Annotated in this window: 43 protein-coding genes and 3 pseudogenes; 23 read left to right on the forward strand and 23 right to left on the reverse strand. The window is 69.5% G+C overall.

Annotated elements, in window-relative coordinates:
• The first annotated feature begins 682 nt into the window (after nt 1–682).
• A complete protein-coding gene (locus AB0F72_RS35025; protein WP_360440865.1) occupies nt 683–1,600 on the forward strand; it encodes a hypothetical protein in 918 nt (305 codons plus the stop codon).
• 373 nt (nt 1,601–1,973) lie between these two features.
• Here the strand turns inward: AB0F72_RS35025 and AB0F72_RS35030 are convergent, their stop codons facing one another.
• Nucleotides 1,974–2,528, reverse strand: coding sequence for a hypothetical protein (locus AB0F72_RS35030; RefSeq protein WP_360440867.1), 555 nt, complete (start codon nt 2,526–2,528; stop codon nt 1,974–1,976).
• Nucleotides 2,529–2,968: 440 nt separating this feature from the next.
• Between AB0F72_RS35030 and AB0F72_RS35035 the strand changes: the two are divergent.
• Nucleotides 2,969–3,268: pseudogene (locus tag AB0F72_RS35035) on the forward strand (response regulator transcription factor); the annotation flags it as partial.
• A gap of 162 nt (nt 3,269–3,430) precedes the next feature.
• Here AB0F72_RS35035 and AB0F72_RS35040 read toward each other — a convergent pair.
• Nucleotides 3,431–4,366, reverse strand: coding sequence for an NADP-dependent oxidoreductase (locus tag AB0F72_RS35040; RefSeq protein WP_360440870.1), 936 nt, complete (start codon nt 4,364–4,366; stop codon nt 3,431–3,433).
• Nucleotides 4,367–4,626: 260 nt separating this feature from the next.
• Here AB0F72_RS35040 and AB0F72_RS35045 point away from each other — a divergent pair, with 260 nt between their 5' ends.
• The 3 genes from AB0F72_RS35045 to AB0F72_RS35055 all read left to right on the forward strand — a co-directional run bounded on the left by AB0F72_RS35045 (nt 4,627) and on the right by AB0F72_RS35055 (nt 10,381).
• Nucleotides 4,627–5,100 (forward strand): MarR family transcriptional regulator, encoded by a 474-nt coding sequence (locus AB0F72_RS35045; RefSeq protein ID WP_360440873.1) that lies wholly within the window; start codon nt 4,627–4,629, stop codon nt 5,098–5,100.
• A gap of 890 nt (nt 5,101–5,990) precedes the next feature.
• A complete protein-coding gene (locus AB0F72_RS35050; RefSeq protein WP_360440876.1) occupies nt 5,991–6,959 on the forward strand; it encodes a site-specific integrase in 969 nt (322 codons plus the stop codon).
• 20 nt (nt 6,960–6,979) lie between these two features.
• Nucleotides 6,980–10,381, forward strand: coding sequence for an AMP-binding protein (locus tag AB0F72_RS35055; RefSeq protein WP_360440879.1), 3,402 nt, complete (start codon nt 6,980–6,982; stop codon nt 10,379–10,381).
• A 328-nt stretch (nt 10,382–10,709) separates the two neighbouring features.
• Here AB0F72_RS35055 and AB0F72_RS35060 read toward each other — a convergent pair whose 3' ends face one another.
• The 4 genes from AB0F72_RS35060 to AB0F72_RS35075 all read right to left on the reverse strand — a co-directional run bounded on the left by AB0F72_RS35060 (nt 10,710) and on the right by AB0F72_RS35075 (nt 14,271).
• Nucleotides 10,710–11,021 carry a hypothetical protein gene (locus AB0F72_RS35060; RefSeq protein WP_360440882.1) on the reverse strand — a complete coding sequence of 104 codons (312 nt, stop codon included), beginning with the start codon at nt 11,019–11,021 and terminating at the stop codon, nt 10,710–10,712.
• On the reverse strand, nt 11,018–11,308 hold the full coding sequence (locus tag AB0F72_RS35065) for a hypothetical protein (protein ID WP_360440885.1): 291 nt from the start codon (nt 11,306–11,308) through the stop codon (nt 11,018–11,020). The genes AB0F72_RS35060 and AB0F72_RS35065 overlap by 4 nt, the downstream gene beginning before the upstream one ends.
• A 6-nt stretch (nt 11,309–11,314) precedes the next feature.
• On the reverse strand, nt 11,315–12,406 hold the full coding sequence (locus AB0F72_RS35070; protein ID WP_360440887.1) for a hypothetical protein: 1,092 nt from the start codon (nt 12,404–12,406) through the stop codon (nt 11,315–11,317).
• A gap of 263 nt (nt 12,407–12,669) precedes the next feature.
• Nucleotides 12,670–14,271, reverse strand: a complete 1,602-nt coding sequence (locus AB0F72_RS35075; RefSeq protein WP_360440890.1) for a lysyl oxidase family protein — start codon at nt 14,269–14,271, stop codon at nt 12,670–12,672.
• Nucleotides 14,272–14,631: 360 nt separating this feature from the next.
• Between AB0F72_RS35075 and AB0F72_RS35080 the strand changes: the two genes are divergently transcribed.
• From AB0F72_RS35080 to AB0F72_RS35095, 4 genes are all read left to right on the forward strand, one after another.
• Complete coding sequence (locus tag AB0F72_RS35080; RefSeq protein WP_360440893.1) at nt 14,632–24,456, forward strand: RHS repeat-associated core domain-containing protein; 9,825 nt, start codon at nt 14,632–14,634, stop codon at nt 24,454–24,456.
• Nucleotides 24,457–24,497: 41 nt separating this feature from the next.
• On the forward strand, nt 24,498–24,842 hold the full coding sequence (locus AB0F72_RS35085; RefSeq protein ID WP_360440896.1) for a hypothetical protein: 345 nt from the start codon (nt 24,498–24,500) through the stop codon (nt 24,840–24,842).
• A 437-nt stretch (nt 24,843–25,279) separates the two neighbouring features.
• A complete protein-coding gene (locus tag AB0F72_RS35090; protein ID WP_360440899.1) occupies nt 25,280–27,211 on the forward strand; it encodes a tachylectin-related carbohydrate-binding protein in 1,932 nt (643 codons plus the stop codon).
• Between the two features lie 17 nt (nt 27,212–27,228).
• Nucleotides 27,229–27,771 (forward strand): helix-turn-helix transcriptional regulator, encoded by a 543-nt coding sequence (locus tag AB0F72_RS35095; RefSeq protein WP_360440902.1) that lies wholly within the window; start codon nt 27,229–27,231, stop codon nt 27,769–27,771.
• Nucleotides 27,772–27,853: 82 nt separating this feature from the next.
• On the opposite strand, the gene AB0F72_RS35100 is transcribed toward AB0F72_RS35095, so the two are convergent.
• Nucleotides 27,854–28,342 (reverse strand): Lrp/AsnC family transcriptional regulator, encoded by a 489-nt coding sequence (locus tag AB0F72_RS35100; protein ID WP_360440905.1) that lies wholly within the window; start codon nt 28,340–28,342, stop codon nt 27,854–27,856.
• A 145-nt stretch (nt 28,343–28,487) separates the two neighbouring features.
• On the opposite strand from AB0F72_RS35100, the gene AB0F72_RS35105 reads away from it, so the two are divergent.
• Nucleotides 28,488–28,919 (forward strand): hypothetical protein, encoded by a 432-nt coding sequence (locus AB0F72_RS35105; protein WP_360440908.1) that lies wholly within the window; start codon nt 28,488–28,490, stop codon nt 28,917–28,919.
• A 123-nt stretch (nt 28,920–29,042) separates the two neighbouring features.
• On the forward strand, nt 29,043–29,540 hold the full coding sequence (locus tag AB0F72_RS35110; protein WP_360440911.1) for an NUDIX hydrolase: 498 nt from the start codon (nt 29,043–29,045) through the stop codon (nt 29,538–29,540).
• A 74-nt stretch (nt 29,541–29,614) separates the two neighbouring features.
• On the opposite strand, the gene AB0F72_RS35115 is transcribed toward AB0F72_RS35110, so the two are convergent.
• The 4 genes from AB0F72_RS35115 to AB0F72_RS35130 form a co-directional block, all read right to left on the reverse strand.
• Nucleotides 29,615–31,408: a CocE/NonD family hydrolase gene (locus AB0F72_RS35115; RefSeq protein ID WP_360440914.1), complete on the reverse strand. Its 1,794-nt coding sequence runs from the start codon at nt 31,406–31,408 to the stop codon at nt 29,615–29,617.
• Nucleotides 31,409–31,529: 121 nt separating this feature from the next.
• Entirely contained in the window at nt 31,530–33,539 is a 2,010-nt protein-coding gene (locus AB0F72_RS35120) for a M6 family metalloprotease domain-containing protein (protein ID WP_360440917.1), read from the reverse strand.
• Between the two features lie 31 nt (nt 33,540–33,570).
• The gene (locus AB0F72_RS35125) at nt 33,571–34,452 is read right to left on the reverse strand and encodes a hypothetical protein (RefSeq protein WP_360440920.1); all 882 of its coding nucleotides are present in this window, start codon (nt 34,450–34,452) and stop codon (nt 33,571–33,573) included.
• Between the two features lie 229 nt (nt 34,453–34,681).
• A complete protein-coding gene (locus AB0F72_RS35130) occupies nt 34,682–34,993 on the reverse strand; it encodes an antibiotic biosynthesis monooxygenase (RefSeq protein ID WP_360440924.1) in 312 nt (103 codons plus the stop codon).
• A 140-nt stretch (nt 34,994–35,133) separates the two neighbouring features.
• Between AB0F72_RS35130 and AB0F72_RS35135 the strand changes: the two genes are divergently transcribed.
• The gene (locus tag AB0F72_RS35135) at nt 35,134–36,180 is read left to right on the forward strand and encodes a carboxypeptidase regulatory-like domain-containing protein (RefSeq protein ID WP_360440927.1); all 1,047 of its coding nucleotides are present in this window, start codon (nt 35,134–35,136) and stop codon (nt 36,178–36,180) included.
• Between the two features lie 78 nt (nt 36,181–36,258).
• Here the strand turns inward: AB0F72_RS35135 and AB0F72_RS35140 are convergent, their stop codons facing one another.
• Entirely contained in the window at nt 36,259–36,612 is a 354-nt protein-coding gene (locus AB0F72_RS35140) for a hypothetical protein (protein WP_360440930.1), read from the reverse strand.
• Nucleotides 36,609–38,750, reverse strand: coding sequence for an MMPL family transporter (locus tag AB0F72_RS35145; protein WP_360440933.1), 2,142 nt, complete (start codon nt 38,748–38,750; stop codon nt 36,609–36,611). The genes AB0F72_RS35140 and AB0F72_RS35145 overlap by 4 nt, the downstream gene beginning before the upstream one ends.
• A 172-nt stretch (nt 38,751–38,922) precedes the next feature.
• Here AB0F72_RS35145 and AB0F72_RS35150 point away from each other — a divergent pair, with 172 nt between their 5' ends.
• The gene (locus AB0F72_RS35150; RefSeq protein WP_360440936.1) at nt 38,923–42,381 is read left to right on the forward strand and encodes a PQQ-dependent sugar dehydrogenase; all 3,459 of its coding nucleotides are present in this window, start codon (nt 38,923–38,925) and stop codon (nt 42,379–42,381) included.
• A gap of 105 nt (nt 42,382–42,486) precedes the next feature.
• Here AB0F72_RS35150 and AB0F72_RS35155 read toward each other — a convergent pair whose 3' ends face one another.
• Complete coding sequence (locus AB0F72_RS35155) at nt 42,487–43,227, reverse strand: HAMP domain-containing sensor histidine kinase (protein ID WP_360440939.1); 741 nt, start codon at nt 43,225–43,227, stop codon at nt 42,487–42,489.
• 198 nt (nt 43,228–43,425) lie between these two features.
• Between AB0F72_RS35155 and AB0F72_RS35160 the strand changes: the two genes are divergently transcribed.
• The 3 genes from AB0F72_RS35160 (at nt 43,426) to AB0F72_RS35170 (ending at nt 45,672) form a co-directional block, all read left to right on the forward strand.
• Entirely contained in the window at nt 43,426–43,728 is a 303-nt protein-coding gene (locus tag AB0F72_RS35160) for a hypothetical protein (protein WP_360440942.1), read from the forward strand.
• Between the two features lie 253 nt (nt 43,729–43,981).
• Nucleotides 43,982–44,947 carry a histidine kinase gene (locus AB0F72_RS35165; RefSeq protein WP_360440945.1) on the forward strand — a complete coding sequence of 322 codons (966 nt, stop codon included), beginning with the start codon at nt 43,982–43,984 and terminating at the stop codon, nt 44,945–44,947.
• A complete protein-coding gene (locus AB0F72_RS35170; RefSeq protein WP_360440948.1) occupies nt 44,947–45,672 on the forward strand; it encodes a response regulator transcription factor in 726 nt (241 codons plus the stop codon). The genes AB0F72_RS35165 and AB0F72_RS35170 overlap by 1 nt, the downstream gene beginning before the upstream one ends.
• Nucleotides 45,673–45,813: 141 nt before the next feature.
• On the opposite strand, the gene AB0F72_RS35175 is transcribed toward AB0F72_RS35170, so the two are convergent.
• Nucleotides 45,814–46,695: a GNAT family N-acetyltransferase gene (locus AB0F72_RS35175; RefSeq protein ID WP_360440951.1), complete on the reverse strand. Its 882-nt coding sequence runs from the start codon at nt 46,693–46,695 to the stop codon at nt 45,814–45,816.
• Between the two features lie 246 nt (nt 46,696–46,941).
• Complete coding sequence (locus AB0F72_RS35180) at nt 46,942–47,178, reverse strand: hypothetical protein (protein WP_360440954.1); 237 nt, start codon at nt 47,176–47,178, stop codon at nt 46,942–46,944.
• Nucleotides 47,179–47,332: 154 nt separating this feature from the next.
• Here AB0F72_RS35180 and AB0F72_RS35185 point away from each other — a divergent pair.
• Together AB0F72_RS35185 and AB0F72_RS35190 are read left to right on the forward strand one after the other, a co-directional pair.
• Nucleotides 47,333–47,665, forward strand: a pseudogene (locus tag AB0F72_RS35185) (transposase family protein); the annotation flags it as partial.
• A gap of 105 nt (nt 47,666–47,770) precedes the next feature.
• Nucleotides 47,771–48,436 (forward strand): DNA alkylation repair protein, encoded by a 666-nt coding sequence (locus AB0F72_RS35190; protein WP_360440957.1) that lies wholly within the window; start codon nt 47,771–47,773, stop codon nt 48,434–48,436.
• Here AB0F72_RS35190 and AB0F72_RS35195 read toward each other — a convergent pair.
• The gene (locus tag AB0F72_RS35195; RefSeq protein ID WP_360440960.1) at nt 48,420–48,758 is read right to left on the reverse strand and encodes a hypothetical protein; all 339 of its coding nucleotides are present in this window, start codon (nt 48,756–48,758) and stop codon (nt 48,420–48,422) included. The two genes, AB0F72_RS35190 and AB0F72_RS35195, sit on opposite strands and share 17 nt — an antisense overlap.
• Nucleotides 48,759–48,967: 209 nt before the next feature.
• Here AB0F72_RS35195 and AB0F72_RS35200 point away from each other — a divergent pair, with 209 nt between their 5' ends.
• Complete coding sequence (locus AB0F72_RS35200) at nt 48,968–49,660, forward strand: type 1 glutamine amidotransferase domain-containing protein (protein WP_360440963.1); 693 nt, start codon at nt 48,968–48,970, stop codon at nt 49,658–49,660.
• Between the two features lie 41 nt (nt 49,661–49,701).
• On the forward strand, nt 49,702–50,295 hold the full coding sequence (locus tag AB0F72_RS35205; protein WP_360440966.1) for a TetR/AcrR family transcriptional regulator: 594 nt from the start codon (nt 49,702–49,704) through the stop codon (nt 50,293–50,295).
• A gap of 69 nt (nt 50,296–50,364) precedes the next feature.
• On the opposite strand, the gene AB0F72_RS35210 is transcribed toward AB0F72_RS35205, so the two are convergent.
• Nucleotides 50,365–51,630 carry an amidohydrolase family protein gene (locus tag AB0F72_RS35210; RefSeq protein ID WP_360440969.1) on the reverse strand — a complete coding sequence of 422 codons (1,266 nt, stop codon included), beginning with the start codon at nt 51,628–51,630 and terminating at the stop codon, nt 50,365–50,367.
• A gap of 130 nt (nt 51,631–51,760) precedes the next feature.
• Between AB0F72_RS35210 and AB0F72_RS35215 the strand changes: the two genes are divergently transcribed.
• Both AB0F72_RS35215 and AB0F72_RS35220 read left to right on the forward strand, forming a co-directional pair.
• Nucleotides 51,761–52,360: a TetR/AcrR family transcriptional regulator gene (locus tag AB0F72_RS35215; protein WP_360440972.1), complete on the forward strand. Its 600-nt coding sequence runs from the start codon at nt 51,761–51,763 to the stop codon at nt 52,358–52,360.
• 194 nt (nt 52,361–52,554) lie between these two features.
• A complete protein-coding gene (locus AB0F72_RS35220) occupies nt 52,555–53,829 on the forward strand; it encodes a serine hydrolase domain-containing protein (protein WP_360440975.1) in 1,275 nt (424 codons plus the stop codon).
• 157 nt (nt 53,830–53,986) lie between these two features.
• Here the strand turns inward: AB0F72_RS35220 and AB0F72_RS35225 are convergent.
• The 4 genes and pseudogenes from AB0F72_RS35225 to AB0F72_RS35240 all read right to left on the reverse strand — a co-directional run.
• Nucleotides 53,987–54,202: pseudogene (locus AB0F72_RS35225) on the reverse strand (DUF2255 family protein); the annotation flags it as partial.
• A gap of 49 nt (nt 54,203–54,251) precedes the next feature.
• On the reverse strand, nt 54,252–55,106 hold the full coding sequence (locus AB0F72_RS35230) for an aldo/keto reductase (RefSeq protein ID WP_360440978.1): 855 nt from the start codon (nt 55,104–55,106) through the stop codon (nt 54,252–54,254).
• A gap of 17 nt (nt 55,107–55,123) precedes the next feature.
• Nucleotides 55,124–55,537, reverse strand: a complete 414-nt coding sequence (locus tag AB0F72_RS35235; RefSeq protein WP_360440981.1) for a cupin domain-containing protein — start codon at nt 55,535–55,537, stop codon at nt 55,124–55,126.
• 74 nt (nt 55,538–55,611) lie between these two features.
• Complete coding sequence (locus tag AB0F72_RS35240) at nt 55,612–55,959, reverse strand: aldo/keto reductase (RefSeq protein WP_360440984.1); 348 nt, start codon at nt 55,957–55,959, stop codon at nt 55,612–55,614.
• Between the two features lie 484 nt (nt 55,960–56,443).
• On the opposite strand from AB0F72_RS35240, the gene AB0F72_RS35245 reads away from it, so the two are divergent.
• Entirely contained in the window at nt 56,444–57,403 is a 960-nt protein-coding gene (locus tag AB0F72_RS35245) for an NAD(P)H-binding protein (RefSeq protein WP_360440987.1), read from the forward strand.
• Between the two features lie 143 nt (nt 57,404–57,546).
• Here the strand turns inward: AB0F72_RS35245 and AB0F72_RS35250 are convergent, their stop codons facing one another.
• The gene (locus AB0F72_RS35250; protein WP_360440990.1) at nt 57,547–57,669 is read right to left on the reverse strand and encodes a hypothetical protein; all 123 of its coding nucleotides are present in this window, start codon (nt 57,667–57,669) and stop codon (nt 57,547–57,549) included.
• Nucleotides 57,670–57,671 lie beyond the last annotated feature (2 nt).

Genomic DNA, 57,671 nt, shown 5'->3' on the forward strand with positions numbered 1-57,671 from the left:
GTCTGAAGACACTGACCGGGAGCTACGTCTCGGGCATCAAACCCGACCTCCAATCGACGTACTCACTCACTTCGTGCGACCTCGTGTCGCACCTCTCGTCGGCATGACAGTGAGTCCGGCACGCCTCAGTGGAGGCGTTCGGCGCCTCACGCGGTGGCCGTTACCGGTGCCCGAGAAGCTCGCCGTTGCAGCCGAGGAGTACACCGCGCCGACTGCGCGCCCACACCGCACCTATCCGGCCACAGTCGCCGAAGGCGGGTAACACCGGCACCGGAGCTTCCGGTCGTCCGCCGCCTGGCAGAGCACGTGCTCGGGCATCCGCACGCGCCGAGCCCCAGGCAGCGAAGACGGGCCCGGCCTCCTGGCCGGGCCCCTCATACGAGATTCAGTTGGCAAGCTTGGAGCCGTTCGGCAGTCCACCCCTGCGGGGATTCCGAGACCCGAGCCAGTCACGTAACGTAGTTGCTACGCTAGCGGCACGTCGCCCAGCCGATACACCAGGCGTTGGGTATCGGTATGTGTCGATCCTCGGACACAAAATCCTCGCATCTATGCCCCAGCTGCGTGTCAATGTGGCACATAATACGCAGCGGCAGTGACGCGCCTGGCGTGTTGTAGGCCGCGTAATGAGCTGGCCGGCATCTTTCATGAAAGCGGGGAAGGCCTGTCCTTCCCGGACTTCGTGACCGCGGTCGACGAGGTCTTCAACCCCCAGCAGACGATCTGCGCCTCCCGTTACAGCAGGAACTCTGCCCGTAACGTCGAGGTGCCGTTCACCCCGGAGAAGATCCGCGAGCGGGTCCGCACGTTCATCGCCGGCCAACGGCCTGACGAGTCGGCACGGCGGCCGGCCGGACCGTGGCCAGGTAAGACCGGCAGCGGTGACGTCACGGATGGTGCCCGGGCCGGCCTGATCGGACCGGCAGAGTGGCACGGCTGGCACTTCGACCCCACCACCGGCTCGCTGATCTTTCAGGGCAGCGGTCACCGGTGGCACGAGATCGACGCCGACCGGATGCTCGACGCTGCCGACGCCGTCTTCTGGATCCTCCAGGTGTTCCACGAGAAATGGAGCGATCAGGCCTTCCTCGCGTTCGTGACCGCCATCGACGACGTGTTCCAACCTCGGCAGCGGATCCGGGCCGGGCAGGGCTACTACCCGCCGGGGACGACCCGCGACCGAGTCCGCGCTTTCGCTCAGGAGCCCTGGCAAGAGCGGTCCGCGGACCGGTTCGCCGCCGAACCGGCACCGGCCGGCTCGACTCGGGAAGATCGAACGTGGGCGAAGGCGGTGGGCGTGGAGCCGCGGCTGGCTTGCCTTGAAGACGTGGTGCTCACCGAGGCCCACCAGCGGAAGATGGCCGGCGACTACAACCCCGATCGCCTCTTCTACGACACGAAGCCGTACCTGGCTGCGCTCCTGGGCTTCTCCCGCGGCCGCGTCCCGCAGGCCCGCAGGTCCCTGCCGTACGAGGCCCGGTTCGCCGCTGCCGTCGAGGGCGAGTCGCAGGCACGGCCGGAACACGAGTTGTGGCTGAAGAGGCAGGGCGCCTTCGACCAGGCGTGCACCCGGCTCTTCGACCTGCTCGCCGACCTGTAGTCCATGAGCCATTCACCGTCAAACCGGCACGATTGACCAACCAGGTGCGATCCAATGGGTGGCGGGGTCACGCGGCGCCAAGCTCCCGCCACCCGTTGGCGCCCGGCACGGACACCCACGGGCGCCCCGGGCCGGCATCCCCGGGCCCCGCACCCAGATGTCCGCGCTGGGAGCGGCCCGGCTCGCTGATGCCACGCTGTGGTTGCATCGCACCCTTCAACTACGGGACGTAGTCGGCGGAGGCTTCCTCAGATGGGAACACGCAACACTTGAATAGGCGGTCTCACCAGTACCAAGCGCCGGCCAGCACAGAAGCGCCCCCGTCCTGCTCCTTCATCGGAGCGGGGCGGGGCCTTCGTCGTATCCGGGCCCCTTACCACTCCCATCGGGCATGAGTCAGGCCGTCAACGCTGTACTCGGCGCCGTCTGGCGCGCCAGACGCGCGGACGTAGTTGATCCATCCCTTCCGGCAAGCCCCGGGCGTCAGCTCGGTCTCAACGAAGGCCGGCGCGAGCAGGCCGCCGCCGAAGACAATGTCCTGCGACAGCTCTTCGCCGCCGCCGTACGACAGCGCCCATGGCCGGGTGGAGGCATTGAACGGCTCGTCGCCCCCGTTGCACGTGCGCACCTGGATCCCGTAGTTCTCGCCGTCCGCCTTGTGTGCCAGTACGGTCACGGACACCTTCACCCCATCCGGGTCGACGAACCGGTGTACCTGCCCCACCTCGAGTGCGGCTCGGGTCGGAGCGCTGGAAGGTAGCGTCGACGCCGGCCGGGTCGGCGCTTCGCTCGTGGGAGGTTGCGCCTGGGACTCGTCGGATCCGCCCCTGGCTGCGACGGCCGTTACCCCGGCGGCGCCGGCGAGGACTGCGCCAGCGGCGACCAGGCCGATGGTGCGTGCCGAGGTGCGTTGTTGGGGGAGGGTCATTGCGGGCTCCTGGGTAGGCATCGTCTGCCCCAGGGTCATACCGCAGAGCAAGGCCGCGCAGGGCGTCCGGTGGCCGATCGTCGCTCGCCTATGGCCGATCGGGCGATCTCAAGCCACGCCGCCCAGCACAGAAGCGCCCCCACCCTGCTTCGGCAGGACAGGGGCGCTTCGTCGTATCCGAGGGCAGGTACGGCGCGATTCGTCCACCTGGCGTATCCAGCGTTTCGCGGTAGCCGCTCACCGGCTGCTCCCGGCGGCGTCCGTGGGCGTGAAGCCGCCGTCGGCCAGGGCGGCGAGCAGTTTCTCGTACCGCCGTTCGGCGTCCTCGGCTCGGCGGGTCAGCCCGGCGAGGTCGCGCTCGGCGCCGGCGCGGGCAGCGTGCAGTTCGGCGCCGAGCGGCCGGCGGTTTGCGCCAGGTCAGTGCGCGCCGTGGTTGCCGCGGCGACGCCGTGGTGGCGCCCCGGGTGACCCGCCGGCTGCTGGGCCGTTTCGCCGGCCGGCTCGTCGCCTGGGGCAGCGTCTCGGCGGGACCGCCGGACTTGACCGAACGGGAACGGGAGGTTCTGCTGCTGGTGGCACAGGGCCTGTCGAACCTCGAGATCAGCGGTCGGCTGCAAGTCGCCGAGGCAACCGTAAAGACCCACATCGGCCGGATCCTGAACAAGCTCGGGCTGCGCGACCGGGTGCAGGCGGTCGTCTTCGCCTACGAATCCGGGCTGGTCCGCCCCGGCGGCGCCTGAGCTGCGATGGCCCACCGCCGTCAATCTCACGCCCGACTTCAGCGCGATCCCCGGGAGGGGGCCGCGGTTCCTTGGTGCCGCTGGGCTGGTTCTTGTCGACTTGCGTGCGTCGGCGTCCACCGAAGGGAACACCCCGACGGTGGGCGCCGACGCGGTCTGACGTCAGGCGACGACGATGACCGTTTTGCCGAGCAGCTTGCCGTTGCTCGCATCCCGGTGGACTGCCGGCAGCTCCTCCAGCGGCCGGCGATCGGCGACGTGCAGCTCGAGCACGCCGTTGTCGACGCGGGAGACAAGGTCGGCCAGGTGGGCGGCGTCGGGACGAACCCACACGCCTGCCGTGCGCACCGAGCGTGCCTCGTCAGCCGGCACCGGGCCGGCAGAGCTGACGACGATGCCGCCGTCGGCCACGTAGGGGGTCAGTTTCGCGAGGCCCTCGGGAGCCAGGCGGACGTGGTTCACCACCACGTCGAAGGGTCCGCTGACGGCGGCCGGGCCGGCGTCGAGGTTCAGCGGGTCGACGACCTCCTGCACGCCGTAGCCGTTCAGGCGGTCGGCGTGCTGCTGGCTGTCGACGGCGGTCACCTTCGCGCCGGCTTCGACGGCGAGTTGGACCACGATGCTTCCCACCGAACCGCCTGCCCCGTTGACGAGTACGGTCTGGCCCTCCGTGATTCCAGCGAGCTCGACTGCCGCCTGTCGAGCCGCCAGCCCGCTCAGGGGTAGTGATGCGGCGTCGGTCAGCGTGATGCTGCGGGGAGCGGCGGTCACCAGGTCGGCGGCCACGACCGCGTACTCGGCGGCCCCGCCGTGCTCGTCCAGCGGGAACATCGCGATGACCGGGTCGCCGACCTGCAGTCCGCTGACTCCGTCGCCGAGCTCGGCGACGGTGCCTGCGACGTCGAGGCCGGGCGTGATCGGCAGCGGAGTGGGGATCATCTCGGCGAGGACGCCCGACCGGATGTGGTCGTCGACCGGGTTGAACGACGTGGCGGCCACCTTCACCAGGATCTGGCCGGCACCGGGGACCGGACGCTCCACTTCCTCCGGGCGCAGAACTTCGGTGCTGCCGAACTCGTGGTAGCGGATCGCCTTCATGGTGCTCTCCCAATGGTTTTCGTGATGTCGGGTCCATGGCGAACGGGGAATCGCCGGAGTGGTTCGGGGCGAGACGCCGGAACGCGTCCGGACTTGCCTAGGCAACTGTGAAGGAGTGTTTCTAACTTGCCTAGGCAAGTCAACATGGGCGGCATCACAGGGCCCTACGGGGTCATTACCTGCATTTGATGGGTCAGGGTGGCCCTGAGATCAGGCCTTCTAGTCAATTGCCAGGTTGCCTAGTCAAGTAAGCTGCGCGCATGACCGGCTCTACCCCATGGCTCGACGACGAGCAGCAAAAGCTGTGGCAGGATCTGCGCACCGTGGTCGTCGCGCTGCCCATGCTGCTAGACCGTCAGCTGGAGCGCGACGAGGGCATCTCGAACTTCGAGTACAGCGTGATGGCCCGACTGTCCATGACGGAGACGCACACGATGCGGCTCAGCGAGCTGGCCGCGCAGAGCAACAGCACACAACCACGGCTGTCCAAGCTGATGGCCCGTTTGGAGCAGCAGGCGTGGGTCACCCGACACCCTGACCCGGTCAACGGCCGATACACCCTCGCGACCCTGACCGACGCCGGTCTGCGGAAGGTCGAGCACAGCGCCCCGGCTCACGTTGAACAGGTCAGGAAACTGGTGTTCGACCCGCTCAGCGCGGCACAGCAACGCCATCTCGGCGCCGCGCTTGCCCGCATCGCCGCATTGGTGCGCGAGCAACTCGACGGCCGGTGAGCGTCGACTTCCTCGGCACGGTCAGAGTTGGCAGGTTCGAACTGTGGTCGTAGGGCTTCTGCTTGGCGGGAGCTCGTGCGTCAGCCCGACAAGGCGCAGAGAAGCAGCCGGTCGCCGTAAGGCTACGAAGGCTTGGCGGCTGCTTGTCGCGCTCAAGTTGCTCAACCAGCGCGCGGCGCCGCCGGGCCTTGGCCTCGCGCTCATGGGTGGCGCCATGGCCCGCATGCGCGGAGCTGTGGCCTCGGCACCCGTTCGTCAGACGGCTGCTGCTGCCGCCCCGGCCGCGGCGATGGCTTCGTCGGCGTCGGCGTTGCCGACCTGGCACAGCCGTTGGAACAGGCCGGAGTCCGCGGCGTCGCCGGATTCCCGGACCCGACGAGATGACCAACGCCCGAGACCGGTTCAAGGACCTCGAAACACGGCTACGCAGCGCAGAAGACGAACGCAAGGCAGTCCGCGCCGACATCAGGCGACGGAAACACCCCCATGACCGAAGCCCGTGCCCGAGTCAGAAGGAGGGACCGATCAAGCTGACGCCCGCCGCCTGAGAGTGGGAAGACCGTGCAGGTGTAGTCACGCCGGCGAGCAGGCGGTGTGACGGCGACCCCACAACGTCCTGAGGGAAGCATGGCGCGTACCTGCAACGACCTCAACACGACCTGGGCATGGCGTCGCGGTCGGCGGCGTGCTCTTCGCTGGCTGTGCTGGTGCGCCTGTGAGGCCGGGACCGCCAACGCCACACCAGGATCTCGGACCATGCTGGCGATGGCGAGCTTGCCCTGATCGAGTGACAGCGACGTCGGACAGTTGCATCCCTGCGGCCGACTCGTTGAACAAGGTGAAGCCTTCTCTGATCTCCAGGGTCCCCATCGAGAGCCGAGGTGCGGATCATGTCCGATACCAATGCGATCGTGCAGGATGAAGGAGCGGGGCTGTTCGGGTTCCGGCTGGAGATGGGCCGTGGCTACGACGGCGCTCGGATGCCGGTGCGCCGGTCCGGGTTCGCGACCGAGAAGACTGCCCTGACCGAGTACCGGAGGTCGAGCGCGCGGATGGTCGAGCGCGCGTACCAGCAGCTGGAGACTGACGGCTACTCACGCACGACCCTGCGAACTCTGAACTTGGTGCTCCGTAAGGCGTTCGGCGAGCAGACCGGCCGGAACTTGGGCCTTCGCAAGCCCCTCGAGAGCGATGAGGAACGACAGGTGTGGACCCTCGCCGAAGCGCGTAGGTTCGCCGAGCACGTCCACGAGGATCGGCTGTACCCGATGTGGCGGCTGCTGCTCGCGACCGGTCTGCGCCGCGGCGAGCTCTGCGGTCTGCGGTGTGGTGACCTGGAACTGGGCCAGGGCACGCTCACCGAGCGACGACAGATCGTGGTCGAGGACCCGGGGAGCCGACTACGGGTAAAGCCGCCAAAGTCATACAACGGCCTGCGCGTACTGAAACTGGACCCGATCACGACCGAGCAACTCGCCGACAGGGCGGCGGGACAGGGAACGCGGTACCTGTTCACCGGCCGGACCGATGAACCGATGCGGCCGGACAGCCTCACCGACCGCTTCAACGACCCCGCCATCGCCGCGGGTGTCCGCCCGCTCGGACCGCACCAGGTCCGGCATCTGATCGCGTCGAACCTGCTCGACGCCGGGTACGGCATTCACGAGGTCGCCGAGCGGCTCGGCAACGATGCCGCCACCCTCATGCGCTACTACGCGCAGGTCGGCGCCGCCCAACGGCTGCAGGCGGGGCCGGGAGCTTCGGGCGTGCGCAGTCAACAGCGGGACTGGCGCCCTTTCATGTTGACGGGTGGAACGTCCGAGCGAGTCACTCTCCTCATCCTCCGGAGCCCCGGTTGACCGCGAGCCTGCTGAGCACCATGGCTGACCGCCTCGACGCCGCTCCTCGGGCGCCCCTTTACACGTTTCTCGATCGCCATGGGAAGGAGATCGACGCGGCCGACCGCCAGGAGATTGTGCGGCGGGCGGCCGGCATCGCGGATCTCCTGCAGGCGGCCGGGGTCGCGCCCGGCGACCGAGTACTGCTCATCTTCCCGCCCGATGGTCTGGAGTTCGTTGCGAGCTTCTTCGGGTGCATGCTCCTCGGCGCGATCGCGGTCCCGGTGGCCAGCCCCGACCCGCGGCATCTCGATCGGGAGCTGCCCAAGCTGCGGCACATTGCCGAGGACAGCGGCGCACGCGTCGCCCTCACCCATGCGAAGTACCGTGCGCTCGCCACACTGGCGTCGGTACGCGACGGCGTGGCGGACCGCTGGCGCGGCCGCGAGACGTCGAGCTGGCCCGAACTCGTCTGGCTGCTGTCCCACCGCGTCAAGCGCGCGGATCCGGAGGCGGCCGCGGCCCGGCTGGCCCGCGCGGCCGCCCGGTTCGGCCCGGACGACGTCGTGTACCTGCAGTACACCTCCGGCTCGACGTCGGCGCCCAGGGGCGTCGTCGTGCGCCACCGGAATCTGGCGCACAATCTCGAGCTGATCGCGCGCAACACCCGGGTCGACAGCGAGTCTGTGCTCGTCGGCTGGGTGCCGCTGTTCCACGACATGGGGCTGGCGGGCGGGATCCTCAACGCGATATACACCGGGGCGCGCTGCATCGCCTTCTCCTCGACGACCTTCCTGGCCGCCCCGCGTCTGTGGCTCGAGGCGATCGATCGCTATCGGGGCACGCACATCGCCGGGCCAAACTCCGGCTACGACTACGTGTTGCGCGGTCTGCGCGAAGGCGACTCGTTCGACCTCTCGTCGCTCCGCGCCACCCTGCAGGGCGGTGAGCCGATGCTGGCCGTCACGATGGACCGCTTCGAAGCCGGGCTCAGCCGGATGGGCTTCGATCCGGCGTCGTTCGGCAACGTCTACGGCATGGCCGAGGCCGTGCTGTTCGTCTGCGGCGAAGTGGGCCACAAGCCGACACTGCTGCGCGGGGATCGGGCCCTGCTGGATCGCGACGGCGTGATCGTTGCGCCGGCCCCAGGCGCACCCGCGGTGACGCTCGTGGGCAGCGGCGTCCCCGACGCGGACTGGGGTGTGTCGGTGATCGCTGTCGACCCCGTGACCCGGCGGCCGCGGCCGCCCTACGCCGTCGGCGAGCTGTGGATCTCCAGCCCCAGCGTGTCCAGCGGTTACTGGGGACGGACCGACAAAGAGAACGCAGCCGTCTTCGCCGCTCGCCCGGTGACGGGGGACGGCCCGGACGACAGGCGACGTTTCCTGCGTACCGGTGATCTCGGAGTGATCGGCGACGACGGCGAGGTGTTCCTCTGCGGCCGCCTCAAGGACCTCATCATCGTCGGAGGCCGCAACATTCATCCGCAGGATCTGGAAGCGGCGGTGGTGGCGGCCGATCCGATTCTGCGGCCGGGCAACGCGGTCGCCTTCGGCGTGCGGGTTAACGGCATCGAGCGGGTCGTGGTGGCGGCCGAACTACGCAAGAAGGTACTGCGGAACTCCGAGCCGATCCCGCTGGACCGCGCGGCCTCGGCGATCCGGGCCGCGGTGGCCTCGCACTGCGGGGTGCAGTGTCATGAGGTCCTGCTGATGAGGCCGGACAGTATCCCGAAGACGACCAGCGGAAAGCTGCGACGCACACAGTGCAAGCACCAGTGGACGGTCGGCTCGCTGCGTTCGTCGGCGATCTCCGGACACCGCAGGCCGACGCGGGAGACGTTGCCCCGGGCGGGCCCGGGCGGCGAGCCGGGGTACGTGCTGCGGCTGCTGCAGACCGAAGTCGCGGAGGTGCTGCAACTAACCAACCCGAACGACGTATCGGTGGATCGGCCGCTCCTCGACGTCGGCCTCGACTCGCTCGGGATGATCGATCTGGCTCAGCGCGTTGAGAATCGGACCGGAGCATGCATCCCGCCGGCGAGCTTCGGCAACGGCTCGACCCTGCAGGCGATGGCGATCTCGGTGATACGGCACTTCGAGCCGGTGCACCTCGAGCCGGGCGAGGCTGCGGACGCCGGTGACGTCTCGTTCAGCGCCGCGCAGCGGCGCGCCCTGGAGCTGGGGCAATGGGACGGATGGATCCGTACGGTCACGCTCGACGTCCATCGGCGGCTCACCTCGGACCGCCTCCGTCGAGCCGCGTCCGCGCTGGTGGCCCGGCACGACGCGCTGCGCCTGCGGTTCCGCCGGGACGACGGTCGATTCGCGCAGCGCTACGGTGACATCGAGGGCAGTTTCGCCGTCGAGTCGGTCACGCCGGACCGGCCCGACGCGCTCCCGACGCTCCTCAGCGAGCAGCATCGCCGCCTCAGCGTCGAGCACGGCCCGCTGATGCGTCTCCTTCTGATCGAGACCGGCTCCAGACAACGCTTGTTCATCGCGGTCAACCACCTCGTCATGGACGGGGTCACGCTGCGCATCCTGCTGGATGACCTGGACCAGCTCTGCCGGTTGGACGAACAGGGCGAGGCCATGCGGCTGGCCCGGACATCGGCGCGCTTCGAGGTGTTCTCCGGCTGGATGAACGACTTCGCCCACCGGGGTGCGACGTCTGATCTGGAGTTCTGGCGTACTCAGCTCGCGGTGCCGCCGCCGGCCACCTACGACCCACTGGCGCATCCCGGCGTGCGGATGGAGGACCTGGCCACCGCCCACCACAGCCTGCCGCCCGACGAGACGCGCGCGCTCCGCAACGTACGGATGACCGGGCCGGCCGCAGGCCGCGCACCGCTCGCCACCACCCTGCTCACGGCGCTGGTACGGACCGCGCAGCGCCAGTGGAGCTGCGAGCGACTCGTGGTCGAGCTCTCCGGCTCGGGGAGACAGGCCGCGGTGCACGGCCTCGATCTCTCGCGGACGGTCGGCGATCTGCACTGCACCTTCCCGCTCGCCTTCGAGGACAGCCGGCCCCAGAGCCCGGCCGAGACGCTGACCGCGGTGGGCGAACGGCTTGCCGGTGTCCCGTCCGCGGGTCTGTCGTTCGAAGGTCTCAAGTATCTGAACGACGAACCGCACGTGCGACGAAGCATCCGCCAGGCCCCGGCTCCGACGCTCTGGTTCAACTTCCAGGGCGAGATGCCGACGCGGAGCCGCAGCGGCCTCTTCACGCTGAGTGCGGCCGCCGTCGGTGACGTGTGGGACCCCGAGGCCGGCGTACGGCAACCGCCGCTCTACGTCGAATGCACGGTCGTCGGCGGGACGACCCGCATCGTCTGGGAATACTCGCCCCGGCAGCTGTGGTGGACCGGAGCCGAGATCGACCAGTGGATGACTCGGTTCCGAAACGAGCTCCACCACCTGGTCCGCCAGACGTCGCGGTAGGCGCCGTACTCGTCGAGCAGGCCTGTGCGGGGCCTTGTCGTCGAAGATGACATTCGGGGTGTCGTCGTGCTGGTGCGCCAACTGTGCCTGCCACGCCACCCGCCGACGGCCGTCCAGGGATGTCGGCCCCCATTGCCGTGACGCAACAGAGGCGGGCCACGGCATCACGCCGCTTCTATGCCTCGTGCTCCTCGGCAAGCGCCAGTGGGTGTGCCTCGCCGGTGAGGCGGACGTCCTGTCACCTCTTGCCGTCACGCGACGTCGGCATTCCGATGCTGTCGTAGCCTTCCGCGTTTCGGGGTTGCCGGGAGGGGGTGCGGCGCTATGTTCAGGTCGATGCCATGGCATCGATTTGGATCATCTCGCGGACCCAGTGGACGCCGAGGCTGAGGCCGAGAAATACCACTACGGTGAGCATGCGCCGCCACGGGAGGCTGTCGAGGTCACGGTCCACGCCGATGGAGAGTCCGATGCCGACGCAGGCGAGGAGCATGAGGCACATGAATGCCGTCAGTGCGCGCCATGCCGAGTCGTCGACGAGTGACCACACGATGCGGCTTCCGGCGACGGTGGCCATCAGGAACAGTGCCGGGAAGAAGATGAACGGCGCTGCCAGCTGCCAGCGGAACAGCGTGGTCATGATCGCTCCTCGTCCTGTGCGACGCGTGCCTCGTGCAGTCGTGTGGCCGCCTCGTCGAGTGCTGCCAGCTGGTGTTCGGGCATGCGCTCCAGTTCCGCTGTCGCCTTGTCGACGGCCTCCACGAGTCCTTGCCCCAGCCAGCTGTTACGCACGAGGTCCTGCGGCGTGTGCTGGCCGCTGAGCAGAGCCCGGGCCAGCTCCCCGACAGGATCGTCGCTGTCGCGTTCGTGGGCAAGGTGCTGCAGCAGGTTTCGCGCTGTCGGGTCGTCCATGATCTCGCCGCTCATCGCCGATTAGCTCCCCGGGTGCCGGTAGGGCTGGATTTCGCGCATGGTGGTCAGGTCGCTGGAGTCCTTGAGCGCGGCGGCTGAACCCGCGATCGCCTTCATCAGGTTCTCCGCGTTGGTGTAGGCGTTCGAGATCTGCTGGTACAGCTGGATGGCGTAGATGCCGTAGCTCAATGCCACCGAGTAGCCGATCACCGATCCGGCGAGTGTGGCGATCATGGCGGTTCCGCCGGCGAGGCCGATGCTGACCATCAGCAGGGCGTCGAACATCTTGGTCAGGAAGCCGCTGATCACGTCGTAGAAGTTCTTCGCACACTCGGCGGACTGCTGGTAGAGCTTGTTGAAGGCGGCTCCGAGTTCGTCGACGGAGCGTGCCGCGTTCGCCAGCCGCAGGTCGTAGTCCTGGAAGTTCTCGGCGGCGTTGCCGCGCCAGACGACCGGCGTCGCGACCGCACCGGCGGCCAGATTGTCACCGATCGCCCCGGCGGTGGCGCCGGCGTGCGACATCGCGACGCCGGCGATGATGTAGGAGTCCCAATCGCCGGCGAACCACTCCGTCCACAACTCGAACGGGTCGTGTTTGAAGACCCAGATCGCGGCCTGCCGCAGGTAGGCGAACGGGCTGATGAGATCGACGATCGGATTGAACGACCAGAACTCCGCGGCCGGATCCGACGGCGTGGCCAGCAGGGTGGCGGCGCAGACGGTATCGGTGAACGACGCGTGACCCGCCGGCAGTTGCAGGCGCTCCTGTGTCAGGTCAGCGGTCAGCACGTTCGCGTCGGTGGCGCCGGGATAGGAGCGGTCCAGGTCGGCGGCGGCGTCCAGGTCGGTCCGTGCGTACGCGACCTGGGCGCTGTTGACCTGGGTGGCGGTGTTGTCGGCCAGCGATCGCAGCCGGGACAGCGCCGTCGTCATCCCGAGGTAGGCGACCTCGTGCGTGGTCAGCGCCTGCACGAACAGGCCCTGCTGCACGGGACTGAGATCGCAGTGCCGCTGCACGTACTCCAGCGTGTTCGCGGCGTCGTCGGAGGCTCGTCTCAGCTGATTGTGCAGCTGGTCGATACCCGCCACGTCGACGAAGAGCTCACCGCCCATGCCTGCCCCGCCTCGTCCATGATGGTGCAGTAGCCACGTGTAAGTAGACGCCGGTGAATGGTCGGTGGTTCAATCCGCCGGGGGTCACGGCTGGATCCGGTGCTTCCCGGCCCGTGGAGAACGAACCGGTACCGGCGACTCCGCACGGGCAGGTCTCCCAGACCTCCGTCCCGCCGGAGAGCCCGTGAGCGTGACCTCAAGAAGCAAGGAGGGCTCCGGGATGGGTGGTGCCGTCACGGCACCGCCCATCCCGGGGAGTCCGGCTATCCGGTCGGGCCGTCCAGGCCGTGGACTGCCGGCACGTGCAGCTTCCGGTCGTCGCCGGAGCCGCTCAGGATCACCTCGCGCAGGGAGGTGTTGTTGGCCGTGCTGAGCTCTGCCAGCCGATCCGACGGGTTGGCCTTGACCTCGATGTAGTAGGTGCCGTTCGGCAGGTCGGTGACGTCGAACGACTGGCCGGGCAGGAACTGGGTGTAGGTGTCGCCGTTGCCGATGTCGAGCACCTCACGTATGGCGACGGCGGTGTTGGTGCCGCAGGAGCTGGAGAGATCCGTGTTGCTCGGCCGAACCTTGGCGTTCGGAATCGTGTAGTCGACCGCGTCGGTGTTGACCAGGCAGAACGCCTCCTTGCCGCTGCGCACCGCCTCCTGCTGGTCCGCCTTGAGCAGGCTGTACTGGGCGAAGTCGGTGAAGTGCCAGTGCAGGTGGCCCTCCCGCTTGTCCCACTCCATGGTTCCCGCGTTGGTCGACCCGACCTGCTTGCCCTTGGCGTCGTAGAAGTACTGGTAGGCGTCCATCAGGTCGGTGCCGGTGCGGCGGAAGCCGTCGACCACCAGCGGTGAGGTGCCGGCGTTCCACACGGTGGCGCCGAAGACGATGTACTTGCGGCCCGGGACGTCTCCCAGGTCCGCGCCGTCGGCCAGGCTGATGCCCCAGGCCGGCAACGATCGCAGGTCGGGGCGGGGCCCCTTGGGCAAGGCCGCCTGGCTGCGCACCGTCTCCGGACGGCGGGCCGCGGGTCGCAGATCGGGGGAGTAGGCCGAGGCCTGCAGGCTGGCATCGCCCTCGGTGTGGTGGTCGTGGCCGGCGCCTGCGGCCGCGGCGGGCTGGGCGGCCTTGACCTTAGCCTCGGCGCGGACGCGATCCGCCGCGGAGAGCGCGCCCTCGTACACGCTCTCGATCGTGATCGTGAGGTTCGTCCCGGCGCCTGCGATCTTGAAGTAGTCGCGGTACCTCTGGTTGATGTCGACGCTGGCCTGATAGGTGCCGTCAGGCAGCTCCTCCAGCTCGCGCGGTGCGATGGCGGCTGTCCATCCGCTCTGGATGCCCCAGACGTTGCCGATCTGGAAGGGGTTGCCGTTGAAGCAGTCCGTCGGATACGGAGTGGTGTCCGGCGCGTCCGGCCGGGCCCGGGCGGACTCATAGGTGTTGGGGCAGAAGTCCTGGTTGCCGGAGACCACGGCCGTGCCGTCCGCGTCCGTCATGGTGAGCCTGGTGAAGTCCTTGAGCCCGCCGAAGTCGGTCACCATGCCCGCGGGCAAGGGAACCTTGGTCTTCTTGCCGTTCCTCGTGGTCACCTGCTGGGCGACGATCGGGTCGGCGTACGACTTGCGCGTCACCTCGATCTCGAACGGATCCTTACCGGCCATGAGGAAGACGCCGATGTTCGGGTCCAGGAAGAAGGAGCCGAATTCGTACACGTACCTGGTGAGGGTGACGTTGGTCGTCGTCGTGACCAGACTGAGTGGTGGTGGCGGCGTGGTGTCGGCTTTGGCAACCGCTGAGCCGGTGGCGACAACGGCGGCGCCCAGGGCGAGCGCGACGAACGGGCGCCACCGGCGCCTGGAGCGGGCAGTGCGTGTCATGCGAATCCTCCCCGATCAGTAGAACCGAGTCGTCGGGCCGACAGCAGCGTCAGCGGCCGCGACCGGTCAGGTCGCAACGAGTCGTCGGACCTGTCGCATCAAGATCACGATCAGGTTCCCCGGGCCAGCGAGCACCGGCCCACCGGTGAGGTCATGCGGTTGCGGCATCGCGATTCCCCCGTAGTCCTCGTCGCGCCACCGACATTGCATCCTGTCGATGTCCACCGTGTCCACCCCGGTGCGATGGCAACACGACTCGACCGACGCGCAGCGGGCGGCGCTGCGCAGATGTGCAAGATCGTTGATGCCTGTGTCGGGCCCGGGTTAGCGTCGGCCACCGCGACGAACTGGGGGGTTCGGATGGCGCGCAGGCAACGGCGGTTCGGTGGCTGGTTCGCGGGTTTTGTAGCGGTCACGGTGGCACTGTCCCTCGGGTGCGAGGCGGGCGATCCGCCACCGGCACAGGCGGACCCCGGCCGGCCGGCGTCCGCGGGGCCGCCGCCCGAGCAGCGCTGGGGCGCCGCCGGCAAGCCCGGCGCCCGGGACGACGAGCAGGGGAACCGGGTCGTGCCGCCGTCGCTGCGCTCGCGGTATCCGCAGAAGGCGCTGCCGCAGAAGCCTGCCGGGCCGGGTAACAAGGCGAGAGTCGCGAAGGCGCCGGCCACCGAGCGCACCGGCTTCGACCGGGTGACCAGCCGCGAGATCGCCGCCGAGCGCGGCCCGAACCAGCGGACCTTCCAGAACAAGGACGGCACGCAGACCACCGAGTTCTCGGTCGCGCCGCTGAACCACCAGCGCACGGACGGCACCTGGGCGCCGATTGACAGCGACCTGGTCACCGAGCCGGGCGGTGGCTGGCGCAACACGGCGGACAGCACGGATCTGCGCCTGGCCGCGCGGGCGGACGCGGCAGAGCTCGTACGGATGACGTTCGACGCGTCGCACCGGCTCGCCTACGGGCTGGCCGGGGCGGCGGGCGTCGCGGGGCGTACGGAAGAGGGGTCGATCGTCTATCCCGGCGCGCTGCCGGAGGTGGACGTGCGGCTGGAGTCGCTGCCGGGCACGGTCAAGGAGACCCTGGTGCTGCGGTCGGTTCAGGCGCCGGTGACCTTCACCTTCCCGCTGCGGCTGACCGGGCTGACCGCCACGCTCGTGGACGGCTCGGTCGTGCTCACCGACGAGGCCGGCAAGCAGCGTGCGGCCATCCCACCGGGCTTCATGGTCGACTCCGCCGACGTGCCGGCGCGCTCGGAGGACGTGACGTATCAGCTGGTCACCGAGAACGGCGGGCCGGCGCTGCGGATGACGGTGGATCAGCGGTGGCTGCGTGACCCGGCGCGGCGGTTCCCGGTGCTGGTCGACCCGACGGTCGGGCCGCCGGTGAAGGAGTCCGCCGCCACCGCGATGATGACGGTGCGAACCAGCTCGTCGCAGGCGAATCCCGAGGATCTGCGGGTCGGCCGGGTCGACGGGCAGAACACCGCGTCGTACCTCAAGTTCGGCAACCTCGTGGCCGGGCTGCGGGACCATCAGATCTACGGCGCCGCCCTGGTGGTCACCAACTTCGAGTCGCCGTCGTGCCGCGCGCGGCCGGTCACCGTGCACGCGGTGACGCAGGCCTGGGAGCCGGGCTCGGGCCATCGGTTCCCGGGGCCGTCGGTGGGCCCGGCGCTGGCAAGCCCGCAGTTCGCGTACGGATACATCGGCACCGGACAGTCGCAGTCGGCCTGCCCGATGGCGCCGGAGATGATCGATCTGGGCGTGGCCGGCAGCACCCTGGTGCAGCGCTGGGCGAACGGTCAGCAGCCGGACTACGGGCTCTCGCTGCGCGCCTCCACCACGGACGCGCTGGCGTGGAAGAAGTTCGGTGCGGCAGGCGCCAACCCGCCGAAGCTGTACGTGACGCACACGCCGTACAACGCCACCTACGCCATCCCGAAGCCGACGCCGGAGCCGGCGGTGCTGCGCAATCAGGACGGCAAGGTGCAGGTGACGGTGACCAACCTGGGCGCCGAGGCGTGGGCGCCGGCCGACTACTACCTGGCCTATCGGGCCTATGACGCCGACTCCGGCGAGGCGGTCACCCAGCAGCGGTCGGCGAATCTGCCGCGGTCGGTGGCCCGCGGCGAGCAGATCACGCTGGACGCGACGATCAAGGCGCTGGAGCCGGGCAACTACTTTCTCGACTTCACCATGGTGCGCACCGGCGGGGACGTGTTCACCGATCACCAGGTGCCGCCGGGCCGGATCGTGCTGCAGGTCTTCGACGTGCCGCCGGTGGTGCAGGAGATCTACCCGCCGAACGGGTACCAGACGCCGACGCTGACGCCGCTGCTGTGGGCGCGGGCGATCGACACCGACGCGCCGCCTGGCAGCACCCTGCAGTTCAAGTTCGAGCTCTGCGACAGGGCGGCCAACGGCGATCCGACCGGCTGCACGAACTCCGGCTATCAGGCCAAGCCGTCGTGGCCGGTGCCGCCGGGCCGGCTGGTCTGGAGCAAGGACTACATCTGGCGGGCGTACGTCAAGGACGGCGTCAACGAGGTCACCTCGCCGAACCTGGCGCTGTCGGCAGCGGTGCCGCAGCCGGACATCACCTCGCGGATCGCCAACGCGCCGTACGCCAGCCAGGACAAGGAGTTCGACGCGCAGGTCGGCAACTTCCGCACCGCGGCGCTGGATGCCGCTGTCACCAACGCCGGGCCGGATCTGAGCCTGACCCGCACCTACAACAGCCTGGACCCGCGGACCGACTCGGCGTTCGGGGCGGGCTGGTCCTCCCGCTACGACATGAAGATCGTGCCGGACGAGGACGGCTCCGGCAACGTCGTGGTCACCTACCCGGACGGTCAGGCGGTACGGTTCGGCCGCAACCTGGACGGCACGTTCGCCGCGCCGCCGGGCCGGACCGCCGCGCTCACCACTGATGCGACGGGTTGGACGCTGCGGGACAAGTCCGGGACGACGTACCGGTTCGCGCTGGCCGGCGCCGGGGTGCCCAGCGTGCTGACGCGGATCACCGACGTGGCCGGTCGGGCGCTGGTGCTCACCCATGCCAACGGCAAGGTCAGCAAGGTGCAGGCGGCGAACAGCCAGACCAGCACGGCGGGCCGGGCGCTGACCTTCACCTGGGCCGGGAACCACGTCGCCACGGTGAGCACCGATCGGGTCGACGGGGCGCCGCTGACCTGGACGTACACGTACTCCGGAGATCTGTTGACCAAGGTGTGCCCGCCGGCGGGCGGCACGGTGTGCACGGTGTACGACTACAGCGCCGGCTCGCACTACCGCAGCACGGTCCTCGACGGGAAGCCGGAGGGCTACTGGCGGCTCGGCGACACCGAGGCCGGCGCGGCGGCCAGCGCCATCGCGGTCAACCTCGGCAAGGACGCCGGCACGTACCGCAACGTCACCGTCCGCGCGGCCGGTGCGATCGCCGGGGTGACCGACACCGCGGCTGCCTTCAACGGCACGTCGTCCCAGGTCGAGCTCCCCAAGGGCACCCTGAAGAAGAGCCGGGACGCGGCCGTCGAGGTGTGGTTCAAGGTGGGGCCGACGCAGACCGGCGGCCCGCTGCTCGGATACCAGGACAAGGCCCTGGGCACAGCCTCCGGCGCCGGCGCCCCGATCCTCTACACCGGCGCCGACGGCCTGCTGCGCGGCCAGCTGGCCACCACCGGCGCGCCCGCTCCGCTCGCCTCGACCACGCCGGTGTGGGACAACGCCTGGCATCACGCCGTGCTGTCGGTGATGGGCAGCACCCAGACGCTCTACCTGGACGGCCGCAAGGTCGCCGAGCGCACCGGCGCCGCGATCGAGCACTCCGGCCTGACGTTCAACCAGATCGGCGCGGCCTACGCTGCCTCGCCCACGTCCTGGCCCGGCTGGGGCAGCGCGGCCCAGCGGCACTTCCAGGGCACCCTCGACGAGGTCGCCGTCTACAGCCATCCCCTCGGGCCGGGGGCCGTGCTCGCCCGCTACCGGGCCGGCACCACCACGGCGTCGCAGATCAGCAAGGTGACGCTGCCCAGCGGGCGGATCGGGGCCGAGGTCACCTACGACGTCGCCGTCGACCGGGTCAAGGAGTACACCGACGACAACGGCGGCACCTGGAAGATCGGCGCGCCGCTGGTCTACGGCAACGACTCCGACCTGCGCCGCAGCGTGCAAGTTCTCGACCCCGCCAACAGACCGAACCTTCATGAGTACGACGCGCTGGCCGGACGCCTGCTGCGGACCGGCCTGCCGCTCGGCCTCCAGACGCGTCCCGAGGACACCGGTCTGCCCGAGCCGACCCCGCCGAATCCGACGCCGACACCGACCTGCCCGCGGCCCGATCCACAGGACCCGGCGTTCTGCACGGTGATCCCGGGCGACGCGGGCGGCCCGGTGTTCGTCCGGCACACGCTCGACGGTCTGGCCGTGCGCAGCTTCGAGTACGACGACAAGGGCAACCAGAGGCGCATCGTCAACGAGAACGGCGACGCGGTCGAGATGGGCTACGACGACCGCGGCAACGTCACCTCGAAGAAGACGTGCCGCAAGCAGGGGGAGTGCTACACCAGCTACTCGACCTACCCGGCGTCGCCGGCCGACCCGCACGACCCGCGTAGCGACCTGGTCACGTCACAGAGCGACGGCCGCTCGTCGGGCGCGACCGACGGGACGTACCGGACGACGTACACGTATCACCTGACCGGCCAGCTGGACGTGCAGACGAACCCGGACGGCAGCGTCGTCGACCACGACTACTCCAACGGCACCGAGCTCGCCGTCGGCGGCGGGCAGATCCCGCCCGGGCTGCTCACCAACACCAAGGACGCCCGTGGGAAGAGCACCCGGTACGCGTACTTCCAGAACGGCGACCTGGCCCGGGTGACCACGCCGTCCGGGCTGGTCACCGAGTACACCTACGACGCGATCGGCCGCCGGCTCACCGAGAAGGAGGTCTCGGACACCTACCCGGCCGGGCTGACCAGCACCTACGCCTACGACACCAACAGCAAGATCAAGTCGGTGACCCGGCCGCCGGTCACCGACGCGGTCACCGGGGTACGGCACCAGCAGCAGGTCGTCAACGAGTACGACCCGGACGGCAACGTCACCAAGGTCACCGTCAGCGACCTGCTCGGCGGGGACACCGCCCGGGTCACCACCACGGAGTACGACGAGCACGGACGTCCCGCGCTGGTGGTCGACCCGGAGGGTGGCGAGATCACGTACTCCTACGACCGCTTCGGCAACAAGGTGTCCGAGGTGGACGCCGGCGGCAACCGGTACGACTACGCGTACACCGCCCGCAACAAGACCGCCGAGGTCCGGCTGCGCGCCTGGCGCAGCGACCCCGAGGGCGCCCCGAGTCCCGGCACCGGCGACTACCTGGTGCTGCACGCCTACTCGTACGACTACGCCGGCCGGCTGGCCAGCGACACCGACGCGATGGGCCGCCGCCTCGAGTACCGCTACTACGGCGACGACCTGCTGCACCGGGTGACGATGAGCAACTTCCGCGACCCGGCCACCGGCACGCCGCGCGAGCACGTCATCCAGGAGAACACGTACGACGGCGCCGGGCACCTGACCAAGCGGGTCGAGGGCAACGGCACCCGCGTCACCACGCACACGGTCGACCGGGCCGGCAAGGTGACCGCCACGATCGAGGACCCGGCCGGCCTCAACCGGACCGACTCCTTCACGTACGACCCCAACGGCAACGTGACGATCGCCCGCTCGACCGGCAAGTCCTCGAACGTCCCCGGCCTCACCACGCAGCCCACCGACCAGGTCGGCTACGAGTACGACGACGCCGGCAACGTGCTGAAGGAGACGGTCACCGCCGGGACGCAGACGCGGGTCACCTCGTACACCTACGACCGGCGCGGGGCCCGGCTCACCGAGACCGACCCGCGCGGGCAGGTCACGAACTTCGACTACGACGAGGCCGGGCGGCTGGTGCGGACCACGGCGCCGGCGGTCACCGCGGAGAACAGCGACGGTGGCACGTCCACGGTCCGGCCGGTCGCCACGGTCGGCTACGACACCTTCGGCGGGCAGACCTCCGTACGGGACCCGCGCGGCCTGACCAGCCGCTCCGAGTACGACCGGCTCGGCCGGGCGGTGCGGTCGGTCGCGCCGCCGTACACCGCGCCGGGGGTGTCGCAGACCATCACGCCGGTCACGCTGACCGGCTACGACCCGATGGGCAACGTCACAGCGGTCACCGACCCGGGCGGCTCGGTCACCCGGTTCGCCTACGACCAGCTGAACCGCCTGGTCGCGCGGGACGAGCCGGCCGAGACCAACGAGCAGCGGGCGATCACGCGGATGACGTACACCCGGACCGGGCAGCTGCTGTCGACGACCGGGCCGGGCGGGGAACGCAGCGAATCCACGTACGATGATCTGGACCGCCCGGTGACCACCACCGAGATCGAGCGGTACCCGCAAGCCGGTGTCTACACCAGCCGGATCACCTATGACGACGCCGGCAACGCGCGCACTGTCACCAGCGCGAGCGGCGCTGTCACCCGCGCCGACTTCGACGGGCTCGGCCAGGTCGTCAAGACCACCGCGCCGACCGGCGAGGTCCAGCAGTTCGGCTACGACTACCGCGGCCGCCAGGTCCGCGAGGTGGACGGCCTGGGCCGGGTCACCCGGGCGATCTTCAACCAGTTCGGCGACAAGGTCTCCGAGAGCGACCTCAAGCCGGGCACCGAAGAGGTGCTGCGAACCCAGACCTACGGCTACGACGCCGAGGGCAACCTGACCTCGGCCACCGACCCCGACAACCACACCACCACGTACGAGTACACCGCGGCGGGCCAGCTCAGCCGCCAGATCGAGCCGGTCGCCGACGGCCACAGCATCACCACGTCGTTCGGGTACGACGTGGCGGGCAACCGCACCCGGCACACCGACGGGCGCGGCAACGTCACCCGGTTCTCGTACAACAGCCTCGGCCTGCCCGAGTCGGTGGTCGAGCCGGCCACCGACGCGCATCCGGCGGCGGCCGACCGTACGTGGACCGTCGCCTACGACGCCGACGCCCAGCCGACCACGCTGACCGCCCCCGGCAACGTCACCCGGACCCGCACCTACGACGCCGCGGGACGCCTGCGGACCGAGACCGGCGCCGGGGCGGAGGCGGCGACCACCGGGCGCACCCTCGGATACGACCTGGCCGGGCGGCTCACCAGCGTGAGCGCCCCCAGCGGCACCGACACGTTCCGTTACAACGACCGCGGCGCGCTGATCGGCGCGTCCGGGCCGTCCGGCACGGCCAGCTTCGGCTACGACGCCGACGGGCAGCTCACCACGCGCACCGACGCCGCCGGGACCGCGACGTTCGGTTACGACCGCGGGCGGCTCAAGAGCGTCACCGACGGGCTCACCGCGACCACGCAGACCTTCGGGTACGACGCGGCCGGCGCCCTACGGACGATCGACTACGGCGCGGGACGGGTGCGCACGTACGGCTATGACGACTACGGGCGCGTCGCGTCGGACACCCTGCGACAGGCCGGCAACACGGTGGTCGCGGCGGTGTCCTACGGATACGACCGTAACGGCCATCTGACCAGCAAGACCACGGCCGGGACCGCGGACAGCGGCGCCAACACCTATGAGTACGACCGGGCGGGCCGGCTCACGGCGTGGACGGGGCCGGCGGGGCGGGTCGCGTACGCCTGGGACGACTCCGGCAACCGCACCCGCGACGGGACCAAGACCGCGACTTACGACGAGCGCAACCGGCTGCTGTCCGACGGGGATTACACGTACGCGTACACGGCCCGCGGGACGCTCAAGAGCCGTACCAGCTCGGGGCTGGCCGAGCAGTACTCGTTCGACGCCTTCGACCGGCTGGTGTCATCGGAGGGGCAGCACTACACGTACGACGGGCTGGACCGGGCCTCGGCCCGCAACGGGATCGCCTTCACCTACGCCGGCGCCGGCGGCGACCCGGTCGCGTACGGCAGCGAGAAGTACGCCCGCGGCCCGGGCGGCGACCTGCTCGCCACCCAGGTCGGCACGGCGAAACGGCTGGCCGTCGCGGACGAGCACGGCGACATCGTGGCCGAACTGGATCCCGCCGACCCGACAGCTGTCGAACCGGCCGGTTCCACCGCGTACAGCCCCTGGGGCGAGCGCACGGCGAGCGAACAGCACACCAGCGCGCTCGGCTATCAGGGCGACTTCACCGACCCGGCCACCGGCCAGGTCAACATGGGCGCGCGCTGGTACCAGCCCGGCACCGGGACGTTCGTCTCCCGCGACAGCGTGCAGTACACCGGCGGGGACTCGATCCTGGCCAACAGATACGCGTACGGCGCCGGGGCCCCGCTCGACTACAGCGACCCCGACGGCCACTGGCCGGTGCCCAAGTGGCTCAAGAAAGCCGCCAAAGCCGTGTCCAGCGCGGCCAGCTCGGCCTGGAGCGCGGCCAAGAGCTTCGCCAGCGACGCCTGGAAGTTCGCGGTGTCGGCGGTCCGGGCCGTCGGCGCCGTGGTGATGAGCGGCGTGCAACTGGCCTACAACGTGGCGAACAAGGTCGCGACCGGTGTGAAGAACGCCGTCAACTGGGCGAAGCAGACCGCGGCAGCGGCTGCGGCGAAAGCTCAGGCGGCAGCCAAGGCGGTGACCGCCGCGGCCAAGCAGGCGGTCGCGAAAGCGGTGAAGTACACGGCGCTGCCGGTGCTGGCCGCGGTCACCAAGCCGCTGCTGAAGACCATCGGCAAGGTCGTCTCCACGACGGCGAAACTGGCGGCGAGCGTCGTCGCGGTGACCGTCACCGCGGTGACGGATCCGAACAAGTTCGCCCAGAGCCTGTACCTGCAGACGGCCTCGATGGTCGGCGCGGCCATCGAGACGGTGTCCAAGGCCGCCCAGGCAGTCGGCGAATTCGTCGCCGAACACAAGGACGCCATCCTCGAAGGACTGGCCATCGTCGGCTCGATCGCGGCCGGCCTGGCCTGCACCGCTGTCACGGCGGGCGCCGCCGCCATCGCCTGCATGGCCGGCACGGCCGCGCTCATCAACCTGGCCAAGGACATGGGCCAGGGCGACATCAAGAACTGGAAGGACGCGGCCAAGTCGGCGGGTATCGGCGCGGCCACCGGCCTCATCGGCGGCGGCGCGGGCGCGATCGGCGCCCGGGTCGCCGGCGGGCTGGCCGCCAAGGGCGCCGGCGTGCTCGCCCGCTCCGGCGCGGGCGCGGTCCTCGGCGGCGCCAGCGACGCCGCGGCCCAGTTCGCCACCACCGGCCGGGTCGACCTCGCGGGTGTCGCCATCGCAGCCGGCCTGGGCGCGGTCAGCGGCGGCCGTAGCCGCAAAGGGGGCTGCCCGAACAGCTTCGCCGGCGACACCCGCGTCCTGATGGCCGACGGAAGCACCAAGCAGATCGAGGACGTACAGGTCGGCGACACCGTCGAAGCCACCGACCCGACGACCGGGAAGACCGGGGACCGCGTCGTCACCGACCTGATCGTCGGTGAGGGCCAGAAGGACCTGGTCGAGATCACGGTCGACGTGGACGGCGACGCGGGGAACCGGACCGGCACGATCACCGCCACCGACGGTCATCCGTTCTGGGTGGACGACCTCGGCCGCTGGGTCGAGGCGGGGGATCTCGAGCCGGGGTATCGCTTCGAGACCGCCGACCACCGGCCGGCCGAGGTGGTCACGACCCGCGCCTGGACCGAGCACGAGCGGGTCCACAACCTCACCGTCGACGGCCTGCACACGTACTATGTGGTGGCCGGCGAGAGCTCGGTCCTCGTACACAACTGCGGTGGCAGCGGGGCGGGCCATTCAGGAACATGTGAGTGCGCTACCGGCGGGCAGGTGCGTTGGGCCAACGGCAGATTCGGAAACGGTAATGGCGGTGGACAGGTCGGCGCTGGCGACGAGGTGAACGCATGGGATCAGCTCGAACTTGACGGTGTCGAGGATATAGTCCGACGAGAGGTCGAGGTCTGGCTGCCCCCATTTGCGAAATCGCGTAAGTATGATGGTCTTGTGAAAGTTTATGGAAAGTGGTTCGGCATCGAAACCAAAGGGCGAACCGGGAAGAAGGATCCCAACCAGAGGGCGTTTGATGATCAATTGAACAGGGATGGGTGGACAGTTACTACGAGAGCAGGCAAGGTTTTGCATGGGGTGCTTGACGTCTGGATTGATCGAAAGTAGCAAGCGAGATGCGGCCACGCGGATTGAGGATTGAGGATTGAGTGAGCTTCGACTTAGCTATCTGGCATCAAGCTGCTCCGCTCACGGATGAGGAGGCCTTCGCGATCTACGACCGCTTGACCGACGGTTTCGTGGGCGTGGTCCAAGAAAGCCCTGCCGTACAGAAATTCCTGTCGGATCTCCTGGAAATCTACCCCGAGGATACTGACGAGTCTGATCCGTCGCCCTGGGCGTCCGGAATATATTCGAATAGCGAATGTGTCCTGCTGGCTATCTCCTGGTCGAGGAAAGAGGAGGTCTCGACGGTTGTGGAAGGGCTGGCAGTCAGGCGCGGACTGGTAGTTTATGATCCACAGTCGGGAGTGCTGAAGAGGTCGACCCAATAGCTTTGCTTTTCTTCGTATGCCAAAGGCTTGATCTCAATGTGATACATGCTCGCGCTGGCCCGAACCCGCCCGTCTGCTGCGTCGCACAGCAGGTCCAAGGCGCCTTGGGGTGGCGGTGCTGTCGGTGATGCGCCGGTTCCGAGGTTCCCGCAGCGCGTCGGGCGGTCATCGGAGCTCTCCTGCGGAGCGCCCCGTACCCGTTCGTCGCCGGTGGCGCGCGATGCGGTGCGTGTTCAGCGTTGCGCAGATGTGCAAGGGCATTGATAGATGCCCATGTGGCTTGTTAGCGTCTGCGAGCGGCTTTCGTGACGTCCAGGTGTGCCGCCTGATCATTCGCGGCCACTGGTCGTCCGCGAGGACGGCGCGTTCACGCGAACACGGGGGACAACAGAATGATCAGGATGACGGGTCGGCGAAGAGTTCTCGCAGCCTCTCTGGTGGCCGCTGCCATCGTGCCGGCCAGCCTGGCGGTGGCGAGCCCCGCGCGGGCCGCTGACACTTTCCAGTGCTCGGGCAGCGCCACGGTGTTCGGCGTCAACGCGAGCGGCCAGCTCTACCGCTACACCTACACCTCGCCCGGCACCGACGCGGCCGCCGGCTCCGCGGGTGTGCTGATCGGGACCGGGTGGAACGGTTTCAACCGGGTGCTGGGCGGGCCGAACGGCCGGCTCTACGGGATCAACGCGAACGGTACCTACCGCTACCGCTGGACCGGCTCGGACTGGGAGACCATCGGTGGCAGCCAGAGCCTGGCGATGGGCACGAACCTCGCCGAGTACGCGAACGCCGCCTACCGCAACAAGATCACCGTGGACGAGATCGGCGACTTCTACGGCGTGGACAGCGCCGGCAAGCTGCGGCAGTGGCGGTACGACGAGGGCACCCGAGCCTGGACGATCAACGGCAAGGTGCTGGACACCGGGTGGGACCGCTACAACCTGATCGTGTCGGCCGGGCCCGGCGTGCTCTACGGGCGCACCCCGGCCGGCCTGCTGTACCGGCACCGCTTCGAGACGACCAGTCAGCGCTGGGTGGTGCGCGATCAGCTGGTGGGGGAGTCCTGGGGCATGTTCCCGCAGGACATCTTCTCGGTGGGCGGGGACACGCTCTTCGGTCGTCAGACCAACGGCGACCTGTACCACTACCGCTTCCGTGAGGACAACGCCACCTGGCCGCTGAGCAGCAAGCGGGTGGGCGTGGGCTGGAACAGCTTCAACCAGGTCGTCGCGTCGACCGACACGTGCCGGCTGACCGAGCGGCACGTTCCGGCGGCGCCGGCGAACCCGGTGCAGCGGTACGCGCCGATGGCGGTGCAGCAGGGCCCGGCGAACGGCGCCTCGGTCGGCCCGATCGAGTACGTGTACACCGACAACATCGGCCGGTTGCGGCACGCGTACCAGTCGAACCCGGACATCTTCACCAACGCGCAGTGGTCGACGGTGAGCTCCGACGAGGCGTTCAGCGGCGAGCCGGCTCTGCTGCAGAACGGTCAGCAGGCGCTGCAGACGCTGGCCCACAACATCAACAGCGACGCGTGGTCGTTCACCCGGGCCGCCGCGCCGAGCACCGGCTGGCAGGCCGGGCAGAGCCTGGGCGGCCGGATGGCCTCACGGCCCGCGGCGGTCCGGCTCTCCGACAACACCCTTGCCGTGTTCGCGGTCGACGCCGGCGGCTCGCTGTGGTCGAGATTCCAGGACGGTACGGGCGGCGATCTCCTGCCGTGGCGCCGGCTCGCCGGGGAGAACCTCGAACCCGAGGTGACAGTGGTCGCCGGGGCGGATCGGTCGGCCACCCTGTTCGCGCGCCAGGCAGGCGGTGGTCTGCGGACGGCCACCTACGCCAACGGGGCTCTGTCGTCCTGGTTCGTCCTCGGCGCCGGACCTGACATGTCGGCGAACCCCGCGGTGGTCGTGTTGCCGGGCCGCAAGCTGCGGGTCTTCGCCACCGACGCCAACGGTGAGATCGTCAGCCAGCAGCAGAACGCGTCGGGTGCGTTCCCCGGTTACTGGAGCCCGGTGGGCTTCACCGCGAAGGGCGCGCCGGCCGCCGTGCTCGACCCGGCGCTGGGCCGGATGGCCGTGGTGGCCCGCGGTCTGGACGACGAGATCTACCGGGTGTTCGAGACCGGGCCCGGTGACGGGACCTGGGGCGCCTGGCAGCGGATCAACCCGGACGTGTCGGATCCCGCCCAGACCGATCCCGTGGTCGCCGAGTTCACCGGCTCGACCGGGCAGTCCTGGATGATCGTCTTCCGCAACCAGAACGACGTCACGCGGGTCTACACCCGGCAGGAACCGTCGGCCCTCGCCCGTACGTCGTCGGCGGCGCCGGGCCTGGCCGGCCACAGCCTGCCGAAGCCCCGTCCCTGAGCGCCGAGGACGGTGTCATGACTGGGATGCCGACTCCCCCGGCGGGGCGCTGGGGCCTGACCCCGCTGGCGGAGGCGATCTATCGGACGCTGATCCTGCTCGGCCCGGCGAGCGGCCCCTGCGTCGGCCGCGAGCTGGGCGTCGAGCCCATCCGGATCGGCCGGGGCATGAAGGAGCTGGAAGCCCTGGGCGCGGTGAACCGGCTGAGCCGCGTCGGTGGCCGGACGATGTGGCAGGCCCGCGCCGCCGTCGAGGTGAACAGCCTGGCCCGCACCTGCCGCCGCCCGCCCGCCGGAGCGGCCCGGCCCGCACCGGCGCCGGCCGGCACCCCCGAGGCCGTGCTGACCGACCGCGAACGCGCCATCCTCACCCTGCTCGCGGCCGGCGCGAGCGACGAGGAGGCGGCCGCCGAACTGGGCCTGTCCCGGCGCACGGTGCTCTACGCGATGCGCTCCCTCATGGACCGGCTCGGCGTGGTGAGCCGTTTCCAGCTGGCCCTGGCGCTCGGAGCCGCACAGGCGATCACCCTGAACCGGAGACCGCAGCGTCAGGCGGGTTAGCCAGTGGTTTCGATCGGGGCAGCGGCCCGCCTCGACGCGAGCCGGGCCGCTGTCTGCGGAACGAGACCTCGCTGAGCAGGTTTTATCCGTCTTCATGCCCATCGGCCGGATGTTCGCGCCGGACGGTGACGGGCCGTTCGAAGACGGTGCGCAGGACCACTGTGGTGTTCGCGTGGGAGACGGCCGGGATCGCCCGGATGCGATCGAGCGCGTCGGCGAGTTCGACGGTGCTGCCGACGCGGACCTTGATGAGATAGCAATCCTCGCCGGCGACCTCGTGGACCTCGAGGACACACGTTTCGTCCTGCAGGGCGGCATTGACCGCCGATTTGGCGCCAGGTTCAGCACTGAAGCGCAGCGCGACGAACGCAGCCGTCCCGGCGCCGACGGATCGGGGCTCGACGACGGCACGGTAGCCGGTGATGACACCTTCGCGCGAAAGCTTGTCCAGCCGGTCGCGCACGGAGGGCTCCGACAACCCGACGAGCGCTGCTAGAGCGCGGACGGTTTGGCGTCCGTCTCGGGACAGCTCGGCAAGCAGTATGCGATTGACGTGATCCAGGGGCTGCACCGCGACTGATCCTCCGATAGCCTTTATAAAGTATGGGTGAATGACTCTAGACCTTATTTAGTGAGGATAGCGAGGCGTTCAAGTGTTCTCAACGGCGGCAGATGGCCGAGCCCCGAGGCTTCGTGGCCGGTACCAACCACGTGGCGTGAATTTCCTGCGCAGCGCAGCCCTGGGTGACTGGGTGGTGAAGCTGTACGGGCTCGCGCCGCGGGGCCGGGCGGTGCGCGCCACGGTTGCCGAGGCGGCATTGGCCGCCGCCCAGCGGGTGCTTCCCACGCCCGCCATCAGCTCGGATCGCTACGGGGTCGGCTTCGTCATCGCCCATGACGCGCCACGGCTCTGCTACGTACTGACTTGTTGGTGGGCCGAGGAGAATGAGGTTCACCAGCGGATGCTCTCCGCGCCCGCCGACCGTCCCGAGCAGCTGGCGCCTCACCCGAGCGACGCGGTCGGATGCGTGTGGGAGCTGAGCGTCACCGACTTCGAGCGCCGCGCGTGGATCACCCATGTCCTGGCCAACCCGAACGGCCCGGACATCGACGGCTACCTCGCGCAGGAGTACTGCGATGACGTCTGAATTGCCCCCGGACGATTGCCTGACCCGGTTCGCCGACGCGTGGGCCCGCCCGGCTCGCCGCCTGGGCTGATGCTCGAGCCCGGCGGATGGCCGATCGGTCGCGCCGGATCTAGCATGAGCTCCATGAGTGACGTCAACGCCGGTGAGCTGCCCGAGCTGACGTTCGCACTCCCGACCATTCCGGCCTCCGCCGGAGCTCTGATCCGTGGCCGCAAGGGCCGGCTGCTCATCCTGAAGCCGACCTACAAGGGCGGCTGGACGATCCCGGGTGGGGTTGTCGAGATCGGCGAGTCACCCTGGGAGGCGTGTCGCCGCGAAACCAAGGAGGAGTGCGGCCTCGACGTCACCACCGGGCGGCTTGCGTGCGTGGACTTCCTTCACCCCCGGCCTGACCGTCCGGGTGGGATGCGCTTCCTTTTCGACTGCGGCGTCTTCGACGACGCCGTCTTGGACACGGTGGTCCTCCAGCCGATCGAGATCGCCGAAAGCCGGATTCTGCCGATCGACGCGGCGCTGCCCTTGCTCAGCGGACCGGTCCGGCGTCGGGTACGCGCCGCCTGGAAGGCAAAACGGGTGCGCTATCTGGAGGACGGCCGCCCTGTGCAGGGGGTCAGCTCTTAGCGACCTCGGGCCGTTCCCGCGTGGCTGCGCCCGCTGATGGTGCCGCGGGCGCAGCCGTCCGAGTTCAGGGCCGGTCAGCGCCGGGGACGTAGCGCCAGCCGGAACGTGCCCTCGCCGACACCGGTGAGGGTGCGGGTGTACTGGCGCAGGTACGTGTCCAGGAACGGCGACCGGTCGCCCTGGGTCGGCCGATCGAACCGGGGGTCCTGCAGCGCCAGGTCCAGCCGGGCCCGGCTCACCGCGATGGTGTTGCCGCTGGGGGTGTCGCGCCAGTTGCCGCTGCCGATCGTGCCGATCTGCACGCCGAGCTGGTGACCGGTCTGCAGGGTCCAGTCGGTGGATTTCAGGTCGAAGGCGACAGAGCCGGCTCGCTCGATGAGCGCCACGTTCTCGTCGAACATCACCGCGGTGCCGTCCGCGGCGACGTCCCACAGCCGCACCATGACGTTGCCCGGCGCGCTGGCCCGCAGCGTGATCCGCGGGGTCGCGGTGATCCGTACCCGCGAGGTTACCGGCCTCGACCAGCTGAAATAGCTGTGGGTGTCGCCGGCCATCGGCGTGAGGCGCTGGCCGGCCGGAGGCGCGGGATCGGTGTAGTGCTCCATGTCCCACTGTTGGTCGGCCGGTGTGGCCAGCGTCGAGGTGATGCCGTCGTCGACGTACTGCCCGTCGAGCAGTGTGGCGGTGGTGGACGACGTCGACATCGGCCAGGTCGGCTGAGCACGCCAGGCGCCGGTGTTGTCCTCGATCGCGAACGCGGGGTCCCGTACCCCCGGCTTGTCGTTCTTCAAGAAGCGGTCGTAGAAACGCATCACCTCGTCGAAGAAACCGGCACGGCCCTGCAGCAGCTGGCCTTCCTCGTTCGTCTCGTTGCCGCGCACGTGTTCCCACTGGCCCAGCCAGCCGCGTTCGACGCCGCGGTGATTGTCCAGGTACTGCTGCATGTCCTCGGGTTTGGTGTTGTTCTCGATGAAACCCTGGGTGACGAACAGCGGGGTGCCGGTGCCCTTGGCCTGCGCCGCGAGGTCGCGGGCGCGCCAGTACGCGGAGTCCGGATCGGGATTGTTGTTGTTCGTCAGGTTGTCGGCGAGGCACTCCGGGTGGCTCTGCTCATAGGCCGCGTTGGCCCGGTAGCGGGCGCTGTCGTCGGGCAGCGGCGCCATCGTGACGATGCTGTTGTAGGCGTTCGGGGTGGCGGTCACGTTGGGCCGGGGCACGCCGTTGCTGAACAGGTAGTTGTACATGTCCCACACCGGCTCCTGGGCGACCACCGCCTTGAGGGCGCGCAGCCGCAGGTTGTTGCCGACCAGGCCGGTCGCCGCGTCGTAGGACTTGCCGTACATGCCGACCTTGCCGGTCGACCACGGCCGGCTGGCCGTCCACTGGATCGCGGCCTTCACATCCGCCTGCTCACCCGGGCCCATCCAGTCCAGGCAGCCGGTGCTGCCGCCGAATCCGCGCAGGTCGACCATGACGTAGGTGTAGCCGCGCTGGAACAGGTCGGTGCCGCTGGTGAAGTCCGCGAACCGGTCGGACGGCCCGGTCCGGGTCCAGCCCTGCGGCCCGGTCTGGCCCGCATGGCTGACGTAGGAGCTGACGACGAGGATCACCGGCGTCTTCGCATGCGCGGGCAGGTGCGCCGGGCGCAGCACGTCGGCGTGCAGTTCGACGCCGCTGTTGTCGGCGGACGGGAAGTAGGCCTCCGTCCACACCGCCCCTTCCGGCACGCGGGGGTTCTGCTCGTGGGTGACGCCGTCGGGAGCGGTCGCCGGCGCTGCCGGTGCGGCGGTGGCCGCGCCGCTCACCGCGAGCGTCACCGCCGTGATCAGGGTGCCGGCGGTGATCGTGGTCCGTCTGAGGATGCTCATCCGACCTTCCAGGCATAGACAGGAATCTTCAAGATCAAAATCATGTGCCCGCCTGGTTGCATGGTCACCCTGGGGCCCTCCCGGGGAGAACGGGCTGCGTGCGTGGTCACCCCAAAACCGTTCACCGACGCGCCGTGCACGACGTGGTCACCGTCGCTGCCGGGCTGCTCTCCGACGTGATCGTGACCGGGATGCGCCCGGTGCCCTTGACATGCACCTCCACCGAGGAGCTGCGCCCGCCGGGCACCGCGGTGACGGCGCGCGGCAGCACGGCGCCGGGCGCCGCGATGCGGAACACGTCGGTGGCACGGCCGGTGTTGCGGATCGGGACGTCGCACCGCGCCCAGCCGGAGGAGCCGATGCGCGCCGTGTCCGGCGCCGCCTTCACGCCGCGGGCGGACGGTCCGGCGCCGTCGAGCGAGCGCACCGCGACCTGGTACGACAGCGCGCCGTCGCGGTCGCGCTCGCGGTCCAGGACGTAGAAGTGCAGCCGGTTGGCGGTGTCGGCGTACTCGAAGAGGCTGCCCGAGCGGGTCCCGGCGTGCAGCAGCGCGTCGGAGAGCTGCCGGTAGTCGCCGATGGTCATCTTCTGCGGTGTCCCGTCCGGCAACACGAAGTCGACCTTGTCGATGTCCTGCGGGTTGGCGTCGATGGTCCAGATGAACGGCGCGGCGTCCTCGTCCTTCGTCTTGGCCAGCAGCACACCGGAGTCCGGGGTGAACGAGTCGAAGCCGATCCGGTCGACCACTTCCACTGTGTAGTTGTCGTATCCGCCGCCGTCGCAGTACGGATCGGTCGCGGTGTCGCAGGCCGCGCCGCGGTCGCCGCCGTCCAGGGTCACGTTGATCCCGGCGAGCCGGCGGCCCGCGGGGTCGATCGCGCGGGCCGTCACCCGGGTCACCACGACGCCGGACTCGGCGAGCGCGTCGCGGGACAGTTTCAGCACCGCGTCGTCATCGACGATGCCCAGCTTCATCTTGTTGCGCAGCATGTGCTGTGCGCCCATCGACGCGCCTGCGGTACCCGGGATCAGCCATCGGCTGTGCGGTCCGCCGGGCCCGTTGAACGTGCCCCGGCTCAGCATCTCCCACGGCCCGCTGTAGTCGCGGCGAGCCGGAACACCGTACGGATTGTTGTAGTTGTCGCCGATGCCGAGAATGTGGCTGAACTCGTGGGCGTACGTCGACATCCCCGAGCTCTCGGCCTGCACCGAACTGCCCTGGGTGGCGTTGGGCCAGACGTTCGCCGAGGCCTGCCAGGACGTCCAGTCGACGTAGCGTGTCGCGTTCCAGTTCGGCAGCGCCTCGTCGGGCGGGCCGAACGCGTCGCTGACGTCCTCCTTGCTCGCGAACTTCATCTGCCCGAACTCCTGCCAGGTGGCCGACTCGTCCTGGCCTGCGGAGAGGAAGAAGACGAAGTCGTACGCGGACGCCTCCTGCTCGCCGACCGCGGCGATCCACGCGGCGCGAGCGTCGGCGCGCAGATCCCGGCCGCACCGGTCGCCGGCCGGGCAGCCCATGCCGCGCTGCATGGAGTTCTCGACGCCGTACTCGTGGCTCTTGGCAGGCATCTGGTACACCCCGAACGCGCTCAGCTCGATGCCGAACCGCCCGTTCGAGTCCTCCATCCAGTACTCGTGGATGGTGTGGCCGCGGTTGAGCGCCCCCGGGGAGTTGAGGAAGTCCCGGTAGAACGCCGGAACGTCAGAACGATCCAGATTCTGTACGCCGGAAGGGTTGCCGTAGATGGTGGAGTTCGCCGGCTGGGTCACCACGAACGGCTGGTTCGGGTAGTCGACCAGCACGAGGGCGCCGTTGAAGTTGCGCTCCGAGCCGCGTACCGCCGGATCCGCCCAGTTCGTGCCCGGCACGGCCCGGTAGTCCGACCAGGTCATCGTGTCCGGGAGCTCGTAGCGCTGCGGGTCGATCGGCTGCGGTCCACCGCCCGGGCGTGCCAGCGTGGCCGCCTCGTCGAGCTGCCACGGCTGGGTCTGCGGCCAGTGCCGCGCCCGCCACGGCGTGTCCGGGTCGTCGCCCGGCGGCGCGGCGGCCGCCGATGCCGCGGGGAAGGCGCTGACCACCGCCAGTACCGTCACGGACAGGGCCGAGAGCAGACGTTGCGCCGTCGTCATAGCGCCATCGTGGCAAAGAAATCGACATCTCTCAATGGCGGTGTTCTTCGGCCACGGTCTCCGCTACGGCCTTCATGAGCCGCTCGGCCAGGTTCACGGTGGCGTCGAGTTCGGCCTCGATGGCGCTCGGTGTGGACTGACGACTGATGACGCGTACCAGCCGGTTGTCCTGCGCCCAGAACGCCATCCGCGGGACGCTGCTTTTCGTCGGCTTGATCCCGAGCTTCTCGCCCAGCCACGCCTGCACGCCCGGGTCGGTGTCCGAGGAGATCGGATACTCGGACGAATCGAGGATTCGCATGAACGGCAGCGCGACGGGCAACGTCACCCGGAGCGCGGCCTTCTCCGTGCTCGATGTGTCCCGGTACGAGAAGATCAGGAACGGGAAGCCCTTCCGCTCACCCGCGACCACGTCGGTCGCGTCGATCCGTCCCTGCAGGTAGGGCTTGAACAGGCCGGCTTCGCCGGCGAGGGTCGGATGCTTCCGCTCGTACGTCCATCCGTGCGCCGCGGCCAACGTCCGCCGGCCCGCTGGGGTTCGTGCCACGACCACGAACGCCACGATCACCGAGATCAGGAGCACCGCCGAGATCAGCAGCGGCACAATCGCCACGAACCGCCAGATCAGGTCGTCCGAGCGGAGCTTCTCGGGCTGAACGGCTTGCAGCTGCTTCGCCTTCATTTCCTCGTAGGTGCCTCCCCGGTCCCCGGCGCCCTTCCCGAACGCCATGCAGACGTCCCCGGGGCTCATCACCTTGCCGTCGCACAGCACCGCCTCGGCGCCTCTGCGTTGCGACTCGGCCCGCAGTTCGGCATTCGACTTCCAGTGGCTGTCGAGCAGCCAGACCCCGAGCCAACCGATCAGGATCGCTGTCAATCCGACGACCAGGCGCCTCGTCAACGTGTGAACCATGGAGCGAACCATAGTGAACTAGGTCTATGAGGTGCGTCGCGGCTCGCGGCAGGCTCCGGGAGCCGATCGCGCTGCGCGGCGCGCGCCGGTGGCGATGGGCCGACGAGGCGTGGCGGGAGTGGCTGCGCCGTTCTCCGGCGGGCGTCGAGGTGTGCCCCCGCTGGAACGCGGCCGACGATTACCGCCACCTGCTCGGCGCCGCCGACACTCGCCCCGGGCCCGGCCGCCGTCAGAGTGGCGCGCCCGGCAGGTGGCTGCCGTGCACGGCCATGCGTTCCACAGTCGACTCACCCGTCAGGAACCCGGCGGCCGTGATCCGCGCGACGGTCTCCCGGTAGGCCGGTGACGTCTCGAGCGCGTCCGCGGCCGCCGCGTCCTGCCAGAGCGTGACGACGGTGCACCGCTCGCCGTCGCGGCCGAACAGCAGGCCGCGGAAGCCCGGCTGCGCGGCGAACATCGGCAGCGACTGCTCGGCGGCGAAGCGCTCGTACTCCACGGCGTGGCCCTCGTCGACGCGGGTGCGCCAGATTCGCATAATCATGATCAGATCGTGCCCCAGCGGCGCAGGGCGTCCGTGGTCCGGGGACCGGCCCACGACGCCGGCATCGGATAGGGCATAGTGTCCGGCGTTCATCGACCGATGTTGCTTGCTTCGAAGATGAGGTGAAAGTGCCGACGAGCATGCGTTCCCGAGGGTCTCGAGCCGCCGCGGCGGTCGCGCTGGCCGCGACAGCGCTCTCCGTGTCGGCAGCCCCGGCAGCCGGCGCGCCGACGCCCGTGCGCATCCTGAGTGTGTCGGCGGAGAACGTGAAGCCCGGCCAGACAGTGCGCCTGCGGTTCCGCGTCACGAACACCGGGAACGCGGCCGAGACGGCGATCGTGGTGATCGGTGGCGGCCTGCGATGCACCACCGGTTGCCGGACAGAGCCGAACCTCAAATCCGGCGAGAGCCGGGACTTCGCCACCACGCTCGTCGCGCCCGACGCCAACCCGGGGGAGACGACCGGTCTCAACATCTCCGTCGGCGTGCGGCTCGGCGGGCAGAACAGCTACGCGCACCAGGGGATCTCCGTCCACGGCTCGGGCACCTCGACGCCTAGCTCGAAAAAGCCCTCGAGCGAGGTGAGCCGGGTATCGGGCCGGGTCCGCGACTCCGCCGGAAAGGCCGTCGCCGGCGCGAAGGTGATCGTCCGGGACAGCGCCGGACACGAATACCGCACGACCAGCAACAGCAGCGGCCGATTCTCGATCACGTCGGGCGCCGGTGAACCGGTCGTCGCGGGCCGCATCACGGTCGTGGCGGCCCGGGACGGCTATCGCAGCGCTCGCACCACCGTGCGGGGCTCCGCCGGCGCTGTCGCGAGCGTCCGGCTGACGCTCGCCGCCGTCGCGGTGGCCACCACGACCCTGTCGTCGCCGTCACCGGAAGCAGCGGTGAGCCCGCCTGCGGCGGCGGGTGAGGCATCGGAGCCGGCGGCGAGCCTCGCCGCGGCAGCCCCCCGCGCCTTCGAACCCGTCAGCGACGAGGGCGGCAGTTCGCTGCCGTTCACGGTCCTCGGCGGCCTGCTGGTGGCCGTGGGTGCCCTCGCGCTGCTGCTGATCCGCCGCCGGCGCGCCTCGAGCGAGCCCGCGCCGGCGACCGCTTCATCAGCTGTGTCGGGTACGGGCGACGCGCCGACGGCGGTGTTCCCGACACTTCCGCCAAACGGCGGGCCACCCCGCGGGTAGCGGTCATGTCTCCTGGAGCGCCTGCGGCCCGCGCACGCCGCCGCCGACACCGGGCGATCAGCCGCAAGGCCGGGGCGCTCAGTCCGAAGCGCGGGCGATACGCCAAGCGGCTGCGAATGCTTGCGCCGGGTTGGTGACGAAGATGGCGTCGGCTGTTTCGCGGCCCAGTTCTCTGATCAGTGTGGGGTGCAGGGTGGCCGGCAGGTAGGGCATGCCCGGCGCGGAGCGCATCGAGGCCAGCGCCGTGTCCATGCCCAGCAGCAAGCGGGCCGCGTGACCGGCGTCCGCCAGGGCGGCCAGGGCATCGACCAGGCGCCAGTCCGACCAGTGGTGCCGCCGGGACGGGCCGTCGAAGGCCAGGAAGGCTCCGGCCTCGGCCAGCCGGAGATGCTCCCGGCTGTCGGGATGCCGGCCCAGATGCCCGAGGATCACGGACTGCGGCGGAACCCCGTGGCGCTCGCGGCGGCCGTGCCCGTGCGGGGCGCGAACCAGCGGTCGTGCAGCCGGCGCAGCGGGGCCGGCGCCCACCAGTTCCACTCGCCGAGCAGGCTCATGACGGCGGGCAGGAGCAGGCCGCGGACGACCGTGACGTCGAGCAGCAGCGCCACCGTCATGGCGAAACCGATCTCCTTGACCGCGATCAGATCGCCGAGCAGGAAGCCGAGGAACACCACGCCGATGCACAGGGCGGCGGCGGTGACCACCGTGCCGGACTTCTCGATGCCGGCGTGGACCGCCCGGTCGCCCTGGTGGCGATCCCGCTCCTCCCTGATCCGGGCGAGCAGGAACACCTCGTAGTCCATCGACAGCCCGAACACGAACACGAACAGCAGGATCGGTGTGGTGACGTCGATCGCGCCCCACGAGTCGAAGCCGAGCAGCGCGTCGCCGACACCCCACTGGAACACGATCACCAGCGCGCCGAGCGTGGCGAGCAGGACCAGCGCGTTCATCAGCAGCGCCTTGACCGGGATCACCAGCGAGCCGGTCAGCACGAACAGCAGCACCATTGTGGACAACAGCACGATCAGCAGGGCGATCGGGAAGCGGGCCGCCACGGAGTCGCGGTAGTCGACGAGTTCCGCGGCGGCGCCCCCGACCAGCACCGGGAACGAGGGGTCCAGGGCCCGGATCGCGCGGACCGCCTCACGGGCCGTCCGCCCCGCGGTCTCGCCCTCCGGCGTGACGTCGATGACGGCCACCGGCCCGGTGATGTCGGGGCGCGGCTCGATCCGCAGCACACCGCCGACCGTGTTGAGCGTATTCAGATAGTCACGGACCGCGGCGCCGGCCGGGTCGGCCTCCACGACCACGACGATGGGTTCGGCCTGACCGCCACCGAAGTCGCGCTGCACCGCCTCGTGCAGCTTGCGGGCCTCCGCCGAGGCGGGCAGGGCGCGGGCATCGGAGTTCTCCAGGTTGACCCCGAACAGAAACGGCAACGACAGCGCGAGCAGGCCGGCCGTGACAGCGAGCGCGACCGGACCCGGTCTGAGCTGCGCGAAGGTCGCGAGGCGGGCGAGCAGGCCCGGCCCGGAGGCGGTGCGGCGAGCCGACGGCACGGGAATGCGGCGGTGCGCGACGGCGATCAGCGCCGGTACGGCGGTCAGCCCGCCCGCGGTGCCGATGAGCACCGCGATCGCGCCGCCGAGCGCCATCGCGCCGAGCATCGGTTCGGCGAACGCGGCCAGGCCGGACATCGTCACGGCGACGGCGAGCCCGGAGATCAGCACGGTACGTCCGGCGGTCGCTGTGGTGCGGGCGAGCAGCTCCGCCACGGGCGCCTCGGGCTCGGCGTCGCGTTCCTCACGGAACCGGGCGATCACCAGTAGCGCGTAGTCGACGGCGAGCCCGATGCCGAGCAGCGTGACCACGTTGACGGTGAATTCGCTGACCTCGGTGAGCGCGGTCAGCCCGAACAGGCCGAGCAGTGTCACCGTCACGGTGGCCAGCGCGGCGGCGAGCGGGATCAGGCCGGCGACGAAACCACCGAGGATCACGATCAACGCGATCAGCAGTACGCCCAGCGCGACCGACTCGCCGAAGGCGGTGTCCGCGACGGCCTGGTCGGCGAACGCGCGCTCGGCCAGCTTCTCGCCGCTGACCAGCACCTCGGGTGCGTCGATGCGGTGCAGCGCGGCCGCGACCGCATCCTCCACCCGTTCCCGCCGGTCGTCCGGCAGACCCTCGTCCAGCTCGATGCGGATCATCGAACGCCGGTTGTCGGCACCGATCCGCCCGCCCGGAGCGCCGTACAGGTCCTCGACCTCCCGGACGCCGTCCATCGCGCGGATCTCGCCGGCGATCGCCGTGACGCCGGCGACCAGTGCCGGGTCCCACACGTCGCGCCCGCCCACGACGGCGACGATCATCGGGCCCTCCGGCTGCAACCGGTCGACCCGTAGCTCCGCGAGCTGCGACTCGGCGTCCGGCCGCAAACTGCCGGTCGTGGTGAGCCGGTCGAAGACCGATCCGCCCAGAATCAGCCCGGCGGTGATCAGAACCAGCCAGCCGCCGAGCACCGTCCACCGGCGGCGAGCGCACTGACGACCGAGTCCAGCCAACATCATCCGGACATGCAAACACGAACACCACAAAGAGATCGATGTGCATCAGCCGGACGTATGAGCAGTTGTGGCCGGTCGGCGGGCGGTCGGGGCGGACAGCCGACGGCTGGAGCGGTCGCCGTCCAATTAGGATTCGTCAATGTTCCGGGATGATTCCGCAGGTGGGGGGAGGAGCATGCCCGTGCTTCGGCGTGCGCTCAATGGATTCGTCGCTCTGGCGACAGTGGTGGCGGTCTCGTCGTTCGTCGGCGCACCGGCCGCGACCGCCGTCACGCTGCCGGCCGGCTTCCAGGAACAGATCGTCTTCAGCGGCCTGAGTTCCCCGGTCGACCTGGAGTTCGCGCCGGACGGACGCGTCCTCGTCGCCGAGAAGGGCGGCCGGATCAAGGTCTTCGACGACCTCGCCGACACGACCCCCACGGTCTTCGCGGACCTGTCGGCCACCGTGCACAACCAGTGGGACCGCGGCCTGCTCGGCATGGCGCTGGCCCCCGGCTTCCCCGCTGACCCGTACGTCTACGTGCTCTACACCTACGACGCGCCGCCCGGCCGGGACGCCCCGGTCTGGAACGACGTCTGCGCCAACGCCAACGACGGTCGTTGCGTGGTCACCGGCCGGCTCTCCCGGCTGCGGGCCGACGGCAACACGATGACCGGCGACGAGCAGGTGCTGCTGCACGACTGGTGCCAGCAGTTCCCCAGCCACTCGATCGGTGACATCGCGTTCGGCGCCGACGGGATGCTCTACGTCGCCGCCGGTGACGGGGCGAGCTTCAGCGCTGTCGATTACGGTCAGTTCCCCTCCGGGGCGCCGACCAACCCGTGCGCCGACCCGGTCGGCGAGGGCGGGGCGATGCGGGCGCAGGACATCCGCACGGCGGCCGACGAGACCCAACTGGACGGTACGCTGCTGCGTCTCGACCCGGCGACCGGTGCCGCGGCGCCCGGTAACCCGAACATCGGCTCCGCCGACCCGGACACCCGCCGGATCGTCGCCAACGGCCTGCGCAACCCGTACCGGATCACCATGCGGCCGGGCACCAACGAGACCTGGATCTCCGACACCGGGTGGACCACGTGGGAGGAGGTCAACCGGGTCGTCGACCCGACCGCGGGCGTGACCAACTTCGGCTGGCCGTGCTGGGAGGGCAACGCCCGGCAGTCCGGTTACGACAACGCCAATCTGGGAGTCTGCGAGGCCCTCTACACGGCGCCGGCCGGCACGCACACCGCGCCGTTCGTCGCCTGGAACCACTCCCGCAAGCTCGTCGCGAACGAGGCCTGCCCGACCGGCGGCTCGTCGTCGACCGGTGTGGCGTTCTACCCGGCGGCCGGCGGTTCGTACCCGGCCGCGTACCACGGCGCCGTCTTCTTCGCCGACTACTCGCGCGGATGCGTCTGGGCCTCGCTGCCGTCCACGCCCGGCGCCCTGCCGGACCCGGCGAACCTGCAGACCTTCGTGTCCGACGCCGCCAAGCCGGTCGATCTCGAGGTCGGCCCCGGTGGTGAGCTCTACTACGCCGACCTGGGCGGAACCATCCGGCGGGTGCGCTACTTCCCGGGCAACCAGCCGCCGAGCGCGGTCATCGACGCGACGCCGACGCAGGGCCCGGCGCCGCTGACCGTGACGTTCAACGGCACCGGCTCCACCGACCCGGACCCGGCCGACGAGGGGCGTCTGCGGTACGCCTGGGACTTCACCGGCGACGGGGTGACCGACTCGACCTCGGCGACGGCGACGTTCACGTACCCCACGGCCGGCACGTACACCGCGCGGCTGACGGTGACCGACACCCTGAACGCCACCCACACCAGCACGATCGCCATCACGCCCGGCAACGAGGCGCCGACCGCGATCATCGACACGCCGACCGTGGGCACGACCTGGAAGGTCGGCGACACGATCGGCTTCACCGGCCATGCCACCGACCCGCAGCAGGGCGCCCTGGCCGCGTCCAGCCTCGACTGGGACCTGGTCATGCACCACTGCTCGGCACCGGACAACTGCCACGAGCACGCCATCCGCAGCTGGACCGGCGTGGCGTCCGGATCGTTCGAGGCGCCGGACCACGAGTATCCGTCGTACCTGGAACTGAAGCTCGTGGCCACCGACCAGGAGGGCCTGACGCACGCCGTGACGCGCCGGCTCGACCCGGAGACGGCCGACCTGACGTTCGCCACGGTGCCGGCCGGGCTCCAGCTCACCGTCGGCTCGTCGTCCGGCACCACGCCGTTCACCCGGACCGTGATCCAGGGCTCGGCCAACTCGGTGTCCGCGCCGTCGCCGCAGGGCTCCTCGACGTTCGCGTCCTGGTCCGACGGCGGATCGCAGAGCCACGTCATCACCGCGCCCACGGCCGCGGCGACATACACCGCGACCTACACGACAGCCCCGGTGCAGCAGCGGATCGGCCACACGGCGGTGGGCGCGTCGCTGGACGGCGGCGCCGTGAACCACATGAACGGCTCGCGATTCGTCACCGGGTCCGACCCGGCGTCGGTCACGTCCATGTCGGTCTACCTGAAGTCCGTGCAGGCGGCGCCGAACAACCAGTACCAGCTCGCCATCTACGCCGACGCGAACGGCTCGCCCGGTGCCCGGGTGGCCACCAGCGCCTCGGGCACGCTGACCGCGAACTCGTGGAACACCAGCCCGATCGCCGCGACACTGGCGCCGAACAGGGCGTACTGGCTCATGTACAACACCAACGGCGACAACAACCTGAGCTACGACGCCGGTGCGGCCAACCAGAGCGCGTGGAGCGCCTCCACGGCGTTCGGCACCTGGCCGGCGACGTTCGGCCCGGCCAGCCGATGGAACGCGAAGTTCTCCATCTACGCGACCACCGGCGCCGACAACACGGCACCGCAGGTGACCGCCACGACCCCGCCCGGCGGCGCCACCGGGGTGGCCGTGAACGCGCCGATCACCGTGCGGTTCAGCGAGGGCCTGGCGGCCGGCACCGTCACCGCCGCGAACCTGGAGCTGCGCGGCCCGGGCGGCACGCTGGTCAACCGGACCGTCACCTACGACGCGGCCGAGCAGACGGCGACGATCACGCCGTCCGCGGCACTGGCCGCCGCCACCCCGTACACGGTCACCGTCCGGACCGGCGTGACCGACGAGGCGGGCAACGCGCTCGCGGCCAACCACCAGTTCTCGTTCACCACGGCCGACCCCAGTGCTCCGCGATTCGGGTACGACCAGGTGGGCGGCTCACTGGATTCCGGCGACATGGACTTCATGAACGGCTCGAGGTTCGTCAACGGCGCGTCGGCGCTGACGATCAGCCAGATCTCGGTCTACCTCAGAAGCGTTCAGGCCGCGCCGGCCAACCAGTACCAGGTGGCGATCTACACCGACGCTGGCGGCTCGCCGGGCACGCTGGTCGCGTCGAGCACGTCCGGCACACTGACCGCGAACTCGTGGAACAGCCGTCCGGTCGCCGCGACACTGGCGCCGAACACGGCGTACTGGCTCATGTACAACACCAATGGTGACAACAACCTGAGCTACGACACCGGCAGCGCCAACCAGGGCGCCTGGAGCGTGTCGCGTCCGTTCGGAACCTGGCCGGCATCGTTCGGCACGTCGTCGCGCTGGACCGCGAAGTTCTCGATCTACGCGTCCTGACGCTGATGGGGGCGGGTGCAGGCGCCCGCCCCCATCAGTCAGAGATCAGCGTCAGGGCAGGTTGATCGGGCCACCCTGCTGGCCGCCGGTACCCGCCACTGGTCGTCACCATGCCGGCACGGTGAACCAGAACCGGCTTCCGCCACCCGGGTTCTCGTCGACGCCGATGTGACCGCCGTGGCGTTCGACGATCCGCTTGCAGATCGCCAGGCCGAGCCCCGTGCCTGGTCGGCCGTCGCCGTTCGCGCACCGGTGGAACGCATCGAAGACCCGGCTCTGGTCGCCGGCCGGGATCCCGATCCCCCGGTCCGCGACCTCGACCCGCACGGTCCCGTCACCCTGAGCCCGCGCGCTTACTGTGATCCGCGGAGCCCTGCCCGCCGGTGTGTACTTGACCGCATTGCCGATCAAGTTGTCCAGCACACGCCGCACCAGAGCAGCGTCGCCGCGTACATCCGGCAACGCGCCGTCAATGGTGACCTCGTGATCGGCCGTCATGTCGTCAGCCAATGCCCGCAGAGACACCACGGTCATGTCGAGGGTGTGCCCGGCGGTGGCGAAGTCGAGCAGTTCCTGCGTCATCCGCGTCATGCGGCGCAGTCCTCGCTCGATAGCGGCGATCTCCCGCTCGAACTCCTCTCCCAGAGTGGTCGAGTAGTCCGCCCGCAGCAGATCAACACGCGCGACGACGCTGGTCAGCGGGCTCCTCAGGTCGTGTGATGCCATCGCCATCACGGCACGCAGCTCAGCCTCGCGCTCGGACGCCGTGCCGGGCCATTCCCCGGCCGGCGTCGTTCCGGGCTGTTCCGTCGTTCTTCCCGCACTTCCCGCTTCGGTCCGAGTCATGAGGAAATCGTCGCCCCGCCGGCCGTGCGTCCGCGTCGGCCCGCAACGGTAAATCGCCGGTGCCGCCAGGGCGTTGTCCGGGCCGGTGACGGTAGTGGCACGTACCGTCGGGGGAGTACCGCCACAGCTGTACGGCGCCTGCCGGAATTAACGCTGAAGCTGGTCGCGGCGAGCGCCGCCAGGGGCGACGATGTTCACATGACTGATAAAAAGGGCATTTCGGAAGCCTGTTCTTCTGTGCTCCGCCGCGCGGCCCTGACGATGGGGTGCTGTGCTGCGGCGCTTGCCGTAGTGCAGGGCCAGGCGACGGCCGGGTCGCCGTCCCCGGAGCTGCCCATCGCCGGACGGGCGGCTCCGGCACCCCGCTGCGGCCCTATCTGCAGCGGCCATATCAAAATCGTTCTCGATAAACTCGGGTTCCCTGTGGTCCCGCCCGATTACGAGTTGACAGAGGTGCCGATCGACATCTCGGTACTGGGCACACAGGACTTCCAGCGATGAGCAGCTCACTATCCCGTGGCATCAGGCGGATGCTGGTGGCTCCGTCATGGCTGTCCGAATCATTGGTGCTGACCGCCGCCGGATCGGTGGACCTGCTGCTCTGGTCGGGACACAACGAGCTCCAGGGCGGCGGCGTCGCGCCGTCCTGGCTCATTCCTGCCGTCAGCGCCGTGACCCTCGCGACGTTGCTGCTCCGGCACGGCTTCCGGCCGCAGTACTGCTGGTCCAGCTGCTGTGGGCGACGGGTTGCGGCATGGTGCTTTCCAAATACACGCCCCTGATGGCGCTGATCGTCGCGGTCAACGCGCTTGCGCAGAGGCGGCCCCCGGATGTTTCCCTGTGGGGGTGGGTGGCGTGTTGCCTGCCGTTCGTCATCTACGCACGCACCGGTGGCGGCAATGCGCAAGAGCAACTCACCCTGGTGGTCCTTCTCCTGGTCCTCGCCGGGACGGCGTGGCTGGTGGGATACCGCGCCCGGCGGACCGACCAGCGGATAGCCGAACGCGAGGCGGGGACCGTGGCCGCCCTGCGTGCTGAGCGCCTGCGGATCGCCCGAGAGCTGCACGACATCGTCGCCCATGCGGTGAGTGTGATGGTGTTGCAGAGCGCCGGCGCCCGTGCGGTGCTCGTCAGCGACCCGCCTCGCGCCGAAGCGGCCCTCGATGTGGTGCAGGACGTCGGCAGGCAATCCATGAACGAGCTGCGCCGGCTCCTCGGCCTGCTGCGGTCCGTCGACGGCGACGTCTCGGTGAACGACCCGCAGCATGGTCTGGCCGACATCGACGGGCTGCTCGCCAGTGCCGAGGCGACCGGGCTGACCGTGAGTCAACAGGTGTGGGGAACGCCGGAGACGCTCGATCCGAGTGTCGGGCTCGCCGCGTACCGCCTCGTCCAGGAGGCGATCACGAACACCATCAAACATGCCGACCCGCGGGCGACGATCCGTGTCGGCCTGAGGTGGGAGAAGGAGCATCTGACGGTGACCGTGCAGAACGAGACGCCCGGCAACACCAAACGCATCCCGGACGCACAGCCGTTGTCGACCGGCCACGGCCTGCTCGGCCTGCGCGAACGTGTGCAGACCGTCGGCGGCACCCTGCACGCCGGCCCGACAGGCAGCGGGTTCATGGTTCAGGCCGTCCTGCCGACGGCGCAACAGCAACCGTCCGGCGCTACCGCCGGCTCGCCGACGCCGGCGGCGGAAAGGGTGTTCCACTGATGCCGACCACCGTTCTGCTCGCGGACGACGAGAGGCTGATCCGCAGTGGGCTGGCGATGATGCTCTCCGTCCACCCGGACATCAAAGTCGTGGGGGAGGCCAACGACGGTGCCGAGGCTCTCCGGATGTGCCGCGAGCTGACACCTGATGTCGTACTCATGGATTTGAACATGCCGGTCATGGGTGGCATCGAGGCGACCCGGGAGATCACCTCGGACACCTTCACCGCGGACCCTGACTACACCGCGAAGGTGCTGATTGTGACCGGGCTCGGGGACGACGAGAACGTCTTCGCGGCGCTGAGAGCCGGAGCCTCGGGATTCGTGCTGAAGGACGCCGCCCCGGCCGAGCTCGCCTCCGCCATCGAGTGCGTGGCCAAGGGCAACGGCTACCTGGCGCCGGCCGTCACCCGGGGTGTCATCGCCGGTATCGCCACCCGGCCCGCCCCGGCCCGGCCGGTGGCGGGCCTGCTCGACCGGCTGACGCCTCGGGAGCGGGAGATCCTGGCGCTGATGGCCTACGGCCTGACCAACGAGGACATCGCCGCCCGCCTGCACCTGGCCATGGGCACCGTCAAGACACACGTCTGCCGGATCATCATGCGGCTGGAGGTGCACGACCGGGCCCAGGCCGTCGTCATCGCCTACCAGAACAAGCTCGTGACACCGGGCCACGAGTTGCGGCCACCGGCCCGCTCGGCGCCGACGACATCGCCACCGCGCTGAACTGAACACTCGACCGCGTACCTGCGGCTGGCAGACGCCGACGATCGTAGGAATCAACGCCGGGAAATACACCAAAACGCAGGCCACCCCCGGACCCGAACGCGGAAGTCATCCTTCTTCGCGGCAGATGCATGCGCTGGGTCAGGCCGCCCGTCGATAGGTGACGGTGCGTCCGGCGTCGCGGAAGCCGATTCGGTGATAGAGCTCTCGTGGCACCGGGTAGGCGGCGTCACCACGGGGGCACACCACGGCGAGGGTCGCCCCGGCGTCACGCATAGACCGCAGGCAGGCCAGGCTGACGGCAGCTCCGAGGCCACGCCGGGCATGCCGGGGGTCGGTGCCGACCGGTTCGAGCAGGGCGGCCCGGTTAACGTCGTCGTACCAGCCAAGCGCGGACGCCACCAGGGTCCCGTCGGACGCCTCCACCACCAGGTCGAGATCACGCCGGTAAGGCCAGGTCTCCGCGATCATCCGGTAGCGCTCGGCGGTCATGCCCGACTCGCCGTCACCGAGGTCGACCGGCGGCACCTGCAGCCGGCCGAGCCACTTCGGACGCCACGCCGCCCGATGCACCGCGGCCCGCTCGGCCACCTCACCGGGGCGGGTTGCGCGCACCCGGTAGCCATCGGGCAGGGTTGGCGCCGGGAGGTCGCCGTCCAGATCACGGACGCAGTGCCGGAAGTACGGTTCATCCGCTTCGCAGTACCCGGAGTTCCTAAGACCAGCGATCAATGCGGCGTCGGTGTCCATCGCGGTCACCGTCTGCTCGACCGAACCGGCCGCCTGGTCGAACCAGCGCAGCACTGCGGGCACCAGGCTCGGTGGCGCATGCAGTTCGAGGCGGCCCGGCGGGATCAGCCCGGCCCAGGCCACGACCTCACCGTCCGCGTCCCGCCACATTTCCACAGTGCGATCCGGGAGCGCTGCCCGCTGCCACGCCAGGTCACCGATATGCCAGTGACTGTCTGGCGTCCAACTGCGCTGAACGGCCCGCTGCATAGCCATCAGGTCGGCAGTCGTCACGGCGTGATTGTGCACCATGGAAGATGGCCGCGGTGCTTGCGGCATCCCAACCCTGGCATTCCTCCGATAACAAAATCGTCTTCATGAATGGGCAGGACGCCGCCGCCCTCTGCGGATCCACCCCGTGTAGCTGGTGATCTCTGAGCCTTTTTCATCCTGTGTAGGCCGGGTTCTCGATGTGGTGCAGGACGAGGATGGCTGGCCCGGTCTGCGCAGACCCGGCCCACCGCACTTCTGATCAGCCTGTTACAGATCGGTCCAGATCACGCCGAACATGGCGAGCAAGCCCATCACGATGAACGCACCGCCGACCACGAACGCCAACACCTGGGTGAAGACGGACTGGGCGGCAGCCTCCCGGGAGCCGACGTCACGCCGGAAGATGTCCCGGCTGGCTCGTTCGGAGGATTTCACGAACTCTTTGCGACCGATGATGACGGCAATCCCGGCGACCGCCATCAGTCCGTAGAGGATGCGCTCCATGGTGCCTTTCCTCGGTGAGGGGGTCAGTAATTGAGCCTTCTTCATCGTGACGGCGCAGGTCACGGCTCGGACAGCTGCCGAAGGTCGACATCGGACGGCACTCCCGGTAAGACAGCAATCGACCAAGATCAGATACCCAACCGGGAGCCTCGCTGTGCTGTCTTACCCTGCCGCGATTCCGTTGTCCACCCGAAGCCTGAACCACCTCACCGGCCTCATCCGAGCCCATCGCAACCAGCGCACGTCCCGATGGCGGCGCCTCGACCCGGGCCGGCAAGCCCTGCTCGCACTGGCCCACCTGCGTAACGGCGACACCCTGAGCCGTCCGCTGGCCTACGCAATCCTCGACGGAACTCTGATCCCGATCGACCGGGTCGCCGACCAGAAGCCCTACTACTCGGGAAAGCACCGCCGTCACGGCGTGAACGTACAGGTCATCGCCGATGCGGCAGGCCGACTGATCTGGGCTTCGGCCGCCTTGCCCGGGCTCGACCTACCTTGTGCCGGCCGGCCCGCCGCGCGAGTCGTACTGCCTTTCCCGAACCGTGCGTGCCCGCGTTCGCCACATGCGGCATTCCATTAGCCTGCCGGGGTGTCCCTGACGGCTGATGCCTTTCTCGATACCCTCCGCCCGCACAGCAGCGAAACCGAACGCGCCAAGATCCAGCGATATCTGCACACCGGACCCGACACCCAGGTGATGGGTATCCGGATGAAGATCACCTTCGACGCCGCGCGCGCGTTCACCCAGGCACCCCTGTCCGAGGTGGTGCGCCTGCTGGAGAACCAGTACTACGAGGCTCGCGTGGGTGCCGTGAGCATCCTCGACTTCAAGGCGCGCCGCCCGGACGCCGACCGGCGCGCTCTCTACGACACCTACATCGACAACCACGACCGGATCGACAACTGGGACCTGGTCGACCGGGCCGCCCCACGGGTGGTCGGCTGGTACCTGCTCGACAAGCCCCGGAACCCGCTCTACGAGCTGGCTGCGTCCCCGGACCGCTGGCGCCGCAGGACCGCCATCACCGCGACCTTGTTCCTGATCCACAACAACGAGGTGGACGACGCGCTGGCCATCTCCGCGCGCCTGCTCTCCGACCCCGAGCCGTTGATCCTGAAGTCGGTCGGCACCGCCCTGCGCGACGCGGGCAAGGTGGACCCGGATCGGCTGACCTCCTTCCTAGCCGAGCACGGTGACCGGATGACCCGCCCGACCCTTCGGGTGGCCCGCACTCACCTCAAGCCCGCGCCCTGACCGCCCGCCACCGGGTGGCGTGCCGGACGAGCGCGTAGTGACTGCGGCACTCCATTCGTGCCTTGCCATGCAGATCGTCGAGCCGGCCACCCCGGCGCAGAAGCTCGGATTCGTCCTGATGTCTGGTGAGCAGGCGGTCGACGTCGATGAGTGACGCCGGGTCGTCGGGGAGGCCGGGCCGAACGCGGTCATCGGCATCGAGGTGTTCTTCGGAGCCGAGGAAGGGCTTGGCGGGGAGCGGCGTGATCCGAGTGGCGCTGCCCAGGGACGGGAAGATTTTCTGCACCTGGGGCACGGCCGTCAGCGAGGAGTCGCTGATCAAGAAGATGGGCACCCTGTCCCCGGCCAAGCAGCTCGAGCTGGACGTTGCCCTGGCGCTCGCCGGCCAGGGCGTTGTCCATGAACGTGCACCGGGCCGGTTGACACGCCGGTCCGCGTGGACGGGAAGAGACCTCCGCTTGCCGCTAGTAGACCAGTCGTCTAGTGTTCTGGTTGTGGCCGACACGGGCCGCACGGACGAAAGGCCCTGACATGAACGTTCTGGTCGTTCTGACTTCGCACGACGAGCTGGGCACCACGGGCCGTAAGACCGGTTTCTGGCTGGAGGAGCTCGCGGCGCCGTATTACCGGCTCAAGCAGGCCGGCGCCGCCATCACCCTGGCGTCGCCGAAGGGCGGGCGCCCGCCGCTGGACCCGAAGAGCAACGAGCCCGGCTCCCAGACCGACGACACCCGCCGGTTCGAGGCGGATGCGGAGGCGTCGGCCGCCCTGGACTCGACCGTCGTGCTGAGCACGGTCGACCCTGCCGACTATGACGCGGTGTTCTACCCGGGCGGACATGGGCCGCTGTGGGATCTGGCCGAGGACGGCGACTCGCGTGCCATCATCGAGACCACGTTGCGCTCGGGCAAGCCGGTCGCGCTGGTCTGCCACGCGCCGGGCGTGCTCCGGCACGTCACCAACGAGGACGGCTCCCCGCTGGTGCAGGGACGCCCGGTGACCGGTTTCGCCAACACCGAGGAGGAAGGCGTCGGCCTGACCGAGGTCGTGCCGTTCCTGGTCGAGGACGAGCTCAAGGCCAACGGCGGCGTCTACTCCAAGGGCGCCGACTGGGCCTCCTACGTGGTACGCGACGGGCTGCTCATCACCGGTCAGAACCCCGCCTCGTCGGCCGAGGCTGCCGACGTGCTGCTGGCGGTGCTCGACGAGCTCGCCACCGCCTGAGCCGCTAGCCGACCGGTCTAATCGGTGCGTAAGCTCCCGGCATGACGACCAAGAACCTCAACCGCGACACGCGTACGGACCTGCTCCTTGCTGCTGAGCGGTCCTTCGCGCACAAGGGTTATGCCGCGGTCGGCATCAACGAGGTGTTGTCCAGCGTCGGCGTGCCCAAGGGCTCCTTCTATCACTACTTCAGTTCGAAGGACGCCTTCGGCGAGGCGGTGATCGCGCGCTACTTCGAGCAGTACCTGGCAGAGATGGACGAGATCCTGACCGCGGCCGATCAGGACTGGGCCTCCAGGATCATGGCCTATTTCGCGTCGTGGCGGGACTCGCAGAGCTTCGCTGAGTGCGAGGGCAAATGCCTGGCAGTCAAGCTCAGCGCCGAGGTCGCGGACATGTCCGAGCCCATGCGCCTGGCCCTGAAGGCCGGAACCACGCAGATCGTCGAACGCCTGGAACGCGCGATCACCGGCGCCGCCGGCGACGGGTCCTCGCCCTTCACCGGAGACGCCCGGGCGACCGCTGAGGCTCTCTATCAGCTCTGGCTGGGGGCCAGCGTCATGGCCAAGGTGCACCGGAGCCTGGTTCCCTTGGACAACGCGGCAGCGGTGACACGCCAGCTGCTCGGCATCTGACACCAGGGCCCCGCGTCCGACCGCGCGGGGCTCCATCCGCGGAGGCTGCGCCGGCTCACCGGCGTGGTCTCACGACGTGATCGTGTGGTGGGGGATCGCGGCGTCGGCGAGGGGGGTGCCGCGCCGCCAGACAGCTCGGGTGTTGAGGGTGTCGCTGATGGTCGTGGTGGGGTCGCCGTCGACCAGGAGCAGGTCGGCTCGTAGTCCTTCGGCGATCCGGCCGCGGTCGGTGAGGCCGAACCGGCGTGCCGGAGTGCTGGTGGCCGCGCGCAGCGCCTGGACCGGGGTCAGGCCGGCCCGGACGAGGTACTGCAGTTCGTGGTGGACGCTGGCGCCGTGGGCGAGCCCGCCGAGGAAGGGGAACGGCACGGAGGTGTCGGTGCCGGCCAGGATGTCCACGCCCGCGTCGTGCAGGGCTTTGACCGAGGCGAGCACGTCCTGGATGTTGCCCTGCGGGTAGTGGTTGAAGCTGGACCGCAACGTTTCCGTCCAGGCCTCGTCCAGGCGTGACGCGACGCGGGGGTCATCGGCCAGTTCAGCGCCGGTGATGCCCATCATCGACGCGTTGAGAACCACGCACGGCACGACGAACGCGCCGGACGCGGCGATCCGCTCGATGATCTCGGGGGTGTGCGGCCGGTCCATGAACAGGTGGACCAGGCCGCCGATGCCGGCGTCGATCGCCATCCGTGTCGCGTCGACGGTCAGGGTGTGGGCGACGGTGAGCATGCCGCGACGGTTGGCCTCGGCGACGCCGGCGTTGAGGGTGGCCTGGTCGAGCATGGGCAGGCCGGGGTGCCCTTCGACGCTGCCGTCGTCGACCATGAACTTGATGTAGTCGGAGCCGGTGTCGATCAGTTGTGGGATGAAGGCGACGGCTTCCTGCGGGGTGGTGGAGAACGGCATCACCGGCGGGGTCTGCGGGGGACCGGCGGCCGGGCGGGCTCCGGGCGGCGGGCCGGGGCGGAAGTCCGGGGGGAACAGCTCGGAGGGGTGCCCGCCGGGCGGGGTGATCCCGAATCCGGACGAGCGTACGTCGGCGAGGGTGTCGTCGTACTCGATGTGTGTGCGGTTGTTCCTGGTGTTGGTGCCTTGCATCTCCAGGTGCGTGGTGACGCCGAAGCGCAGCGCGAGGGCGAGGCTCTGCGTGCTGGTGTGCACGTGGGCGTCGAACAAGCCGGGCAGCAGTGTCGCGCCGGCGGCGTCGACGATCTGCGCGCCTGCGGGCGGCCGACCACCCACGCTCGTGATGGTCGTGCCGTCGATGAGGACGGTGTTCGCGTCGAGCACCTGGTGCCCGTCGAAGATGCGCACGTCGACGATCGCTGTGGTCATGTCATCGCCTTTCCTTGCGGCTTCGACGCCGCGGGAGCGGCGCCGTCCATGGACACAGCATATGCATAGTGACTCTCGAAATGAAATGACTCTGACTTCAGAGTCGCTGTGATTCGGGTAGCATGCGGGGATGACCACGATCGGGCGCCGTGAGCGCAGGAAAGTGCAGACGCGCCAGGCGCTGGCCGACGCCGCCCTGGAGTTGTTCCTGGAGAACGGCTACGACAAGGTGACCGTCGCGCAGATCGCCGAGGCGGCCGACGTCTCGCTGGCCACGCTCTTCAAGCACGTCCCGGACGGCAAGGAAGCGCTGATCTTCGACGACGGCACCGAGCGGCGCGAGGCCATGGTCGCGGCCGTGCGCGGCCGGCCCGCGGGTGTGTCGATCCTGCGAGCGCTGCACACGTTCCTGGCCGGCCGCGGCACTTTCGCCATCGACATGCCCGCCGACGTGCAACGCAAGCGCGATCTGGTGGTCAGCACCCCGGCACTGGCCGGTTACCAGCGCAAACTGTGGCTACGCGGCGAGGCGTCGCTCGCCGAGACGATCGCGGCCGAGTCCGGGCGTGAGCCCGGCGCACCCGAGGTCCGGGCGCTGGCCCGCTACGTCCTGGAGATCCCCGACCTGATCAGCCTGGACGCCGACCCCCGCGCGTCGCTCGATGCCGTCTTCCGGCTGCTGGAGACGGGGTGGGCCGGCGTCACCGGAGACCAGCCGGCATCCCGCTGAACAGCACGGGCACGCTGTGCGCGGCTTCGTCCGGCTACAGCCAGCCCGGCCGGGCTCGGCGTGCGCAGAGGGCTTCGCGCAGCTCAAGGTACGTGCGGTAGTGCAGGCTGTACCACCATGGTCGGGTACACCGAACCCTCAACTGGCCAGCTGCCGGGAATGACCTCGGCGAGGATCCTCGGCAGGATCGAATCATGACCAACGAGGCAAGAAACCGCGCCATCGTACGAGGGACAGCGCTCGTGCTCGCGACGGCTGTCGCGCTGACCGGCACCGGAGCGGCAGCCGTCGCCGATCGGGCGCAGCAGGCCGGCCCGGGCGGGTCCACCGTGAACGGCGCCCTGCAGCGTGAGGTCGCCCGGCACGTCCTGGACGCCGGGCCGCCCGGGTACCTCGCCCGCATCGACAACGGGCGCCGCGTCCACACCCTGGCCGCGGGTGTCGCCGACCGCAACACCGGCCGGCCCATCACCGTCCGGGACCAGTTCGAGGCCGGCAGCAACACCAAGACGTTCACCGCCGTGCTCATCCTGCAGCAGGTCGATCGGGGCAAGCTCGCGCTGGACGCGCCGGTCGAGAGGTACCTGCCGGGCGTCGTCCCCAACGGCAGCAACATCACGGTACGGATGCTGCTCAACCACTCCAGCGGCCTGTTCAGTTACACCGGCGACCCGGACTTCTTCGTCGACATGGAGAAGGACCCGCAGCACGTCCACACCGACGCGGAGCTGCTCGCCATCGCGTTCGGGCACGAGCCGTACTTCCCGCCGGGCAAGGGCTGGCAGTACTCGAACACCAACTACACGCTGCTCGGGATGATCCTGCACAAGCAGACCGGCAAGAGCATGCCCGCTCTGGTGAAGGAGCGCATCACCGGCCCGCTCGGCCTCAAACGCACGTACTTCGCCGACCCCCGGGCGACGAACACCGGGCCCGGCTACGCCCGCGGCTACGCGATCACGTACGCCAGCGGCACGCCGCGGTACACCGACACCTCCAGCTGGCCGCTCGGTGGCTGGGCCGGCGCCGCCGGAGCGATGATCAGTACCGCCGATGACCTTTCCCGGTTCTTCTCCGCGGTCCTGCAGGCCAAGTTGTTCTCCCCGAAGCAGCTGAAGCAGATGAAGACCACTGTTCCGTTCCCGGCGGAGTTCCCGATGCAGGGCGGCTACGGCCTGGGCCTGATCCGGACCGACTCACCCTGCGGCACGGTCTGGGGCCACGGCGGCGACACGATGGGCCACCACAGCACCGCCGTCGCGACCGAGGACGGCAGGCGTACGGCGGTCACCGACACCACCGGAGAACCCGCCGACCTGACCGAGAACCCGGGCGTGCAGCGCTACTACCAGGCCATCCTCTTCGGCGCCGACACCGTGACCATCTGCCAGATGCTCGGCAAGCCGGCGCCCGCCGAGGTGCTCGACAACCTCCGGGGTACGACACCCGCCTCCAGCGTCACGAAGTGACAGGCTGACCGCTGTCCCGCCCGCGCCGGCACGGACCGGCGCGGGCCGCGCGCATCCGCACGGACGAGCCGCGAATTACGGGAAAAGCGACGATAGGTGGCGGTGGTTGCCGATGCCGGGAGACTCCATCAACAACGCTGCGTTGCTGTCGCGGCTGTCAGACCGGCCGAAGCTCCAGGGTGGCTGCTCGAGGACCGTCTTGGACGAGGTGGTCCACAATGCCGGCGTAGTGGCCGTACTTGCGCCGGTATGCGGCGTCGGCTGAGGGCAGGTCAGCCTCGGCTGCTTCGATGAAAGTCACGCCGGTGGCGTTGCCGTCCGAGACGACCTGTCCGGTGCCGGTCGCGGCCGCGCCGCGGAACCAGGACGCCGTGCGTCCATTGGTCGGACATGGTCGTGCACTCCTTGTCGTGGTACCCGGGTCAGTCGTGGATGCGGAAGCTGCCGAGTCGACGAACCATCGCGGGGTCGCGGTGGTCGAAGAACAGGGAGGATCCGGTGTCCATGGCGGCGATCCGCGTCATCTGCTCGTCGGTGAGCGCGAAGTCGAAGACGTCGAGGTTCTCCGTCATCCGGTCGGCCCGTACCGACTTGGGGATGACCACGACGCCGCGCTGGATGAGCCACCGCAGCACCACCTGGGCCACCGACTTGCCGTAGCCGGCGCCGATCTCGGACAGGACCGGATGGCTGAACAGGTTGTTGCGGCCCTCGGCGAACGGCCCCCAGGACTGGATCTGCACGCCGTTGTCGCGCATCAGGGCCTGGTAGTCGCCGCGCTGGTAGAACGGGTGGGTCTCGATCTGGTTGACCGCCGGGGCGATCTCGTTGTGGTCGATGAGGTCGACCAGGCGGTCGGGATGGAAGTTGGACACGCCGATCGCCCGGACGCGGCCGGCGGCGAGCAGGTTCTGCATGGCCCGCCACGAGCCGTAGACGTCGCCGATGGGCTGGTGAATGAGATACAGGTCGAGGTAGTCGAGCCCGAGGCGGTGCAGCGACGCGTCGAAGGCCTTGGTGGTGGCCTGTTCGCCGGTGTCCTGGAGCCACAGCTTCGTCGTGACGAACAGTTCCTCGCGGGCGATGCCGCTCTTGGCGATCGCGCGGCCGACCTCTTCCTCGTTCTGGTAGGCGGCGGCGGTGTCGAGCAGCCGGTAGCCGGCCGCGAGGGCGTCGGTGACGGCCTGTTCGGTCTGCTCGGCGGGGATCTGGTAGACGCCGAAACCGATGATCGGCATCTGGACGCCGTTGTTCAGGGTGACCTGCGGGGTTGCCATCGCAGTGTCCTTTCCGGTCAGTGGGTGTTGGTGCGCGGGCCGTGGTACTGCTCGTCGGTGACCGGCTCCTGCCACGCGGTTTCCGGGGTGCCGTCGCCGGGGCCTTCCCACATGGCCAGGTGTTCCATGAACGTGTCGGGGGCGGCGCCGTGCCAGTGGTCCTCACCCGGCGGGCAGGTGACGGTCTCGCCGGGGTGGGTTTCGATGATGGTGCCGTCGCGGGTGCCGATCAGGGCGGTGCCGGACACCACGTGCAGGGCCTGGCCGAGGACGTGGGAGTGCCAGTTGGTGCGGGCGCCGGGAGAGAAGCGGACGAGGTTGACGCGCATCCGCGACGGTTCCTGGCCGGCGTGGATGACGTCCCACCAGACGTCGCCGGTGAACCAGTCGGCCGGGGCCTTGCTGGTGCTGCTTCGTTTGACGAGTTCCATGGTGATCTCCAGACGGGTGTTCAGTGACGGCCGGCGGTTCAATGACGGCCGGCGGTTCGATGACGGCCGGCGGTTCAGCGACGGCGGGCCGCGGGCTGCAGCGACGGGCTGACCCAGCCGTTGTCGGCCGGGTTGAGCGTGACGCCGGGCGCCACGATCTGAGCGATGCGGTCCAGCACGTCGGCGGTGAGCTCGACGTCGGCCGCGGCCAGCTGGGAGTCGAGGTGCTCCATGGTGCGCGGGCCGATGATCGCCGAAGTGACGCCGGGATGGCGCAGCACGAAGGCGATCGCCATCTCGATCAGGCTGATGCCGGCCTCGTCGGCGAGCCTGCCCAGCGCGTCCGCGGCGTCGAGCTTGCGCTGGTTCTCCGGCAGCGCCATGTCGAAGCGATCGGCCAGCCACTGGCGGGCCATCGACATCGGGCCGGTGCTGTCGGCGTCCCTGCGGTAGCGGCCGGACAGCCGCCGACCAGCGGGCTGTACGACAGCACGCCCATCCCGTAGCGCTGGGTCAGCGTCAGGATCTCGTTCTCGATGCCGACGTAATTCCACGTCGTGTCCTTTCGAACGAGCGCATTCGTACGTGGGCGGTGTGCCACAAATGTCGAGTCAATACCATCTGATCGTGACGTGGGAGGGCCTGCTGAAACAGGTACCAGCAGAACCCCCCAGGCCCGCGCGCATCTGACCGGCGCCAAACGGAGCTCTATCGAGGGCTGCCTGCTTCGCGACGCCGTTTCTCAGGTGGTCGGGAGATGCCCATTCTCCGTTTGGCACCCATCGACAGGGGTCGGTATGGTGGCCGGAGTTGGATCCGCAACGTTGATCTAAGTGGTGCGGGGAAGTCACCCGGCCGACTACCGATCACGCGCAAGATCCCCGCCAACTCTTGGAGGGTCTTGCCATGGACCGATCTCACTCGTCCCGAACTCAGCCAATCGCTGAGAACGTCAAGCTCCTCACGGTTGTCGCGCCGAGCAAGGATGAGGGCTGCAGCCCTACGGGGCTTCTCGGACGACGCTTGGCACGGCAATTGCTTGCCGCCGGGGACCCCGTAAGGGTGCTAGCGGAGCCCGAGGAGTGCAGTGGCTGGCCGGCCGAGGTAGAGGTGGTAACCGGCTCCATCAGTCAGCCGTTGCCGTCAGCCGAGATCTTGGCTGGCGTTGATGCGATGTTCCTCGCCGGCGCGCATCCCTCCACCGTCGAAGCGTCATTGAGGTTGGCACATGACGCCGGTGTCCGGCGGATCGTGCTGCTGTCGTCCCACGGGCCCGAGTACGAGCAGTACAACCCGCCGGAGACCTGGCACTGGCTCGCCATCGAACGCGCTGTAGAGCGTTGCGGGATTGAGTGGACTCATATCCGGCCATCCGCCGTGATGGGCGCCGTCAGGAGCGGCACGTACCCCGCGACGGGCTCAGACTGGCCGCAGTCCATCCGAACGGAGGGAACCATCCGGGAAGCCTTCCTCGACACCGGACACTACCCGTTCATCCATGAAGACGATCTCGCCGCTATTGCTGCAGCGGCGATGCGCACCGACCACTACACCGGCACCATCATCGAGGCGGTGGGATTGCCATTGTCAACCCAGTCACGAGTACGCAGCATCGCTCGCGCCATCGGTCGCGACATTCACGCCATCAACGTGACGGCTGCGGAGAGCCGGGCGACGTGGGAACGTAACGGCTGGCCGGAAGGCGCAATCGAGGTGACGCTGTACGCCCTCCAGGAGTACGGTGCGCGCCTGACTGAACTCACCGAATGGACTGTCGCGCAACGGCCCTCCGTCCGCGACATCATCGGCCGCTCGCCACGTACCTACGACGAATGGGCCGCTGAGAACGCCGACCTGTTTCTCTAAACGGAGCGCCATGCGTCATGGGGTTGTAGCGCACCCACGACGGTGGCCTCGCCGGCGCCCGGAGGCGTTCGCCGCGTTCCCGCCCGGCTGAGTCGCGCCGCGCCCGGGGCGCACCTCGGTGGCACGGCGGTAATCCGGGTGGGTCAGCTGCGGTCGCGGACCTGGTGCCGATCGGTGGCGGCCCAGCTGGCGAGCAGGTCGTACGGGTCGCGGCCGGCCTCACCGCGCAGTAGCGCCGACGACGTCCTGGAGTGCGCCGGGCACATGC

Source organism: Actinoplanes sp. NPDC023936, from assembly GCF_040639325.1.
Taxonomy (GTDB): Bacteria; Actinomycetota; Actinomycetes; order Mycobacteriales; family Micromonosporaceae; genus Actinoplanes.

What these genes read in the sequence shown, in the direction of transcription:
- AB0F72_RS35030 (WP_360440867.1), bottom strand. Translation starts at nt 2,528, where the DNA reads ATGACCCTCCCCCAACAACGCACCTCGGCACGCACCATCGGCCTGGTC.
- AB0F72_RS35040 (WP_360440870.1), bottom strand. Translation starts at nt 4,366, where the DNA reads ATGAAGGCGATCCGCTACCACGAGTTCGGCAGCACCGAAGTTCTGCGC.
- AB0F72_RS35045 (WP_360440873.1), top strand. Translation starts at nt 4,627, where the DNA reads ATGACCGGCTCTACCCCATGGCTCGACGACGAGCAGCAAAAGCTGTGG.
- AB0F72_RS35050 (WP_360440876.1), top strand. Translation starts at nt 5,991, where the DNA reads ATGTCCGATACCAATGCGATCGTGCAGGATGAAGGAGCGGGGCTGTTC.
- AB0F72_RS35055 (WP_360440879.1), top strand. Translation starts at nt 6,980, where the DNA reads ATGGCTGACCGCCTCGACGCCGCTCCTCGGGCGCCCCTTTACACGTTT.
- AB0F72_RS35060 (WP_360440882.1), bottom strand. Translation starts at nt 11,021, where the DNA reads ATGACCACGCTGTTCCGCTGGCAGCTGGCAGCGCCGTTCATCTTCTTC.
- AB0F72_RS35065 (WP_360440885.1), bottom strand. Translation starts at nt 11,308, where the DNA reads ATGAGCGGCGAGATCATGGACGACCCGACAGCGCGAAACCTGCTGCAG.
- AB0F72_RS35070 (WP_360440887.1), bottom strand. Translation starts at nt 12,406, where the DNA reads ATGGGCGGTGAGCTCTTCGTCGACGTGGCGGGTATCGACCAGCTGCAC.
- AB0F72_RS35075 (WP_360440890.1), bottom strand. Translation starts at nt 14,271, where the DNA reads ATGACACGCACTGCCCGCTCCAGGCGCCGGTGGCGCCCGTTCGTCGCG.
- AB0F72_RS35080 (WP_360440893.1), top strand. Translation starts at nt 14,632, where the DNA reads ATGGCGCGCAGGCAACGGCGGTTCGGTGGCTGGTTCGCGGGTTTTGTA.
- AB0F72_RS35095 (WP_360440902.1), top strand. Translation starts at nt 27,229, where the DNA reads ATGACTGGGATGCCGACTCCCCCGGCGGGGCGCTGGGGCCTGACCCCG.
- AB0F72_RS35110 (WP_360440911.1), top strand. Translation starts at nt 29,043, where the DNA reads ATGAGTGACGTCAACGCCGGTGAGCTGCCCGAGCTGACGTTCGCACTC.
- AB0F72_RS35115 (WP_360440914.1), bottom strand. Translation starts at nt 31,408, where the DNA reads ATGAGCATCCTCAGACGGACCACGATCACCGCCGGCACCCTGATCACG.
- AB0F72_RS35120 (WP_360440917.1), bottom strand. Translation starts at nt 33,539, where the DNA reads ATGACGACGGCGCAACGTCTGCTCTCGGCCCTGTCCGTGACGGTACTG.
- AB0F72_RS35125 (WP_360440920.1), bottom strand. Translation starts at nt 34,452, where the DNA reads ATGGTTCACACGTTGACGAGGCGCCTGGTCGTCGGATTGACAGCGATC.
- AB0F72_RS35130 (WP_360440924.1), bottom strand. Translation starts at nt 34,993, where the DNA reads ATGATTATGCGAATCTGGCGCACCCGCGTCGACGAGGGCCACGCCGTG.
- AB0F72_RS35135 (WP_360440927.1), top strand. Translation starts at nt 35,134, where the DNA reads ATGCGTTCCCGAGGGTCTCGAGCCGCCGCGGCGGTCGCGCTGGCCGCG.
- AB0F72_RS35145 (WP_360440933.1), bottom strand. Translation starts at nt 38,750, where the DNA reads ATGATGTTGGCTGGACTCGGTCGTCAGTGCGCTCGCCGCCGGTGGACG.
- AB0F72_RS35150 (WP_360440936.1), top strand. Translation starts at nt 38,923, where the DNA reads ATGCCCGTGCTTCGGCGTGCGCTCAATGGATTCGTCGCTCTGGCGACA.
- AB0F72_RS35155 (WP_360440939.1), bottom strand. Translation starts at nt 43,227, where the DNA reads ATGACTCGGACCGAAGCGGGAAGTGCGGGAAGAACGACGGAACAGCCC.
- AB0F72_RS35160 (WP_360440942.1), top strand. Translation starts at nt 43,426, where the DNA reads ATGACTGATAAAAAGGGCATTTCGGAAGCCTGTTCTTCTGTGCTCCGC.
- AB0F72_RS35165 (WP_360440945.1), top strand. Translation starts at nt 43,982, where the DNA reads ATGGTGCTTTCCAAATACACGCCCCTGATGGCGCTGATCGTCGCGGTC.
- AB0F72_RS35170 (WP_360440948.1), top strand. Translation starts at nt 44,947, where the DNA reads ATGCCGACCACCGTTCTGCTCGCGGACGACGAGAGGCTGATCCGCAGT.
- AB0F72_RS35180 (WP_360440954.1), bottom strand. Translation starts at nt 47,178, where the DNA reads ATGGAGCGCATCCTCTACGGACTGATGGCGGTCGCCGGGATTGCCGTC.
- AB0F72_RS35200 (WP_360440963.1), top strand. Translation starts at nt 48,968, where the DNA reads ATGAACGTTCTGGTCGTTCTGACTTCGCACGACGAGCTGGGCACCACG.
- AB0F72_RS35205 (WP_360440966.1), top strand. Translation starts at nt 49,702, where the DNA reads ATGACGACCAAGAACCTCAACCGCGACACGCGTACGGACCTGCTCCTT.
- AB0F72_RS35210 (WP_360440969.1), bottom strand. Translation starts at nt 51,630, where the DNA reads ATGACCACAGCGATCGTCGACGTGCGCATCTTCGACGGGCACCAGGTG.
- AB0F72_RS35215 (WP_360440972.1), top strand. Translation starts at nt 51,761, where the DNA reads ATGACCACGATCGGGCGCCGTGAGCGCAGGAAAGTGCAGACGCGCCAG.
- AB0F72_RS35220 (WP_360440975.1), top strand. Translation starts at nt 52,555, where the DNA reads ATGACCAACGAGGCAAGAAACCGCGCCATCGTACGAGGGACAGCGCTC.
- AB0F72_RS35230 (WP_360440978.1), bottom strand. Translation starts at nt 55,106, where the DNA reads ATGGCAACCCCGCAGGTCACCCTGAACAACGGCGTCCAGATGCCGATC.
- AB0F72_RS35235 (WP_360440981.1), bottom strand. Translation starts at nt 55,537, where the DNA reads ATGGAACTCGTCAAACGAAGCAGCACCAGCAAGGCCCCGGCCGACTGG.
- AB0F72_RS35240 (WP_360440984.1), bottom strand. Translation starts at nt 55,959, where the DNA reads ATGTCGATGGCCCGCCAGTGGCTGGCCGATCGCTTCGACATGGCGCTG.
- AB0F72_RS35245 (WP_360440987.1), top strand. Translation starts at nt 56,444, where the DNA reads ATGGACCGATCTCACTCGTCCCGAACTCAGCCAATCGCTGAGAACGTC.
- AB0F72_RS35250 (WP_360440990.1), bottom strand. Translation starts at nt 57,669, where the DNA reads ATGTGCCCGGCGCACTCCAGGACGTCGTCGGCGCTACTGCGCGGTGAG.